This window comes from Streptomyces sp. NPDC014623, from assembly GCF_043088245.1.
Taxonomy (GTDB): domain Bacteria; phylum Actinomycetota; class Actinomycetes; order Streptomycetales; family Streptomycetaceae; genus Streptomyces.
Genome location: NZ_JBIBZU010000028.1, coordinates 1 through 57,671, shown reverse-complemented (window position 1 = coordinate 57,671; position 57,671 = coordinate 1). Strand labels below are relative to the sequence as shown.

Sequence of the window (57,671 nt, the reverse complement as noted above, 5' to 3'; positions counted from 1 at the left end):
GACCTGCCCCGGCCGGAACATCGCGAGGGGAGCACGAAGATGTACGACGTGACCGTGATCGGCGGAGGGCCCGCGGGTCTCAACGCCGCACTGGTGTCGGGCCGCCAGCGCAGGAAGGTGCTGGTGCTCGACGCGGGCAGTCCGCGCAACGCCCCCGCGCAGGAGATGCACATGTTCCTCAGCCGGGACGGATCCTCCCCCGCCGAACTGCGCCGGATCGGCCGGGAGCAGCTTCTTACCTATCCGAACGTGGAGTTCCGCGAGGGGGCCGTGGCGGGCGCCGCCGGCGAGTCCGGTGCCTTCGTCCTCACCATGGCCGACGGTTCGGTCGAACGAACGCGCAAGCTGGTCCTCGCCACCGGGCAGGTCGACGTGCTCGACGAGGTCGAAGGCCTGTCCGCGCTGTTCGGCCGCGGGGTCTACCACTGTCCGTTCTGCCACGGCTGGGAAACCACCGGACTGACACTGGGTGTGGTGGGGCGCGAGCTCCCGCAGATCATGCAGGCGTTGTACCTGGCAGACCGGTTCAGCGACGACGTGATCGTCTTCACCGACGGACACCCCGTGCCGGAACCGGCCGCGGTGAAGCTCGCCGCGGCGAGGATCACGGTGATCGATACGCAGGTGACCCGGATCGAGGGCGAGGCCGGAGCCGTACGGCTGGTGCTCGACGACGGGCGCACCGTCGAGCGCCAGGCCGTGTACCACCGGGCGCCGACCCGACAGCACTCCGATCTGGCCGAGCAGTTGGGCTGCCGGACGCTGCCGGACGGATGCGTGCGCGTGGACGAGTTCCAGCGCACCACTGTCCCCGGTGTCTACGCCGCGGGTGACATGGCCCGGCTGGAGGCGCTGCCCGACGCGCTCACGTTCGTGGTCACCGGGGCGGCGGACGGCGCGCGGGCGGCGGTCTGGCTGGACCAGGAGCTCTTCCGTGAGGACGCCGGGTTGAACGGCTGACGCCTCCCCGCGGCGGGGGCGCCCCCCGCCTCCCGCCGCGGTTCGCTCACCGTGCGTCCGCAGCGCCCAGCGCGTCGGCGAGGCCGGCCACCGTCGGCCGCTCCAGGAAGCGGCGCGGGGTGACCCTGCCGAGGTTCTCGCGCGCCACGGAACCAAGCATCCGCACCGCGAGCAGGGAATCCCCGCCGAGTGCGAAGAAGTCAGCGGTGCGCTCCTGTACGGGGCAGTCGAGCAGGGTCTCCCACACAGCGGCGACCGCTCGCTCCACCTCGTCCCGGAGGGGGCCGGGTTCGTCGCCGGACCCCTGCGGGGCGGTGGGTACGGACAGGCGGTTGCCGGCCGGTGTGCCGTCCTCCGCCGTGCCTGGCGCGTCGGCGGCGTCGGGCAGTTCGACCCGCGCGGACCAGCCCTCCTCCTCGACCAGGGACTCCACGCCGTACATGACGTCCTGGAACATCCGGTCGACGTCCTGCGCGGCGAACAGCTCCTCCACGAGGGAGAACACCACGACGAGTTCGCCGCGGAGCTCGAAGAGCCGCACCTCCAGGGCCACCTGCGGGGTCCGCAGCTGCTGGTGGTGGCTCAGCAGATCGATCGTCCCCAGCGGGCCCGCCTCCCTCGGCACCTCGCTGCCCAGCGCGGCGTCCACGCCGAGGGTGGACTGGAAGACCACCGGGGCCACCGGACGGCGGGTACCCCTGCGGCGCCCCAGTTCCCGGGAGACCTCCACACCGGTGATCAGGTTGTGCGCCAGGGAGTCGCCGAGATCCTGCTGCGCGCGGGAGGCCAACTCCGCGAAGGTCACTGTCCGCGGGAGCTCGACGGGCAGCAGCACGGTGGACGAGAAGGCGCCCACGAGGCGCGGGACGTCGGGGTGCAGCGGCAGCCGGTTGAGCTGCAGGGTGTTGAGGAGGAAACGACGGTGTCCGCACGCGCGCGAGATCGCCGCGGAGAAGACGGCGAACATCGCCGCGGAGGGGGTGACGCCGTGCTGCGTACAGAGGCGGCGCAGGGCCGCCCAGCGCTCGGGGTCGAGTACGGCCTGGCGGGTGCCCATCAGGGCCGGGCGCACCTCGGCGGGGTCGGCCACCAGTGGAAGGGCGGGCGGCAGCGGGAAGCCGTCGAGGCGATCCCACCACCAGTCGCGGTCCTGGCGCCACTGCTCGGTGCGGGGAAGGTCCCGCAGAGTCGTGGCGTAGTCGCCGAAGTCGATGTCCAGTGGGGCGAGTACCGCGTTGTAGTCCGAGACCAGGGCGAACAGGTCGCGGTAGAAAACCCCGGACGACCAGCCGTCGATGATCAGGAGGCTGGTGGAGGAGTGCAGGCGCGCCCGGTCGCCGGGCAGCAGGGTGAGCCGCATGTCGAGGCCGCAGCCCTGGGCGGGGTCCGGGCCCTGGGTGCTCATCTCGTGACGGATGCGGGCGAGTTCGGCCTCGACCGTGTCCTTGTCGGCCGCCCGGAGGTCGTTCACCCGCAGTTGCGGGATCGCCTCGGGGTCGTCCAGGGGCAGAATCTTCTGCCGGCCGTCGGGGAGGATCCGCGCGCGCAGCACGGCCTGGTGCTCGGCGAGGCGTTCCAGTGCGTCCTGGAGGGCTTCAGGCGCCTCGTCGGGATCGATGTCGACCAGACCGATGTCGACGTAGTGGTGGGCCGACTCGTAGGACAGTTCCCAGGCGCCCTGCTGGCCGACGAAGTACCCCTGCTGCAGGGGGAGCAGCGGGAAGGGCGCGTCCAGGTCCTCGCGCCGTTTCAGGTCCAGCGGCAGTGGCCGCAGTGCGCCGGTACCGCTGGACCGCTCGTGGATCAGGGCCGCGAGCTGGGCGGCGCTGTGCTCGACCCGGACGTCCGCCAGGGCGAGTCCCGCCCCGAGTCGCTTGCGCAGCATCGCGGCCATGCGGACCGCCAGGACCGAGTCACCGCCCAGGCTGAGGAAGCTCACCTGCTCGGGTACGGAGGCGGGGTCGGTGTCCAGCACGGCGGCCCAGACGGTCCGTACGGCTTCGACCAGTTCGCCGGGAGCGGCCGGGACGGAGGGGGCGTCGGAGGGGGTGGGGGACATCAGCGGGACTCTCCAGTGGTGGTGCGGATGACGCGGTCCACGGCGTGGACGCGTACGGGGCGGGAGTTCGGGGGCAGTGCGTCGGCGAGTGCCGAGCGGATCGCTGCCGGGTCGGGGCGGCCGGGACCGGGGCGGGCCCGGCCCGCGATGACGCGTTGGCCGAGCGAGACGGCGAGCGGGTGGCCGGGGACCGGAAGGACGGGCAACGTCCGGAAACCGGCCGCGTCGAGCTGCCGCGTCCACTCGTCACCGGTGAGGAACACCCGGTCCTGGCCCTTCCGCAGGTCCGTGAACCAGGCGTCCTCGCCGGCCGGCGGCGACATCAGCAGGTACATCGAGGTGAGGGCCTGGTAGTGCTCCTGGCAGGACTCCACGAGGACGAGCAGTCCGCCGGGCACGAGGAGTTCGCGCAGGGCTGCCAGGGCCTGGCCGGCGTGCCGCGCGTTGTGCAGGACGTTGGCGGCCAGCACCACGTCCTGGGATGCGGGGAGGAGCCCCTGGGCGACCGGGTCCGCGTTGACGTCGAACAGGGCGCGGCGAAGACCGGGGCGTTCGCCGAACGCGTCGCGGCCCGCCCGCAGGAAGAAGCGGGAGACGTCCGTGAACAGGTAGTCGACCGGGGCGTCGCCCAGGGCGTCGAGGACGGCGCCGGTGGTTGCCCCGACCCCGGCGCCCGCTTCGAGGACCCGCAGCGGCCGGCTCCCGGAAAGGCGGCGGGCCTCCCGGGCCACGAGTTCCGCGGCCGCGTGGTTGACCCAGCGGCTGGGGGTGCTGTCGCGGTAGTTTCCTTCGGCGGTGGTGGTCTCACCGTCCGGGAAGAGGACCTCCTGCAGCCCGGCCCGGTCCTGGAGGAGCAGCGGCAGCCGGTCGGCGGCCGCGAGGAAGAACCGGGTCATCGACGGCGGGTAGTCGAGCCCTTCGCGCGCTTTGTCGAGTGTGCGGCGGGCTGCGGCGTACGTCTGGCGGCCGGGGGCGGTCAGTGAGTGGTAGCGGCCGCTCCCGGGGTCCTGCCGGAGCCGGTTCTCCTCCACCAGCGTGCGCAGCCAGCGCCGTACGATCCAGGCGTGCCGGGGCACGGTGCCGAGTGCCGCGACGACTTCGGCTGCGTCGTGGGTTCCTCCGTCCCGGAAGAGACGCGCGCGGTCCAGCACCCGGGCCATGGCGAGCAGTGCGGTTTCGTCGAGCAGGCCCATCAGCGCCGGCAGAGCCGTGAGGTCCGTGCCTTTCACGGCCGCGTCGCCGGCGGACACCGCGTCCGCGGTGTCCTCGGGGCAGCTCCCGTCCCCCGCAGCAGGAGTTCCCGCCACCAACAGGGTGTCCCCTTCGGCGCCGGGCACCAACTGCCAGTCCCGTACCTGCGGCAGGCCGGCCAGGACGTCGGTCACGACAGGGGCGGGGGCGCTCATGCGGTCTCCTCCGCGATCGTGATCCTCGGAGGGGTGGTGGCGGGGAGGGCCCGTCGTACGTGGTCGCGCAGCACTTCCGGCAGCCGTCGGGCGACGAAGGCTGGCAGCGGTTCGTGGGCCACCGGGCCGGTGCGGGGCGCGGGGATGTCCCGGACCTCGACAGGGGCGGCTTCGGCCGGTACCGCCACGGCCAGGATCCGGGGGTCGGCGGCGTCCAGCAGGACGGCGGCGTCCGTGTCGCCCAGCGCCTGCCGCAGCGCGTGCGGGGTCACCGCCCCGGGTGCGTCGACGAGGAGCGCGTTGGGAATGCCGGTCAGGACGACGGGCCGGTCGGCGAGTGCCGTGCGCAGCCCGGCGGAAAGCCCTTCCGTACGGTGGGCGTCCCAGTGCCGGCGGCGTACGGGTGCGGCGGCACCGGCGTCCCTGCCGTCGGCCGGAGGTCCGACGTGCAGGACGATGTCGTACCGGTAACGCGTGAGTTCGGTGTCCTCGGCCATGGTGCGGGCGTGCACGCTCATCCGTACAGGACGCGGTTGGGCGGCGGCCGCCGCGGCCACGGCGGCGGGGGTGAAGGACAGTTCCTCGTCCGCGGCGGCGGCGGCCGTGGCCCGCTCCGCGACGGTCGCGTCGTCCGCGTCGGGGTTGCGCAGCCGCTCCAGCCGGCCGAAGTGCTCCTCGAGGAGGCCGGCGTGCCGGTTGTCGCCGACGACGACCGTGCCTCCGTCTTCGACGGCGGCGATCGCCCCGTGCAGCACCTCCGTGAGGTAGGCCAGGTTCGGGAAGCACTGGGTGACGGAGTTGAGCAGCACGCAGTCGGGCCGGGTGTGCGTCCCGAAGACCCGGTTCGTGGCCTCGCGTACCTGTGCGCAGTCCGCTTCGTGCGCGGCGGCGCGGACGAACGCGGTGCCCGGGATGGCGGCCGCGGCCAGCCGGTCGACGGCCACCTGGGCCACGTCCGTTCCGACGTATCCCTCCAGCCGGCCGTGCAGCCGGTAAGCGAGCAGGCCGGAGCCGCAGCCGAGTTCGAGGATCCGGCGGGGGTGCTGCGCGGCGACCAGCGCCGCGGTGCGGTCCACCCAGTCACGCATGTGCGCCTCGGGCAGCGGTTCTCCGGTGTCGGAGGAACGCCAGCCCGACAGGTCCAGGTCGTCGGAGTGCCGCCCGTCTGCTGTCTCGTAGACCCATTCGTAGACCTCGGTCCACTGCTCCAGGTGTTCTTGCAGCAGCGGCCCGGGGGGTGAGACGGCGGTGGCGCTCGTGGCCGGGGTGACCAGCAGCGCGCCGTCAGGGGAGGTGTGGACCCTGGCCACCCACGGGTGGGCGTTCACCAGGTCCGCGACCTCGGCGGTCGTTCGGGCGGTGGTGTCATCGGGCACCTGGGGTCTCCGTTCGTTGGTCGGTCGTGCCGTCGTGGCAGGTGACGGATGCCGGGACGAGCCGGCGTCCGGTGAGGTGCAGGACCCGGTCTGCGCGGATCGCCGCCCTGGGGTCGTGGGTGGCGGTCAGGACCGCCAGTCCTTCGCTCCTGAGCCGGTCGATCAGGTTCAGGACCGTGCGGGCCGAAGCGGGGTCGAGGGAGGCGGTGGGCTCGTCCAGAAGCAGCACGTCCGGCCGGGCCGCCAGGGCCCGGGCGAGCACGATCCGCTGGCGCTGGCCGCCGGAGAGCGCCTGGGGCCTGCGGTCAAAGAGCCCGGGGGGAAGCCCCACGGCGCCGATCAGCTCGCGGGCCCGCTCGCGGGCGGCGTGCCGGTCGAGTCCGTGGAGGACGGTGAGGGGCCGGGCCACCGCCCCTCCGACCCGGTGGGCCGGGTTCAGTTCCCCCACCGGACTCTGGCCCACGAATTGCAGGGCCCGCAGCTGTGCCCGTTCGCGTCGCCGGGTTTCCGGTGGCAGCGGCGCGCCGTGCAGGAGCAGGTGTCCCGCGGCGGGAGCCCGCCGCCCTGTCAGGGCGTGGAGGAGCGTGGTCTTCCCGCTGCCGGAAGACCCCATGACCGCGACGGAGCCGCCGGCTGCCAGTTCCAGGTCCCAGGCGTCGAGGAGGGGGGTCCCGTCAGGAGTGGTCAGCCGCAGACCGCGGGCGGCGAGTACCGGGGACGAGGGCGAGCCCCCGGCGGGTGGGAAACCGGCTGGTGCGCTGCTGCTGCCCCGGGGCACGACCGGAGGCGGGGAAATCCGGGCGGACGTCCGCAGTCCGGTGAGGGGGGCGGGCGTCGCCGGGGGTTCTTCCGGTCCGATGACGCGCGTCTCGGGTACGGCGGCGTGTCGCGGGGAGTCCACGGCCGCCCGGCGGGTGCGTGCCGAGGTCCGTACCGCGCGGGCAGGCCCCGGCCCTGCGGTCTCGGCGGGCCCGGGGCCTGCCCCGTCCTCGACGGACCCGGTGTGCATCCCGACGGCGGACTCGATGTGGAGCGTGGTGTCACCGAGTTCCGCGGCCAGGCGGGCGTCGTGGGTGACGAGCAGGACGCACCGGCCGGGCCTGCCCCGGTGGGAGCGTACGGCCTCGATGACGAGGTCCCCGGTGGCCCGGTCCATGGCCGAGGTCGGCTCGTCCAGGACGAGCAGTTCCGGGTCGGCAGCCAGCGCCCTGGCCAGCGCTACCCGTTGGGCCTGGCCGCCGGAGAGTTCACCGGCGCGCCGGGAGGCCAGATGCGGGGCGAGGCCGAGCGTCTCCAGCAGTGTGTGCACGCGTTCCGCCCTGGCCCTGCGATCGGCGTGGAGTTCCTCGCCGATCAGGCGCTCGACACTCCAGAGGGGGTGGAGGGAGGCGCCGGGGTCCTGGCCCAGCCGTCCGCAGTGCCGACGGCGCCAGCGGCGGGCGTCCCGGCCCCGCGGCACGGGCTTCCCCTGCCAGGACACCGTGCCGCCCGAGCGGTCGAGGCCGCGCGGCAGGACGTCCAGCAGGGCGTGCAGCAGCGTGCTCTTGCCTGCCCCGGAAGGGCCGGTGACGGCCAGGACCTGACCGTCACCGATCCGCACGTCGACCGGTGCGAGCAGGACGGCGCCGTCCGCCGGCCGGTGGACCGCGAGCCTGCCGGCGGCGAGCAGCGGTGGCGCGTCGTCGGTTGCCGGGGGCCGGTTCCGCGTGCTCATACGGTGTCCTTCGGCTGGTGGGCGAGGGAGCGGGCCGCTGCGGCGAGCGCCCATGCGCAGCCGGCCAGGGGAACGGCCGGGGCGAGGAGTCCCATGGGGTTGAGGGCGGCTCCGGGGAGGTTCTCGTTCAGCATGAGCGCCCAGTCGGGTTCGGGGGGCTGGGGCCCCAGGCCCAGGACGGCGAGGGCCGCCGCGATCTGGAGGGCGGTGACCAGACGCAGTCCGGCGTCGGCGGCGACCAGCCCGCGCAGCGCGGGCAGGACCTCGCGGGTGAGCACGGCTGCGGTGCGCTCGCCGCGCTCCACAGCGGCGCGGACGTGTCCGCGCTCGCGCAGGTGCGCCGACTGAGCCGCGACGACCCGGGCCGTCAGCGGCGCACCGCTGAGGAGCGAGGCCGCCACGACGGCGGTGGCACCGGGCAGGGCGACCGCCAGGACGAGGGCGAGGATCAGGGCGGGCACGGCCAGCAGCAGGTCGCACAGCCGGTGCACCGCGCGGGCCGTACGCCCGCCGGTCCAGCCCGCGATCAGTCCGAGCGCGGTCCCGCACGCGACGGCGGCGGCCGCGGCGGACAGGGACACCGCCATCAGCTGGGTACCGCCCGCGAGTACCCGGGACAGCACGTCCCGGCCCAGGGCGTCGGTGCCCAGCAGGGTCCGGCCGCCGGGCGGCTCCCAGGGTTGTGCGACGTGCTCCTGCGGCGAGAACGGTGTGACGAACCGCCCCAGGGGGACGAGGGCGAGCAGGAGGACGCCGGTGGCGAGCGGCACGGTGCCGCGTGGAAGGACCGGCCGGCGGAGGGTCGGGGTCATCGGGCACCACCGGTGAGGAATGAGGCCGGCCGGCTCCGCTCGCCCGGACGTGGTGCCGGAGCGGCCGTCCGGTGGGTGAGCAGGTCGGCGAGGAACATGCCCAGGAGCAGGACCCCGATCGGGAGCAGCGCGGCGCTCTGGACGACGGGGATGTCCCGTACGGCGATCGAGGACACCAGCAGCTGGCCGGTGCCGGGGTAGCCGAACATCGTCTCCACCAGCGCGGTTCCGGCAGTGAGTCCGCCGGCCAGCAGAGCCGCCAGGTGGAGGGCGGGGACCCGCAGGAAGGGCAGCACGTGGCGGTACAGGAGGAGTACGGGGGGCAGCCCGCGCAGTCGTGCGTCGACGACGTGGGGGCGGCGCAGTACGTCGTCGAGCGTTCCCCGCAACAGGACGACGGAGAAGGCGGCCGACGGGATCGCGAGGGTGAGCGCCGGCAGTACCAGCGCCTGCGGCGCGGCGAGGGGTGATCCGCCCGGTGGCAGCAGCGAGACCGGCGGCAGCCAGCCCAGCAGACCGGCGAGGACCGCACCGAGAACAGCCGCGTGGACGGGCTGCGGGACGGCGGCCAGGCCGGTGGCCAGCGCCCCGCCCCGGCCACCGCGCAGGTGGGCGACGACCAGGGCAGGAGCGGTCATGACCGCGGTGATCAGGAGGGCCGCCGCCACCAGGACGAGGGTGGCGGGCAGCCGTTCGGAGAGGATCTCGGCCACCGGCCGGCCGCTGACGAACGAGTGGCCCACGTCGCCCCGCAGGACGTCGTACAGCCAGTCGGCGTAGCGCACCGGGGCGGGCCGGTCCAGGCCGAGCCTTTCGCGTTCCTCTGCGAGGTCCGCCTCGGTGGCCCGCCCGGCGCCCTTGAGCTCACCGGCGTCCCCTGGAAGGAGTTCGGTGGCCGCGAAGACGACGGCCGTGGCCGCCACGGCTGTCAGCAGGGAACGCCCGGCGAGGCGGGTGATCACTTCGTCATCCACGCCCGGTCGATGAACATCCGCTGGAACCCGGGGCCGTCGGGCAGCCCGCGGACCCCCGGTGCCGCCAGATCCAGGCCGTCACCGGTGCCCCAGACGACATAGCCGCCGTCCTTCCACAGGTCGCGCTGGATTCCGGCCAGCAGCCCGTCCCGGCGGGAGCCGTCGGACGTCGCCATGGCCCGGGTGAAGCCCTTGTCGAAGTCCTCGCTCTTCCAGGCCGTCTCGTTGGTCGGGGATTTCGACAGCAGGCCCACGCGGGCCAGGTCGGCGAATCCGATTCCTCCGTAGTAGCCGGTGTAGAAGGCCTTCTTGGCGTAGACGGCCGTCCAGTAGGTGTCGGCCGGCTCGACCTTCACCTTCGCCGTGACGCCGATGTCGGAGAGCTGCTCGGCGTAGAGGGTGGCGGCGGTGTCCATGCCGGGGTACGAGGTGGTGGTGTGCAGGGTGACGCTCAGTCCGTCCTCGTGTCCTGCCTCGGCCAGCAGTTCCCTGGCCTTGTGGATGTTGCGGGTGCGCTGCGGGAGGTCCTTCGGCGTCGAGGGGTCGTAGGGGGTGGGCAGGTCGTTGGCGATCTTCCCGTAGCCCAGGAACACCGTGTCGACCAGTGCCTTGCGGTCGGCGGCCAGTTTGAACGCCTCCCGGACCTTCGGGTCGTCGAACGGCTCGGTGTCCAGGCGCATCACGAAGGGGTACTCCGTGACGCCGTCGCGCGTGACCACCTGGGTCCCGCCCGACCCGCCGGCGCTCTTCACGGCCGCGGGGCTGACACTGCCCGCCACGTCGGCCTGGCCGGCGGTGACGGCGTTGGCGCGGGTCTGCGGGTCGGCGACGGCCTGGATCTCGATGCGGTCCAGGTGCGGGCGCTCGCCCCACCACTGCTTGTTACGGGTCAGGACGGCGGTCTGGGCTCCCTTGTCCGCGACTTCGAAGGGTCCGGAGCCGGGAACGGCGCGGGTGAAGTCCTCGCTGCCCTCGGGCACCACGAAGCTGATCGACTCCAGGGCCTTGGGCGCGTCGGCCATCGGGGCGCGGGTGGCGAGCACCAGCGTGTGGTCGCCGGTGACCTTCGATGCCTTCATGTCGAAGTCGGCGAGCCGGCCGTAGTTCTCCGCCGCCTTCCGGGCGATCCTGCGCAGGGAGTACAGCACGTCGTCGGCCCGGACGGGGCTGCCGTCGGTGAACTCGGCGTCCTCCCGGAGCGTGAAGGTCCAGCGGTCCATGGTCCTGTTGGGCTTCCAGGAGGCCGCGAGCCGCGGTTTCGCGGAGCCGTCCTGGCCGGGGACGGTCAGGACGTCGTAGGTCAGGGCGAAGCGCAGTACGTCGGACTCGTTGCCGAGTCCGCCGTGCGGGTCGTCGCTCGCGGTGGCCGGTGATCCCGCCGCGGCGTACCGCAGGGTGCCCCCGTCGGCCGGGGCGGAGGTCGAGGGCTTGCCGGCGGAGTCGGCCGGTTCGGAGGAGCCGCAGCCGCTCAGCGTCAGCACGCAGACCGTGGTGACGGCGATGGCGGCTCTGCCCGTGCGGGAGCGGTGGGGGCGGAGGTTTGGGAGCATCGTTCTTTCCGTGTCGGAGCAGGGCGGGCGGGGAGGTGGGAGGCGGGGAGGGCCGGCGGCCTCAGCGCGGGGCCGGGAGGGCCGCCAGAGCCCGGTCGATCAGGGCAGCGATTCGTACGGCGGCCGGACCGGTCAGCAGCGAGTAGTGGTGTCCGTCGACCGTCTCCTCCTGGACGGGCCCGCGGACGTGCGGTCGCCAGCCCAGGGCGGGCAGGTCGCCGGCGTCGTCGACGCCCATGCCGACGGCGGCGTTGCGTGGCGACGGGTCGGACGCGGCCACGAGCAGCAGCCGGGTGGCGCTGTCGGTCAGGTGTCCGGCCCGGTGGATCCCCAGGGCGCGCAGATGGCGCTCGAAGACCGCGAGGCGGGTGTCGGCGTTCTCCCGGCCGCCGAGCAGCCCGGCATCGCGGAGCCGGGTGGTGAGCTCGGCCCGGATCTCCTCGGGAGCCAGCCGCACGAGTCCGGTGCCGCCGTCCTCGCCGAGGCCGAGGTCCAGGTCCAGGAACGCCTCCAGGGAGTGCAGGTAGCGCACCGCGGCGATGGCGGTGTCCTGACCGGGGCGGGTCCCGCCCAGAGACCGGATCCGGTCCGGCGTGTTGGAGTCGATCAGCACGAGGAGGTCGGCGCGCTCGCCGCGTCTCTCCAGTTCGACGGCCATCTCGTGGGCCACCGTGCCGCCCATCGACCATCCGCCGAGCAGATAGGGGCCGCATGGCTGGTAGGAGCGCAGAGCGTTCAGGTAGCGGTCGGCCATCTCGGGGATGGTGGACGGGCCTCTCCCGCCGGTGAGGGCGGGGTCGGTCAGGGCGACCACGGGCCGGCCGTCGGTGAGCAGCCGGGCGAGTTCGCCGTAACACAGCACGTCTCCGCCGGAGGGGTGCATCAGGAACAGCGGACGGTCCCCGTTGCCGTCGTGCAGCAGCAGGGCCGCGTCGCGGTCGGCGTCCTGAGGTGCGGCGTGCGTGGACGAGGAAGGGCTGCCGGGCGCCGAGGGGCCCTCGGGCGGGGCGGGGCGGCTGGCCGGCGCCGCGGGTGCGGGTTCCGGCAGGCGCCGGTCGCCCATGGTGGTGTCTGTGAGGTTCCGGGCGCCGGTGTCCCAGTGCTCGGGTCCTTCCGACAGCCGCCGTACGTGTTCCGCGTACACGCCGAACGCGCGGTCCGCCTCTGCGGCCGGCAGGGCGCTCTCCAGTACGTCCCACTGGAGGAGCAGGGCGCCGTGCTGTTCCAGTACCTGGTGGTCGAGCCAGGTCTGGGGGGTGCTGCTGACTCCGTACACGGGGGTGCCGGCCCAGTCCAGGTCGTGGCCGCCGCCGAGCGGACCGGACAGTCCCAGCGCGCTGGTGAAGACCACGGGCACGGACTCGGTCCGTCCGGTGCGGGAGGACTTCTCGGCGAGGAGTTCCAGCGCCGAGAACTGCCGGTGGTCCAGGTCTTCGAAGAGGGTGCGTTGCGCGTGTGCGGCGGCGTCGGCGAATCCGGTGTCCCGCGAGCGGTCCACCTCGTGCAGCATCAGTGACGTGAAGTCGCCCACCACGGCGTCGGCGCCGGGGAGTTCGGCCGGCCGGTCGAAGAGGGTCAGCGTGACCGCGAAGCGGTCCTGGCCCGACCACCGCGCGAGGACGTCCCCGTATGCCGCGAGGAGCACGGCGGTGGGGGTGAGGCCGCGCCGTGCCGCCTCGGCCTTGAGCGCGCTCCACCGGTCCGCTTCCAGCCGGGCGGTGCGCCGTGCGAAGCGTGGGCGTTCACCGAGGCCGGTGGTGCGGAGCGGGAGGGCCGGTGCGCCGGGGAGGTCGTCGAGCCTGTTGCGCCAGTAGGCTGCCGCACGGGCGTGTTCGGGACCCGCGGAGCGCTCTTCCAGCGCGGTCACGCACTCTGCGAAGTCGGTGGTGAGGGCCGGGAGTCCGACGGTGGGGTCCTGGTAGAGGGCGCGCAGTTCGCGGTCCCAGATCAGGTAGCTCGCGGTGTCGCAGACGAGCACGTCGACGTTGACGAAGAGCCGTGTGACGCCGTCGGGCAGCCGGGCGGCCCTGATGTCGACCAAGGGCCAGCGGCCGGGGCGCGGTTCCCTGCGCACCATGCGTTCACGGATGCGCTCCAGTTTCCGCTCGCGCTCCGCCGGTTCCCGTCCGGCGAGGTCCTGGACGCGGACGCGGTAGCGGGGGACCTTCTCCAGCACCCGGTTGCGGCCTTCCGGGGAGATGACCGCGCGCAGCATCGGGTGGCGGGCGATGACCGTGTTCCAGGCGTCTTCGTAGCGGTCGGTGTCCAGGTCGGGGCAGTCGTACTCCAGGTGGAAGGAACAGGGGACGTCGCCCAGCCGATAGCCGCCGGAACCGCCGATCCAGTACGCGTGCTGCACCCGGGTCAGGGGGAAGTCGGTGTGGTCAGCGGTCGTGCCGCGGACCGCGGCGGTCACCGGCGCCGAGGGCTCGGCCCTGAGGGTGCGGGCGGGCCCCGCCGGCGGGCGGGTCTGCCCGTCCTGGTACTCCAGCCGGTCCTCCTGGTCCGCGCCGGGGAGCAAGGGGGCCATGGCGGCGACGGTGGGCCGCGCCAGCAGGTCCTGGAGCCGCAGTTCCGCGCCGTGGCCGTCACGGAGCCGGGCGAGCATGCGGGTGGCGAGGAGGGAGTGCCCGCCGAGGGCGAAGAAGTCGGCGTCGCGGTCCGTCACGGGGAAGCCGAGCAGTTCCGTCCAGAGCGCGGCGAGGGTGCGTTCCGCAGCGGTGCGGAACGTGGCCGCCAGGCCGGCCTGTGGACCGGCGGCCTCCACTGCGGCCGTCGTGACCGGTGAGCCGGCGGTGCGGAGGGACAGGTCGGCCGGGGAGACGGCCACCACTGCCGGGGCGTCGCCCCGCGCAGCGAGGGCGAGGAGCCGGTCCAGGCTCCTCATCCCGTCCCGCAGGCCGATGGAGTGCCGGGAGGCGACCACGCGTTCCGTCCCGCCGGGACCGACGCGCCAGCCGTCCCACGCCGCGCTGATCCAGCGGGTGCCTTCCGCCTCACCGGTCCGCTCGTGTTCGGCCAGCGCGTCGAGGTAGCGGTTGGCCGCCGCGTAGGGGCCCAGGCCCAGGCCCCCGACGAACGTGGTGGCGGAGGACATCAGCAGGACGGCAGCCGGCCGCCGGTCCGCGGGCAGCCGGCGCAGGGCGGACCGCAGGGTGCCGGCCGCGGTGACCTTGGCATGCAGGTGGGCGCGTACGGTCTCCTCCTCGGTGGACCGCATCGGGGCGACGGCGGCGGCGGCCACCACCCCCGCGGCGTGGATGACCAACTCCAGCGGGCCGTGGCGGTCGGTCAGGTCGTGCAGCAGGGCTGCCGTCGCATCGGGGTCGGCCGCGTCGACGGCGCGTATCTCCAGGTCCGCTCCCTGGGCCCGTAGCCGCCGTACGGAGTCGGCGCGTTCGGCCTCCTGGGTGCCGGGGGCCGGGTCGGCGGTGAGCCCGGTACGGCCGGTCACCACGACCCGGCGTCCCGTCCGTGCCAGGTGGCCGGCCACGGCGAGGCCCACGTCGCCGAGCCCGCCGAGCACCACCGCGGTGCCGCTGCCGGGGCCCGGTGCCGTCCCGGCGGGCTGCCAGGGTGTGATCCCGCGGACCCAGCGGTGGCCGCCGCGGATCGCGGCTTCGACACCGCTGTCCCCGCCGGTGGCCAGGTCCGCGGCCTCGGCGCGGACCGCCCGGACGTCCGCAGCGAGGCCTCGCGCGTTCGCGGGGAGGTCGAGTGCGCGCCAGCGCAGGCCCGGGAACTCCTGGGCGAGCACCCGGGGCAGCGCGAGGCTCGCGGCTCCCTCCGGGACGGTCCGGTCCCCGCTCTCCACCTGCTGGGCTCCTCTGCCCACGTGCAGCAGGCAGGTCTTGTGCGCCCAGGCCGAGATCGCCCGTGCCAAGCGGGCGTAGCGCATGACCGAGGCGGTGACGTGGTCGGCGGGGGTCCTCCCCTCATCCGGTCGGCCACTGCCGTCACCGTCGGCCGGTTCGACCATGACGACGCCTGTACAGGCCGCCTGGAGGTCCTGTTCCGCTTCGGCCAGGGTGACGGTGCGCACCCCGGCCGCGCCGAGGGACTCACGCACCGCGGCGACCTCCGCGCAACCGTCCGGGCCCTCGATCAGCCACCGTCCAGGGAGCGCGGGCCCTTCGTCCAGCCGGGGGGTGCGCTGCCACACAGGCAGCTGGAGGGGTTCCATCTCGTCCGGTGCCGCGGACGAGTGGGCCGTGGCCGGAGGGGCGGCCGGCGGGTCGATCCACAGCCTGCGCCGCCGGAAGGGCAGCCCGGGGACGTCGGCTCTGCGCCGGCCGGGGCGGTGCAGGGCGCCCGCGTCCAGGTGGGCGCCGTGGGTCCAGAGCTCTCCGGCTGCCGTGAGCAGGGCGGCCCGGCCGCCGGTGGGCTCGTGCCGTTCGGGAAACGTCGTCGAAGTCGCCAGGAGCTGCGCCTCTCGCTGCTGACGGGCGAGTTGGAGCAGGCTGCTGCCGGGTCCGACCTGCACGACGACGGCGGGCCCGTCCTCCAGGGCGGTCGCCAGGGCGTCGGAGAAGCGCACCACGGAGCGCAGGTGCGCGACCCAGTGGTCCGCGCCCGGTGCCGTCCGCAGCAGTTTCCCGGTGAGGGTGGTGGCCAGCGGCAGGGCCGGGACCCGCGGATGGATGGTTTCGGCGACGGCCCGCAGTTCGGGCAGGACCGGGTCGACCAGCCGGGAGTGCGCGGCCGCGTCGAGGGAGAGCCGTACGGTGCGTACCCCGTCCTCGGTCAGTCGCCGTTCCAGCTCGGTCACGGCCGGCGCTGGGCCCGAGACCACACAGGCTCGGGGCCCGTTCACCGCGGCCAGGTCCAGCTCGGGGTGCGAATCGAGCAACGTGAGGACGTCGTGTTCGGACAGCGGCAGGCTCAGCATCGCTCCGGTGCCGGCCGCGCGTGACATGCCGTGTGACCGTGCGGCCACCAGGGCGGCGGCGTCGGGCAGGGGCAGGGCACCGGCCAGTACGGCGGCGGTGTACTCGCCGAGGCTGTGGCCCACGACGGCGTCGGGCCGTACACCCCAGGAGACGAGGGTGCGGGCGGCGGCGAGGGACGTGGTGAACAGGGCCGGCAGTCCGTGGGCGGGGTCGCGGAGCAGACGACGGGCCTGGTCGTCCGCTGGGCGGGCGGTGATGAGCGCGGCGATCCCGGGGCCGGCGCCGTGGTCGAAGTGGGCGGCGCACTCCTCGACCGTACGGGCGAACTCGGTTTCTGCAGCGCACAGTTCGCGTCCCATACCCGGGTACTGGGCTCCTCCGCCGGGAAAGGCGAACACGATGCGGGGCGGGGTGGGCGGGGTGCTCCGCCGGACGGCGGTGCGAAGGCTGCGGGCGTCGGCTTCCGGGCTGCCGGTCAGTACTGCGGCGGCCCGGTGGGACAGTGCGCGGCGGCCGGCGTGCAGGGTGTACGCGGCGTCGGCCGGACTGAATCCGCTGCGCCCGGCGGCGGTCGCCGTGGCGTCGGCGAGGTCCTGGAGGGAGTCGTCGCGGTGGGCGGAGAGCAGGGCGAGGTGCGGGCGGGTGTCGGCGGTGGGTTCCGGGCGGGCCGGTGCGCTGCCCAGCACCACATGGCAGTTGGTACCACCGATGCCGAAGGAGCTGACGCCCGCGTACCGCTGTCCCGGCCAGGGGGTGGGCCGGTCGACGACGGTGAAGGGCGAGTCGTCGAGGCCGAGGTCGGGATTGGGGGGCAGCGCGCCGAGGGAGGGGGGGAGCACGCTGTGGTGCAGGGCCAGGACCGTCTTGGCGAATCCGGCGATGCCTGCGGCGGAGTTGGCGTGGCCGATGTTGCTCTTGACCGAGCCGAGACCGCACCACTGCGGCGCGTCGTCGCCGAAGGCACGACGCAGGGCGGCGACCTCGACGACGTCGCCGAGCCGGGTGGCGGTGCCGTGCGCCTCGATGTAGCTGATGCGGGAGGCGGGGACACCGGCGACCGCGAGGGCCTCGGTAACGGCGCGGGCCTGGCCCCGGGGTGAGGGGGCGGTGAAGCCGGTGCGGTCGCCGCCGTCGTTGTTGACCGCGGAGCCGTGCAGGACGGCCAGTACGGGGTCGCCGTCGGCGAGTGCGTCCCGCAGGCGGCGCAGCACGGCCACGCCGACGCCCTGGCTGTGCACGATCCCGGTGCCTTCCGCGGAGAAGGCGCGTACCTGGCCGTCGGACGAGAAGATGCCGTCCGGGACATGCAGGTAGCCGGTGCCCTGCGGGACGATCAGCGAGGACCCGCCCGCGAGCGCGGTGTCGCACTCGCCGGCCAGGAGCGACTGGACGGCCAGGTGGACGGCGACCAGGGAGGTGGAGCAGGCGGTGCCGACCGCGATGGCGGGGCCGGTCAGCGCGAGCCGGTGGGCGACATGCAGAGGCAGGTAGTCGGCGACGCCGGCGAGTGCCGCCTGGAGGCTGCCGACCGGGTCGGCGGCGGAGTCGGCGTACCGGTGGGCCAGGTTGCGGGTCAGGTAGTCGCTGTGGGCGGCTCCGGCGAAGACCCCCACGGCGCCCGCTCCGGTGCCGGTGCCGTGCCCGGCGCGCTCCAGGGCCCGCCAGCAGGATTCCAGGAACAGCCGCTGCTGGGGGTCCATGAGGGCGGCCTCCGCTTCGGTGAGGCCGAAGGGGCCCGGGTCGAAGTGGTCCTGGTCGGGAATCAGGCCGCTGACCGGTACGTGCGCGGGGTTGTTCCGCAGCCGGCCCGGGACTCCCCGGTCGGCGAGTTCCTGTGCGGTGTGCCGGGTGAGCCCGCTGCGGCCGGAGATCAGCAGGTCCCAGTAGGCCTCCGTGTCGGGCGCGCCGGGGAAGCGGCAGTCCAGTGCGGTGACGGCGATCAGTTCGTCGTCGGGCTGCGTGTCGTGGAGTCGCGTTGCGTGTTCCCGGGGGCCACCCGGTGCGGCGGTCGGCTGGGAGGCGGGTCCGGTCATCGTGCGGTCTCCTCGGCAAGGGCGCGTGCGGCGACGCGGCTGGTGCGGCGCGTGGGCTGCGCGGGCAGCGGGCGCGCGGGAGGGGGCGCGGCGGGGCCGGGCCCCGGGGGCGTGCCGGCGTGCCTCGTGGCGGGCGGCGTGTCCTGGGCGCGCTGGGCCGTGATGTGGGCGGCCAGCGATCCGACGGTGGGGTGTTCGAACATGTCGGCGAGCGCCAGGCGGGGAGCTGTCCCTTCGCGCAGCCGGCGGTGGGCCAGGACCAGGGTCAGGGAGTTCGCGCCGAGTGCGGCGAACGTGTTGTCGGGCGTCACGGTCGCGTCGGTGAGGTCCGCCAGCACCGTGGTGACGGCGCGCAGTACGGCCGGATCGGTGACGGGTGCGCGGCCGGGTCCGGGCATCGGCACGCTCGGCCCGGGGTCCTCGCCCGCCGGCGCCCGCGCCGTGAGAGCCGCCTCTCCTCCGGCGGTGTACGGCCCGGCCGCCGGGGGCCGACAGACCACTTCCACCAGACCGTCCGCCGTGAGACGCGGCTCGACGGACATGCCGCCGGGCAGTTCCCGCAGTCGTCGCAGCCAGTCGGCGGACGCTCCCAGCGCCTGCTCGGGCGGCAGTTGTCCCGGCCGTACGACCAGGGCGGTCTCCAGTCCGAGCGCGGCGGCCCCGGCGAGCGCGGCGGTGAACCACGTGTCGTGCCCTGGCGTGGGGGCCGCCGGTGTGTCGCCGGGCAGGAGTCGCGCGGCGGTCTCCGGAGCGCCGGCCGCGGACCCGGCCGGGATGCTCTGCCGGGTGTCGTTCCGGTGCGGTGCCGGGAGGGCCGCGTGGTCGATCTTGCCGTTCGCGGTCACCGGGAAGTGGTCCAGGAACACGAACCGGCCGGGAACCATGTAGCCGGGCAGTCGCTCCCGGAGGGCGGCCGCCAGCTCCTCGGCGGAGGGCGGGGTGCTGGTTCCCTTCGGTGAGACGTGGGCGACCAGCCGCGGTCGTCCGTCGGGCCCGGGCAGCGAGGAGACCACGCACTGCCGTACGGCCGGGTGCCGGGCGAGGACGGCTTCCACCTCGCCGAGTTCGATGCGGTGACCGCGGATCTTCACCTGCCGGTCGACCCGGCCGAGGAACTCGATGGCACCGTCGGCACGCCACCGGCCGAGGTCGCCGGTGCGGTAGAGGCGGCGGCCCAGGAAGGGGTGTGTGCGGAAACGCTCGGCGGTCTGGACACGGTCGCCTATGTATCCGCGGGCGAGGCCGTCACCGCCGATGAACAGTTCCCCCGTCTCCCCGACCGGGCTGGGAGCCCCGTCCTCGTCGAGGACGTGGAAGGACTGGCCGCGCAGGGCACGCCCGTAGGGGATGCTCCGCCAGTCGGGGTCGACGGCGCCGACGGGGTGGGTGATGGACCAGATGGACGCCTCGGTCGCGCCGCCGAGGCTCATCACCTCGGCGTGGGGAGCGAGCCGGCGCAGCCGGTCGGGGAGGTTCAGCGGGATCCAGTCGCCGGAGAGCATGACCAGGCGCAGCGTACGAAGTGCCGTGGCCGCCGTTTCCGGTTCCATCTCGGCGTACTCGACGAGCATTTCCAGCAGGGCGGGCGCGGTGTTCCACACGGTGACGCCGTGGCGGCCGGCCTGTTCGAGCCAGTGCTGTGGGTCGCGCTGGCGGGCCGGGTCGGGCAGGACCAGGCAGCCTCCGGCGCCGAGGACTCCGTAGATGTCGAAGACCGACAGGTCGAAGCTCAGCGCGGAGAGCCCCAGCACGTGATCGTCGGGGCCGATACGGAACCGGTCGGTGATGTCGTCGATCGTGGTGCGCGCGGCGCTGTGCTGGATCTCGACGCCCTTGGGGGTGCCGGTGGAACCGGAGGTGAAGATCACGTAGGCGGTGTCGTCCGGCTCCGGGGCCTTGGGGGAGGCGGCCGGCCCTCCGGCGCCGGCGGTCGCGGCGGCCGTACGGCCGGGCCTGCCGGCCGCGGTCAGCCGGTGCACCGTGACCTGCTCCGGCCAGGCGACGTCGACGCCGCGGCCGACGAGCGCGTGCCGTACGCCGGAACGTTCGCAGACGTCGGCGATCCGGGCGGCGGGCCAGGACGGTTCGACGGGCAGGTAGCCGGCTCCGGACGTGTTGACGGCGAGGACCGCGGTGATCTGGGCACTGCTCTTCTCGCAGGCGATGGCCACCAGGTCGCCGGGGCCGACGCCCTGGGCTGCCAGCAGCGCGGCGGTGGTGGCGGCGTTGGCGGAGAGACGACCGTGGCTGACCGTGCCGGAAGAGGACTTCAGCGCGGGCCGCTTCGGGTAGCGGGTGGCAGCGGTGAGGACGGGTTCGTGCAGGAGGGGGCCGGCGTCCGGGAAGGGGTCGACGTCCAGCGGCTCCTGGGGCAGGAAGGTGGGGTCCCAGCCCAGCGACGGGTCAGTCCACCCTGTGGTCTCCGTCAGTGCGTGCAGCAGACGCACGTAGGCGCCGAGCAGGCCCTGGATCCAGCCGTCGGGGAACGCGCCCTCGACGAAGTCCCAGGCCAGTCTCAGACGGCCGTCCTCGTCCCAGACGATGTGGTCGAGCAGCACCTGCGGGGTCTGCGAGATCCCGTGGACCTCCTCGCCGATCCAGGCGGCCGGGGGCTCACCGTCCCCCGCGAGCCCCACTCCGCTGGTGAAGACGACCGGGTGGCTGGGGGCCGTAACCGGGGCCGGCCCGGTTCCGCGCAGGTCGCGGAGTACTTCGACACCGGATACGGAACGGTGGTCGAGGTCTTCCCAGAAGCGGCGGTTGACCTCGGCGGCGTAGCCTGCGAAGCCCTTCCAGGAGCCCGGGGTGAAAGCCGGGGTCCCGACCAGAGCGGTCGTGGTGAAGTCCCCGACCACGTCGGCGGCTTCTCCGGGGACGTCCGGGCGGTCGAACAGAGTGGTGTTGAGGCATATTCGCTCGCCCGCGCCCCATCGGCCGAGCACAACGGCGAAAGCGGCGAGCAGGGTGGCGGTGGGAGTGACCCCGTGTTCGGCGCTGCGGGTGCGCAGGGCGGACCAGGCGTCCTCGTCGAGACCTGCGGCGCACCGGGAGAAGCGGGGCGGGGTCGTGTCGGCAGGATCGCGCAGCACCGGCAGGTCCGGGGCGGGCGGCAGGGACGGGGCCCGCTCGGCCCAGTAGGCGCGGTCGCGCTTGCGCAGCTCGGACCATTCCTCGTCCCCGGCACGGGCACGCTGGAAGTCGGCGAACTGCCGCCCTGGGCTGGGGAGCCTGTGCCCGGGATCAGCGACCAGGGCGCCCCATTGGCGCATCAGCAGCATCCAGCCGGCCATGTCGGTGATCAGGACGTCCACGCCGACGTGCAGGCGGGTCGTGCCGCCGGGCAGCAGAGCGGCGTGCAGGTCGAACAGCGGCCAGGCGCCGGTGGGCCGGTTCTGGTGGGAGCGCTCGTGGCGCAGTGCGGCGAGCGACCGGGCCACGCTCCGGGGCCGCGCCTCCCGTAGATCGGTGACCCCGATACGGAAAGGACCGGGAGCGGTGAGGATCCGCTGGCGTCCGCGGTCGTCCACGGTCATACGGAGCATGGGGTGGTGCTCGACAAGCCGGTTCCATGCCGCCTCGAGGCGGGCCACGTCTGCGAGGGGGTCGAGGTCCGCCGGCGTGCGGTCGTACTCGTGATAGTAGAAGGTGGCGACTCCGCCCAGCGGCAGGCCCTCCGCGCGTCCCGCGAGGTAGGAGGCCTGGATGGGGGTCAGCGGAAAGACGTCTGCGTCGGGCCCGGGGTCCTGTGCGGTGCGTCGGCCGTCACCGGCACCCGCGCCGTTGCCGCCGTCGGTACCGGGTGCGACGGCCGGCCGCGTGACGGGTCGTCGTTCCGGGGCGCCGGCCGGCCCGTCCGCGCGAGCCGTCCCGTCCGTGCCGTGCGTACGGCTCGACTCGGCGGCGAGCAGCCGGTCCGCGATGCCGTACGCCGTGGCGTGCTCACCGAGGAACGCTGTGAGGGGCAGGTCCTGCCCCGTGCGCTCACGGATCCTGCGCCTCAGCCGCACGGCGGTGAACGACTCCAGCCCCAGGGAAGAGAGTTGACTCACCGGATCGATCTGCTCCGGTCCGGTTCCGAGAACTTCGGCAATGCAGTCGATCGCACGGGCGAGGATGTCTTCGGTCTGGGCAGGCAGGCGCATCCGGTCTCCGTCACAACGGCAGGGGTGTGGGCACTTCCTCTGTCGTCGGCAGGAGGAAGCGTGGCATCGATCAAGCTAGATGAAAATGATAATCAATACAACTGCCTTGTCCGGCTCCCGCCGCCGCGGAGGTGGACAACTCCCGGACGTCGTGGGCCGATCGGGGAATCCGCCCCGCCCCCGGGGGCGCCGGCTCGTGGCGCTGAGTGCCGAAAGCCGTGTCCTGGGAGATCGCGGCGCCGGGCGCCGCCCCGCACGGAGGTCCCCGGCCATGGCGAGGCCCGTGGCGCGCGGCGTCCATGGCTTCCTCGGCCGCCTGTCGCGCCGATGCGGGGCACCGCCCGGCCGGCGCGACCCCGTGGCGGCCCGCGACCGGCGGGCGGGGGGTGTGCGGAGCGGGGCGGGCGCCTTCCCCGCCGGGACCCGTCCGGTACGCGCAACCTCATTCCGTCCCCCGTCGTGGCGGCCGTGCCGGAACCGCGATGCCGGCGTGCGCCGGGCGGGGGAGCGGCAGTATGTTCGACCCTCACCCCTTGATGGATATGATATTCATTAGCAATAACTTTCGTCCGCAGACCGCTCCACGCTTCCCGGGGGCGGAGCCGGTCTCGTACGAGCACCCGGACCGGCAGAACGCGCAGCGCGCCGCCCCGGTAGCGCGTACACGGAGTGACTCCACCCCCGGGGGCCGGAGACCACATGCACGACAGCACGCTCCACCAACCGTTCTACGACCGGACGGCCGAACACGTCGCGGTCTTGATCCCCTCCGCGTGGGAAGGCCTCGGCCCGGCCCTGGGGCGTGCGCTCGAAGGGCTGGACACGTCCTCAGGCCCCGTCGTGGACGTCGGCGCGGGAACCGGGGAGGGGACGGTCGTCCTGGCCCGTACTCTGCGCTCCGCGGACATCCTGGCGGTGGAACCCCATCCCCTCCTGCGCACCGCACTCCTGACCCGTGTCACGGCCGACAAAGAGCTGGCGGCCCGGGTCACCGTCGTGGGACGCGACGTACTGTCGGCAACTCTGCCCGATCGCATCTCCGGGCTCATCGCCATGAACGTCATCGGGCACCTCACGCCGACAGAACGTCAGAGCCTGTGGGACGTCCTCGCGCAGCGCCTGGACGTGAACGGACGCGCCGTGCTGAACCTCTCCCCTCCGACCCGGCCCGAATCCGTCCCTTCGGCCCCGATGGGAGAAGTCACCGTGGGCCGCCACCGCTACTCCGGTTCCGCGTCGGCCGAACCGGCCGGACCCGACTCCGTGACGTGGCACATGACCTACCGCGTGGACGAGGACGGCGACACCCTCACCGAGTTCACCGCCTCCGACCGGTGGTATGTCTTCACCTCCGCCCAGTTGGCGGCCGAGCTCGCCGAGCGGGGACTGCGCCTTCTTGACGCGGACCCGGAGTACGGGCTGTACGTCATCACCCGCCGCCGCGGGGAGGACTGATGCCTTCGGCGTCCGCGGACGACCTCGGTACGGTCTTCGGCGATGCCCGTGCCGGCTCCATCACCTGAGCGCTCGTGCCTCCGGAACCCGAGGGGCGCTGCGGCCGTCATCGCCACGGGCATCCGTCCCGGCGGACGCGTACGGGACGCCTGCTGCGGCAACGGTGCGGCGACCGTCCCAGCAGGAGACGCGGAGGGGCCGCACGGAGAGGTCCGTCGGTGTGAGAAGCCGTTGCCGTACCGAGAGGTTCGGTTCCGGGTCGAACGTGGGTTCTCGGTTGAGTGATCGGCTCGTGGCCGGGGGATGAAAGCAGGGCTCCCGCGCAGCTCATGGGTGGTGGAGTCCATTTCGAGCCTCAGAAGGCCCTGCGCCTAGGTCTTCCGCCGCGCCGGCACCCATGGAGTCCGCCCCGGACACCCCGTCGTGTGACTGCCTCACCCATGTGTACGGGAACGCGGCCGGTCATGGTGAGCGGCGGCGTCCCCACCCCTGGGACCTGACGGACGAGGAGTGGGCCGAGACCCGTGCCGTGATGCCGGTACCCGGCTGGCTGGCGAGTGTGATGCGCCGGGAATCCTGAGGGTCGGTTCTGCTCTGTTTCCTGGCTGACGGTTCCGGCCTCGGCGAGGTGGCCGGCCAGAGAGTTGAGGATCTCGCCGGCGGTCCTGGGCCGGGCGAAGGGGCGTGGGTTCTCGTTCCAGGTGTCGATCCGCGCGGTGCTGTCGTCCCCCGGGGCTTTCACGGACTCGTGGACACCGCTGCGGATGAGTTTGCCGGTCAGCAGGCCGGACCGTCGCTCGGCCTGGTTCATCCAGGAGGAGCCGGTCGGGGTGAGACGCACGTGGAGTGGCGGCGAAGAGGGCGGTGGTCAGTGCGCCGAGCGCGATCAGGATCGTGGTGCGGGCCGTGGCGGTGGTGCGGCGGGCGAGGGGGGCAGGGTGCGGCCGAGGTCCTGTCCGGCGCCACCGGTGCCGAGGGCCCAGGCGGCTTGCCGAGCTGCAACTCCTGCGGATATGGAGCGGCCCGGCACGGCACCGGCCTGCCCGGATGTTTCCGGCGACCCGGTGCCACGCCTTCGCACGCCCTCCAATCCGTGAAACCCGTGCGGCCGTCAGGGCCGCGTCCCAAGGAGACGCAACCCCATGAACAGCAGGCGTTCCCGGCTACGCCGTACCGCCGTCGCTGCCGCCGGGGCGGCCGCGCTCGTCCTGGCCGTCTGCGGCGGCAACGGCATCAGTTCGGCCGGACACGACAGCCACAGCGCCCGCGTCCCCGTCCACCTCGGCGCCGGCTTCCCAAGGCCGGCACGACGCCACCTTCGCCCAGGGCGTGATCCCCACCACCGCCAGGCTGTGGAGATGGCCGGCCTCACACCCGCCCGGGCCGAGCCGGCGGGCGCACCTTCGCGGCCCTTCCCGACGCGCCTGGCGTGGTCGCCATCGACGAGCCCGAGCCTGGGCCGCTCCTCGCCCTGGCCGCCGACAGCGCCGACACCATCTGCCGGACCACCGACGCCGGCCGTACCTGGGAGGTTTTCCGCCGGTCCGCCCGGACGGTGGAACATCCTGGATAAATACCCCTAGGGGGTATAAGGTTATCGTGTGGGACACGGTGAACGGGACCACACTGGACGGGAACGGGGAGGAAGGCCATGGACCACAGCCCTCACCACACCGGCACCGCGCACGACCCGGCCGCGCACGCCCCCCGGGCGTCCTGGCCGACCGCTGCCAAGGCGACGCTGCACTGCCTGACCGGTTGCGCCATCGGCGAGATCCTCGGCATGGTCATCGGCACCGCCCTGCTGTGGGGCAACGTCGAGACCATGGTCCTGGCGATCACGCTCGCGTTCGTCTTCGGCTACTCGTTCACGCTGTTCGCGGTGCGCCGGGCCGGCCTGGACTTCAAGAGCGCCGTCAAGGTGGCGCTGGCCGCCGACACCGTCTCCATCGCCGTGATGGAGTTGGTGGACAACGGCATCATCGCCCTCACCCCCGGCGCGATGGACGCGCACCTGTCCGACGGGCTGTTCTGGTCGGCGCTCCTGGGCGGGTTCGCCGTCGCTTTCCTGATCACCACACCGGTCAACAAGTGGATGATCGGTCGCGGCAAGGGGCACGCCCTCGTTCACGCCCACCACTGACCCACCGCCCGGGTGCGGCGGTCGTCGGACGCTCCCGGCCGGGAGTCAGCTGCTCAGCAGCCGGGCGACGTCCCGGACGGCGTCACGCGCGGGCCGGCCCGCACCGATCAGGGTGGCGGAGGCCGGGCCGGTCCAGTCGCCGTAGCCGAGCAGGTGCAGCCGCGGCTCACCGAGGGCACGGGTGCCGTCGGTGGGGATGCGTCCGCGCGGGCCGCGCAGGTTCAGCGGGGCGGGGTGGGCCAGGGCCGGGCGGAAGCCGGTGCACCGGATCACCGCATCCGCACCGCTCCGACTGCCGTCGTCCCACCGGGCGCCGTTGGCGGTGAGCCGGGCGAACATCGGCTTTGCGGTCAGGAGTCCCGCATCGCGGGCGGCGCGGACGGGTGGCACGGCGACGATGTCGCCGAGCGAGGCCACCCCACCGGTGTCACTGCGGCCGGAGTCGAGCGCCCGGCGGCGGGCGGTGGCGACATCGAACAGAGCGCGGCCGTCGATGTCGTCGGCGAGGAACCGCGGTGGACGCCGGGTCACCCACGTGACGTCGACGTGGCCGTCCAGGGCGAGGTCGGCGGCGATCTGGGCGCCGGAGTTCCCGCCGCCGACCACGAGGACGCGCTGCCCGGCGAAGTCGGCCGGACAGCGGTAGTCCACCGTATGCAGCTGCCGGCCGGTGAAGGTGTCGCGGCCGGGGACGGCGGGGAGGAAGGGCCGCGACCAGCTGCCGGTGGCGCTGATGACCGCGCGGGCCCGCCAGGTGCCGGAGTCGGCCTCGGCCAGGAGGTGGTCGCCGGCGGGGCGTACGGCGTCCACGCGGGTGCCGTGCTGGACGGGCAGGTCGTAGCGCTTCTCGTAGTCGGTGAGGTAGTCGACCACGTGCCGGGCGCCCGGGTAGGTCTCGCCCACCTGGGCGGGCATGAACCGCCCAGGCAGCGAGGAGTGCTCGGCCGGGGAGAACAGGTGCAGGGAGTCCCACATGTGCTGCCAGGACCCGCCCGGCGCCGCATCGGCGTCCAGGACGGTGAAGTCCAGGCCCTGGCGGCGCAGGTGGTAGCCGGCGGCGAGCCCAGCCTGGCCGCCGCCGACTACCACCACATCCGCGTGCTGTGTCACGGGGCGGTCGTCACCGCGCCGGGGGCGAACTTCTTGCGCCAGGCCAGAGCGACGTACACCAGGCCGATCAGGACGGGGACCTCGATGAGAGGGCCGACGACACCTGAGAGGGCCTGGCCGGAGGTGACGCCGAAGGTGGCGATGGCGACCGCGATGGCCAGCTCGAAGTTGTTGCCCGCCGCGGTGAACGCCAGCGTGGTGGTGCGGTCGTACGCGAGGCCGAGGCCCTTGCCGAGAAGGAAGGTCCCGAAGAACATGATCGCGAAGTAGACCAGCAGGGGCAGCGCGATTCGTACGACGTCCAGCGGCTGCGAGGTGATCGTCCTCCCCTGCAGGGCGAACAGGACGACGATCGTGAACAGCAGCCCGTACAGCGCCCAGGGGCCGATCTTCGGCAGGAACTTCGCCTCGTAGTCGCTGCGGCCCATCTTCTGCTCGCCGATGCGGCGGGTGAGGAAGCCGGCGAGCAGCGGGACGCCGAGGAAGATGACGACGTTCAGCGCGATGTGCCAGACGGACACGTCCAGGCCCTGGCCGTCGCCGAGGTTCATCCAGCGCGGCAGCAGGTCGAGGTAGAGCCAGCCCAGCAGGCCGAACGCGAGGACCTGGAAGACGGAGTTCAGTGCGACCAGTACGGCTGCGGCCTCGCGGTCTCCGCAGGCGAGGTCGTTCCAGATGATCACCATGGCGATGCAGCGGGCGAGGCCGACGATGATCAGGCCGGTGCGGTACTCGGGCAGGTCGGGCAGGAAGACCCACGCCAGCGCGAACATCACCGCCGGGCCGACGATCCAGTTGATGACCAGCGAGGAGATGAGCAGCTTGCGGTCGCTGGTCACGCGGTCGAGCCGGTCGTAGCGGACCTTGGCAAGTACCGGGTACATCATGACCAGCAGGCCGAGCGCGATCGGCAGGGAGATCCCGCCGATCTCCACCTTCGCCAGCGCGTCGTTCATCCCCGGGATCAGACGCCCCAGGCCCAGGCCGACGGCCATGGCGAGCAGGATCCACACCGCGAGGTAGCGGTCGAGGGTGGAGAGCTTCTTGACGATCGAGTCGTCTCCACCGCCGACCGGAACGGGGGAGGTGGTGGGCTCGGTGGAGGTCACGGGCAGGCCCTCTTGTTCCCGGAAGCGGTACGGGCGGAGTCGGCCAGTGCCGCGAACTGCTCGGAGAGACCGGCGAGGACCTCGGGGCGCAGCTTGTAGTAGGTGAAGCGGCCGCAGGGCTCGGTCTCCACCAGCCCGGCCTCGCGCAACACCTTCAGGTGGTTGGACAGGTTGGTCTGCCTGGCTCCGGTCTCCTCGACCAGGTGCGTCGTGCAGAGTGTCTCGCGCGCCAGCAGGGTCACGATCTTCAGGCGGAGCGGATCGCCCAGCACCCGGATCACGTCAGGATCGACTGAAGTCAGCATGCGCTGATACTTTCACGTCATCGCCCGCTGATACCAGCGGGGGCTGAAGCCATTGGCGGCCGGGTTCCGCCATGCGACGAGAGAGAACGATCACCATGGCCGACAAGCCGTCCGTCCTGTTCGTCTGCGTCCACAACGCCGGCCGCTCCCAGATGGCCGCAGCCTGGCTGACCCACCTGGCCGGCGACCGCGTCGAGGTCCGCTCCGCCGGCTCCGACCCCGGCGACCAGATCAACCCGGCCGCCGTCGAGGCCATGGCCGAGGTCGGCATCGACATCTCCAAGGAGACGCCGAAGATCCTCACCATCGACGCGGTCCGCGAGTCCGACGTGTGCATCACCATGGGCTGCGGCGACACCTGCCCCGTCTTCCCCGGCAAGCGCTACCTCGACTGGAAGCTCGAGGACCCGGCCGGCCAGGGCGTCGAAGCCGTACGCCCCATCCGCGACGAGATCAAGACCCGCATCGAGGGCCTGATCGCCGAGATCGCCCCGGCGGAGCCGGAGGCGACGGCGTGAGCGGCGCGATGTCGTCATCATCGGTTCCGGCCCCGCCGGATACACCGCCGCACTCTCCCCGCCCGCGCCCAGCTGCGCCCCGTGCATGAACATTCGGCCCACCCGTTCCGGGGCGCACGCCGGACAACCGTGCGGCCCCGGTAAGGCCGGCCAGGGCTTACGGCGGTCAGGGACAGAATCTCCCTGTACCGGGCCGGCAGCGCCGGTAGCCGGAGAGCCTTGTCGTCCCCGCGGCCCCGGAGGTGGTTCTCGTTGTTGCGCCTCCACCTGGCGAGCGCCTTCTCCTGCTCGTCGCCGAGGGGCAGGCCCGGCTGTGTATGCCCTCGTGTCACCCCCAAGCCCTCACGTTGCTGAAGCATCGAGGTCCACCGGTCTCCTCGTTGATCCCGGGGTCATCCCGGCAGCACCTCGAGCTCGGCCTCCTGTGAGACCGACAGGACATCGCGGCGGGTGCGCCAGGAGTTGAGCCACGCTCCCCACGGGTGGCCCAACTCCTCGCGCTGTTCGATCGACGAGAGGGGACGGCCGGTGACGGCACAGAGCCGCTGCATCACCTCGACCTTCGCGTCGTGGGCGTCCTGACAGGAGCCCCAGGACCGACCGGGTGCCTTCTCCACGGCCTCGAGCTGATCGCCTGGCAGATCGTCGCCGCGGGTGACGAGCTCCGCCCGCCGCCTTCGGAGGCTGTCCGCCCGCACGGTCGCGTCGCGGTCCGGCAGCGGCTCCTCCCGCTCGCGCGGATCTGCGGGTTCGGCCCGCCGTGGGTACCGGTCGTGGCCGGCCCGGAAACCGGTCTCGTATGCGGTCCGGGAGGACCAGGTGGCGATCGTGGCCAAGCGCTCGGCCCGGTCGGCTCGCAGGCGACCGGTGCGCTGTAGCCACCGCTGCTTGCGGCACCAGCGCTCCGGACTTCACCCGTCGGCGCAGACCTCGTCCGCGGGGTGGCAGTCACCGACGCCGGCCTCATAGGCCATCAGTTCCTCGCACAGGAAGTCATCCTCGCGGGCCAGGGTGTCTCCTCCGCTCTGGAGTCCACGGCAACCACGCCGGAGCGCCCTCCTGCTTCGTCTCGGGCCGGCCTCTGGCCGTCAGGGCAGCCAGACGCATGGGCCTGGCTGCCCTGGCTCCGGTTACAGGCCGGGCGTACGAAGGTAGTGCCAGGTGGTCGGGCCGACTATGCCGTCGGCGCCGATCCCTCTGGAACTCTGGAAGCGCTTCACCGCGGATTCCGTGGCGGAACCGAACTGGCCGTCCACGCCGGTGGAGCCCACGGAGAAGCCCTTGAAGATCAGCAGTGCCTGGATCTCCTGGACCTTCGCACCCGAGTTGCCGCGGTCCGCACGGGTGTTACTGAGGTGGTAGCCGCAGTAGTACCCGATGAAGTCCAGGAGCCTGCAGGACACGGCGGCCGTCGCCTGGGCCGCCGCGGGTGCGGCCGTCGAGACGCCGACCGCTGGTACGGAGAGCACGCCGACCAGGCCGAGTGTCACTGCCGTCTTTCCCCACCGCATGAGCGGCTCCTTCCGATCGATGGTCGATACGTCACCAACTATCGGGGGGCGGGCGGGGTGTGTGTGCCTGAACGACCAGAAAGGGCGGGGTGATTCGAAGGAAAGTTCGGCGACAGCGTCACGAGCACGTCGAAAAGCGGCTGTTCGACAACAGCGAGGAGTCCAGGTCTGCCATCTCGCTCCGCCCCCTTCTCGGACGGCGCACGGCAGCGGCCCTCGTGATCCGTCTACGGGGTGACACCAGTGATGAGCAGGCCATGCGCGTCCGGCGCACAGTGACCGACACGCTGGTCGGCAAGGAAGTCGAGGATCTCTTCCGTGACGCGCTCGGGTGCGTCCTCCATCACGAAGTGTCCGGCTCCGGGGATGACGGTGAGGCGGGCGCCGGGAATGTCCTCGACGAGCTGCCGCGCGTAGGTCAGGGGCTGCCACTGGTCGCGCTCGCCCCAGAGGATACGGACCGGCATGGTCAGGGACGCGAGCTGGTCGGTGATCTCCTCGGTGTACCGGGAGTCGTAGTGCCGCACCTGGTGCTCGAAGAAGGAGACGCGACCCGGCGCCGACCGGTGGGGCGCCAGGTACGCATCGAGGACGTCACCGGTCATCGTCGCCGCGCCGTCGGCCACCGTCATCTCCAGCTGCCGGGTGAGCAGGGCGTCGAACGCCTCCCGCGGCAACTGCATGTGTTCCTCCACCTGCTCTTCGATGATCTTCCGCCAGGTCTCGGAAGGCCAGGAGTCGTAGCTGACCGTGTCGATGATCATCAGCCGCCGCACCCGCTCGGGGTGGGCGATGGCGAACCGCTGCCCGATGGCGCCGCCGATGAGATCAAGACGGGAGCGGCCGCGGCCGGCAGGCGGCGGCCGGCCCGGGAGCGCCTGCTGGTGACTGCGGCACGCCACTTCTATGCCGACGGTGTGACAGCCACCGGGATCGACACGATCATCGCCGAAGCAGGCGTGGCCAAAACAAGCCTGTACAACAACTTCTCCTCCAGGGCTGAGCTGGTCGGGGCCTATCTCGACACCCGGCATGAGGAGTGGCTCGCGACGTACCGCACACGACTGGAGGGGACGGCGGGCCCCCGCGAGGCGGTCCTGGCCGTCTTCGACACCTACGCCGATTGTGCGGAGGCCGCCCAGGAGACCGGTTTCCGTGGCTGTGGCCTGCTCAACGTGGCGGCCGAGCTGCCCGCCGGGGACGCCGGGCGTGACGTCGTACGCCGCCACAAGGAGACAGTCGAGGAACTGATTCTCGGTCACCTCGGGCAGCTGCTGCCCGAACGCCCCGGAGAGGCCGGCGCGCTGGCGGAGCATTTGTCCTTCCTGTTGGAGGGCGCGATGGCACGGGCCGGCCTGGAGGGCGATGGCAGCCGGCTGGCGCATGCCCACACGCTGGCAGCGGCGCTGCTGGACGGGGCCACGGACAGATCCTGAGCCTCCCAGCTGTCTGCCGGACGCCCCGTCCACAAAGACGACGTCATCGTCCTGGTCGCCAACGGCCGATTCACCGAACCCGCCACTGACCTCGTCGGATCCCAACGCCTGCACCTCGTCGGCCGGGACACCCCGGCCGCTTGGGCGGGCGGCTCACGCCCACTGTGGGAGCTTCTGCGCGTGGTACCACCTCCCCGCAGGCCGACGCCGCTGTCGTGAACAGCGCATGTGATCCCGCTGCTGCCCGCGAGGACAGCAGCGGCGGCGCACTTGCGCACCGGTCCGTCGAGGAGCTTTACCGTCGGATGTATGAGGCGACCGCGCTCGTGCTCCCCCTGGGTGAGGCGATCGTGGCGGCTCTTGCCTGGTGGTGACGGCCACCTGGACGAGGCGGCGGGCGCCGGCGTTCTTGGAGGAACGCGGCGGACGCGCCCGTGCGCCGGGCGATCACGCGGACGGCGAGCCGGCCGCGTTCCCGGCGGAGCCGGCCGATGGCCTGCCCAACGCGGACGAGCTTGTCCTGCGGTCTGGCGTAGGAGCTGCCTCTCCGCAGATCTCCGACAGCCTCAGCTGCTCAGTGCGCCCCGGCCATACGGCGGAACTCGCTCGGGTTGGTGCCCCGGATCCTCTTGAACGCCACACTGAACGCGAACGGATCGGTGTAGCCGACGGCACGGGCGACGTGGGCGACGGTCGAGGACCCCTTCTCGGCCAGGAGATCTGCCGCCAGCGTCATGCGCCAGTGAGTGAGATAGGTCAGCGGCGGCTCGCCGAGCAGACCGGCGAACCGCTTCGCCAGTGTCGAGCGGGACACCCCCGTGCGCCGGGCCAGATCGCCCACCGTCCACGGCGCTGCCGGCTCGGCGTGCAAGAGGCGCAGCGCTTGACCGACCACCGGGTCCTTCTGGGCGGTCCACCAGGCCGGGGGATGGCCGCCGGGCCTGTCCAGCCAGGTCCGCAGCGTGCAGACCAGCATCCAGTCGAGGAGCCGGTCGAGCACGACTTGCTGGCCCGGTTCGTCGCGGGCGACCTCGGCGGCGAGGTGATCCAGCACCGGATCACCGGTGCCTCCGGCGTCGACACGCAGCACGACGGGCAGCATGTCCATCAGCCGCTGGCTGATTTCGCCGCGGACCGGATAGGCGCCGACCACCAGAGTCGTCGCGTTGCTGTCGTCGCTGCTCCCTTCGCCGGGATCGTGCCAGCCCAGCCGGTGCCGGGTGCCGCCCTGCTCGGGCGTCGCGCAATGCGCTCCGTAGGCGATCGGCTCGACCGCGCTGCCGGGCTCGTCGACGAAGGTGAATGTCGTGGAACCGCGTACCACGATCGTGTCGTGGGCGCCGAGGCGCTCGGGGGGACGGCCCTCCGGCACGATCCAGCCCGCTCCGGTGAGGACGGTGCACAGGGTCAGCGGCGCACCGTCCACGAATCGCAGTGACCAGGGCGGGGACAGCGTCGAGCTGCCGAACAGGGAACCGTGAGCCCGCACCCCGCGAAAGAGGTCACTGATGACGTCCACCCCGACAGGTTAGACGATCGCAAAGGTATTACGGCTTGTCACCCATGTCATCGTGTGACCCGTAGGTGTTCTGTAGTAGTCATGACGCGAGACACTCACCTCGTCCTCGGTGCGACCGGCAGGACGGGGCGCAGAATTGCCGCTCGACTGCGGCTGCACGGCACACCGGTACGCGCCGCCTCCCGGTCGAGCCGCCTCCGGTTCGACTGGTCCGAGCCCGACGGCTGGAACACCGTCCTGCGGGACGTCGACGTGGCCTACGTGGTGCCCCCGCCCGTGCCGGGCCCGGTGCACGAGTTCGTGGTGAGGGCCGGAGCCGCCGGGGTGCAGCGGCTGGTCCTGCTCTCCGGGCGCGGCGCGGACAGCTGGGGCGGCTCTGCCTTCGGCCGGCACATGCGGTCGGCCGAGGAAGCCGTATGCGGCTCGTCACTGGGGTGGACAGTCCTGCGGGCCTCGAACTTCGCCCAGAACTTCGACGAGGACGTCTTCCACGCGCCACTGGTCGCGGGCACACTGGCGCTTCCGGCCGGCGATGTTCCCGAGCCCTTCGTCGATGTCGAGGATCTTGCCGATGCCGCGGTCGCGGTGATGACCGAAGGGGACCGGCACACCGGGCGGGTATACGAGCTGAGCGGTCCCCGCTCCCTCACCTTCACCGAAGCCGTCGAGCTGATCTCCCGGGCGTCCGGACGGCCCCTCACCTACCGCCGGATCACCCGCGACGAGTACGTCTCGTCCCTCACCGGGCAGGGCCTGAGCCGACACGACGCCGACGACATCGCCGCGATGTTCGCGCTGATGGAGAGCGGGCTGCTCTCCGGGACGACTGACGAACTGGCCTCCGTGCTGGGGCGGGCACCGCGGACCTTCGAGGAGTACGTCGTCCGGGCGGCCGCGGCGGGTGCCTGGGACGAGCGGTGAACCGCGAGGCCGTTCACCCCCCGGCCGCAGCCGCCCGGCGCGACCCCACGCACCGGTTGCCCATGACGGAGGACGCGACGCCTTCTACCACGATCCCGGATCCGCACCCCGCAGACGGAAGCACTGACATGAGCACTGATGACAACTCGCTGACCCTGGTGGTCACCGCACACCCGGACTCCGATTCCCTGACTCACCACGTGGCGAAACGACTCGTTTCGGAGCTCCGCCCCCGGGCTGTCGAGGTGGCGGACCTGCACCGGGAGCAGTTCGACCCCAGGTTCACCACGGCGGACCGCCGCGCCTACCACGAAGGCTGCAACTACCCCTCCGATGTCGTCCGCGAGCACGGTCGTCTCGAGCGTGCCACCGATCTCGTCCTGGTCTTTCCGGTGTACTGGTGGTCCATGCCGGCGCTGCTGAAGGGGTGGATCGACCGTGTGTTCGTCAACGGCTGGGCCTTCGAATACTCGGCTGCCTCGGGTCTGCGCCCGAAGCTCCAGCGGCTCACGACGCATCTGCTGCTCATCGCAGGCGCCGACTCCGGCGCTTACGAGCGTCACGGACATGAAGGGGCACTGCGGACTCAGATCGAGCACGGCATCGTCGACTACGTCGGAAGCCGCCGTGGTGCCACCGCGTTCGTCCACGAATCCGAGCAGTCCCCCTACACGGCCACGGCGGCGAGTGTGGCACGCGCCGTGCGCACCGTCAGCGAAGCCGTACGGGCCGACTCACCGCCCGCGTGACCTCTCCTCTCCTGCGGCAAGGAGGGCGGCACCGACCACAGAGACCGACCGGTCGTGGACGACATCGGCGTACGGCTACGGGCCGCCCCGCAGCCCGAGGATGACCGGCCTCACCGAAATCCAGGTACTGGCGCGTCGTCCGCGGCGGCACGGCACGAACGTCGTCCAGCGATCCGTCTGACCACCTGGCCCTCGGGAATCTCCAGGTCGAGCACGGCATCCAGCCTCGGTTCCGAGTCGGCCAGGATGCCGTCCAGCGCCTGCGCCTGCGCAAGATTGCGAGGGAAGCCGTCCAGCAGGAATCCGCGCTCGGTATCCGGGCGGGCAAGGCGCTCTTTGATCACCCCGATCGTGACCTCGTCCGGAACCAGAAGGCCGGCGTGTATGTGCGTGTGAGCGTTCCGGCCAAGCTCGGTGCCCTGGTCGATGTGCTCGCGAAACAGGTCACCGGTGGAAATGTGCGGGATCGACAGACGCGCGGCAAGGCGCACTGCCTGCGTGCCCTTGCCGGCCCCGGGCGACCCGATCAGGAGGATGCGCATCAATGAGGGGCCCTTCATCATGCGGGGCCCAGGGCCGGTCCCGGGATTCGCAGCCGTGACTGAACGCTAGTGCCGTTCCACACCGGCGTACCCCAGGATCGGAGCTGGGGATACCCCCCGGCGGGAGCCTTCGCCTTTCCCCTGACGGCCCACCCAGCACACCAGCAACTTCTAACGAGTTGGTGCGTGATAGCGGGTGAGGCGTTGTGTCCCCTACCCGTCGGTCAGCTCATGGCGCGCTCGCTCGCCAGGGGCAGGTCCGGCCGCGCTTGAGGACGGCATCAGTGCCTGGCGGACAGAGGTGTACACCGGCGAGTGAGGCTTCGGGTCCCGCGTGCCGAGCAAGTGTGTAAGGCAGCCATGATGCTGCTCAACTACTGCAAAACACCGGGCGGTTGAGATGCGATAGAGGATCATGGGGGCTTGAAAACGGCCACCGGCCCCGGGGGCCGGTCCGACCTGAGCGCATCGCCATGGCGATGCCGGATGATGAGGGATGTCCGAGTGAAGCTTCGAAGAACCATCGCCGTCCTGCTCGGTGCGGCGTTATCGGTTGTCGCGCTCGTGTCGCCGGTCGGCGCGCAGCCGGCGTCTGCCGGAGTCTCGACCACCTACCAGATCAACGCGCGGCACGACGGCAGCCTCGTCGACCCCACTGTGGGCGCGCCGCCGCTCAGCCAGAAGTGGTCCCGCGACCTGGGCGGGAAAGTCTCCTACCCCGTCGTGGCCGGCGGGCGCGTTTTCGCCACCGCTGCCTCGCCGAACGGGTACGGCACCACCCTCTACGCCATTGACGCGGCCACGGGCGAGAACGCCTGGGAGCCCGTCGACCTCGGTGGCACCTATTGGTGGTCCGCGCTCGCCTACGGGGGCGGCCGGCTCTATGCCCAGAACTACGACGGAGTGCTGACGGCGTTCAACCCGGCCACTGGGACGGAGATCTGGACCGTCAAGCTGCCTGACCAGTACTCCTTTACCTCCCCGCCCACTTTCGCCGACGGCGTGGTGTACACGGGCGGTGCCGGTTCGGGTGGCACGTTGTACGCGGTGGACGCGGCCACTGGTGCGGTGATCTGGACCCAGCCTGTCGCGAACGGGGACAACAGCTCGCCTGCCGTCACAGCCAACGGCGTGTACGTCTCATACGCCTGTGAGCAGACATACGCCTTCGACCCCAAGTCGGGGGCCCCGGTCTGGCACCACCGGACGGACTGCTCCGGCGGCGGGGGGCGCACCCCTGTTCTCGCCGACGGCGGTGTCTGGGTTCGCGACGACGCCGGGATGGCTCCCTCGGTCCTCAACACCGCCGACGGGAAGGTCCGCGGCACCTACGAGGCCACCGGCTGGTCACCCGCTCCGGCCTTCGACGGCCGCCAGGGCTACTTCGTCGATGACGGTGTCCTCCAGGAGCGGCACAGCCGCACCCTGGCCACTCGCTGGAAGTTCGAGGGCGACGGTCAGATCAGCACGGCGCCGATCGTCGTCAACGGCTACGTCTACGTCGGCTCCCGGAGCGGTCAGCTGTGGGCGCTCAACGGCGCCACCGGCCAGTCCGTCTGGTCCACCGACGTCGGCGCGCCGATCGACGAGCCCGACGAGCACAACGTGTCCCAGCCGCTGACCGGTCTCGGTGCGGGCGGTGGGCTCGTGGTGGTGCCGGCCACCGATCTGCTGGTCGCGTACGGGCAGTGAGCAGTGGGGGGGGGTGGTGGTGGCCGGGCCACCACCCCCCTGGCCCGGCCACCGCCGGTCGGACGGCGACCTGGGCGCGAACGGGTCGGCACGGCGTGTCATGCGTCCCTCCCGGCCAGGGGATGCACCCGGCCCCCCGCAGCGTCGACCGCAGCCCCCGTAGGCCCGAGCGGATCGAGGTCCCGCCGCGTGGGCGGGGACAGGCGCATCGCCCTCGGCGTGCGTCAGGGGTACGGTCTGGCCGGAGCTGCGGAAGAAGCTGCTGCGGCGGATCGCGCTGGATGCGTACAAGCGGGTGATCGACGAGATGCTACGGACGGACCTCGACGCGCCGCGCAAGCAGAGACAAACGATCACGCGGATCTTCCACCAGCTCGTCGAAGAACCGTCCAAGGCTGGCTGAATCCTAGCCAGGTTTGATGGTGGCGAGCTGCGCGAGCAGTAGGACCAGCCGGTAGGCGTCGGTGGACGCCGAAGTCGGCGGCGACCTGTTCCAGCGTGACGCCGGGCTCGCGATTGCGCGCGACCCGCACGACGTCCTCGCGGAACCCTTTCGGATACGGCTTGGGCACTGCGACATCCTTCCAGGCCGCCTCTCAGCAAGCCAGGTCAGGTGTCACCTATCCGTGCAGCAGTCCCGTCTGGTGGTCGGGCAGTTTCACTGCTGCCATGAAGTCGTGCCGGTCCGGTGGCAGCCGACTGCTCCGTACGGCGGAATCCGTCCCCCGATGGCGGTAGCCGGCAAGGCCTCGCACTTGTTGCAGGGGCACCGTGTCGACCCAAAGGACGACGCCGCGGAGGGAAGTTCGAATGTCGTACTCGAGTAAGCCCTTGAGCAGACGTGGTCTGCTCATAGCCGGTGGGGCTGTGGCCTCCACAGCCGGCGCCACTCAGAAGCCCCGCTCCCTCACCGGGGGAGGAGACAGTTCGAGTGGAACCGAGGGAAGCGACGACGCATGGCGGACGAAGATCGACGTGCACCATCATTTCACCGCACCGCAGTGGGTGGACTGGGCGGAGCGCGCAGGGGTGGTGCGACGGGAAGAGCTGCTGTGGTGGGCGCGCTGGGATGCGGACTCCACGCTCGCGCTCATGAACCGGGCAGGGATCGCGACCGCCGTCCTCAACCCCACCATGCAGGACCGGTACCGCTCCGCGGCACAGGCCAAGGAAGGGCTGTCCGTCGTCTTCGAGGCGATGACCGACTTGATGCACGACCACCCGGGGCGTTTCGCTTTCCTCTGCCCCGCCCTCCTGGATCACCCCGAAGTCACCACGTGGGCACTCCGGCGGGCCTTCGACGAACTCGGTGCCGTCGGAGTCAGTGTGAAGGCGAGCTACAACGGTGTGTATCTGGGTGATCCCTCATACGACCGCTTCCTCGCCGAAGTCGACGAACGCTCCGCGGTCCTCGTCACCCACCCGCTCGACCTTCCGGGGAAACCGCCGGGGGTGCCCACAGTTCCCGGGGTCCCGAACTTCATGTGCGACTTCCTGCTGGACACCACGCGTGCCGCTGTGAACATGATCCGCACAAGAACCCTCGACCGCTACCCTCGTCTGTCCGTCGTCCTGCCGCACGCGGGCGGATTCCTTCCTCAGATCGCCACCCGCCTCGAGGCCTTCGGCGACTTCTGCACCCCGCCTCTCGACGCAGCCCGCGTGCGGGAGTCCCTCCGCCGTTTCCATTACGACACGGCGGGCCCGCTCGCTCCGGCGTGCACTCTGGTGGAGACGGTCGGTGCCGATCAGATCCTCTTCGGCACGGACTGGCCGGCCGCCTCCGCCGAGATCATCACCGACTTCACGGTGCCTACCGTCGAGGCCGACCATGCGTTCACCGAGCACCAGCGTCGCGGCGTCTACCGCAACAACGCACAACGACTCATGCCCGCGTTGAAGCGGACTTCCCGCACCAGTCACTACAAACGTCGCGGCCACACACCACCCGAAACTGCCCAACCATCAGACCAAAGACCGTTGCAGTACTAGACCGTGGTGAGTTTCCCGGCCGGCCACCCACCACCGCAGGTCACAGGCGGGTACAGCCACTCACCACGACATTTCCGAGGACGCCGTAACGCACGCCGGCAACAGACCAGCCGCTCCGCCCGTCTTGTTGAAACTGTGTCAGGAACTGGAAAACGCGCGGTAACGTTCCAGGCCACGCAGGCTGCTCCCCGCGCACGTGGGGATTGGGTCGGGCTAGGGCTTCTCTTTCGGATCATGCTTAGGCGGCATCCCACTCTGCTTGCAGCCAGCTGAGTTGCGCCTCGCTGAGCGGCGGCTCAAAACCTGCAGGGAACATGAGCGTGAGTGGCTGTGGCCACATGTTTTCAGGCCCGTGCTCCTCACAGTGCGGAGCGATGAGATGCGGTCCCTCCCCGCAAGCCTCGCGCCGGTAGAAGCGGTCATGCGCCTGGCAGAAGTAGGAGAACACCGTGCAGTCGTCCTCGTCAGTCGGCTCGTGGAAGCCAGGGTCCCGGACGATCAGTGTCACCGGTTCCTGACGGTTGAACCGGGGAATGGGCCGAGGATCGCACCACAGCAGTCGAGGAGGAAGCACGCGATCATTCTGTGCCAAGGGCGGCTTCGAGTCAGCGCGCGGACCAGATGAAGATGCCCGCGAGGTGGAGTGCCGCCTGGTAGATGGTGGCGGTTGTCGTACCGGGTGGCCAGACCGCGCCACTGTTTGAGCTTGTTGATGCACCGCTCGACGGTGTTGCGATGTTTGTAGGCGTCGCGGTCGAAGGCCGGTGGTCTGCCGCCATGGCTGCCGCGGCGTTTGCGGTTCGCGACCTGGTCGGCGGGCTGTGGGATCACCGCCCGGATCCCGCGCCGGCGAAGATGGGCGCGGATCGCGCGGGACGAATACGCCTTGTCGGCCAGGACCACCACCGGCGTGGTCCTGGGACGGCCGGTCCACCGGGACACCCGTAACCGGGCCATTACCTGGGTGAACGCGGGTGCGTCACCTGCCTGGCCGGGCGTGAGAACGAAAGCGAGCGGCCGACAGCGGCTGTCCGCGGCAAGGTGGATTTTCGTGGTCAGCCCGCCGCGGGACCGTCCGAGGGCATGGTGGTCCGGCTCGCCGGCCGGGGCCCCTTTTGACGGGCCCCGGCAGCGTGCTGATGAGCTCGGACGACGGTGGAGTCGACCGCGACCACCCAGTCGAGGTCGCCTTCGGCGTCGGCCTGGGCAAGCAGCGCGGTGAAGACCTTCTCCCAGGTGCCGTCGGTGTCCCACTTCCGCAACCGGTTATGAGCACCCTTCCACGATCCGAAGTGCTCGGGCAGGTCCATCCACGGCGTCCCGGTGGGGTACTTGAACGCGATCGCGTCGATCACCTGCCGGTGATCCCGCCACCGCCCGCCCCGCTTCGGAGTCCGGTCCGGCAGCAGCGGCTCGATCCTCGCCCACTGGGCGCCAGTCAACGACACACATCAACCAACGATCAGATGATCCGAAAGAAACGGCCCAGGTGTCCGGGGCGGGGGCTTTGTCGCCGGTGCCAGACACCAGCCTTCCGCTTCGGGCCCCGGCACCCTGGCACACGGAGACCGGCGGCACTGGGGAGGAGCCGATTCGCGGGGGCACCTGGTCCTCGAGGCCGCCCCACGCAGCCCGGCGCGTTCGGCTGCGCAGCGACCAGGCACCGGGCGGGGCGCCCACTGTCCCCTCCACCATCTGCTCCGCCATGCCCTCCACTATCAGGCGCGCATGATCTCGCCTGACCGTTGTACAACCGCAGGTCAGGCCCCGATTTTCGCGTGGTGAGTGCTCGGACTTCCCCTCTTCTACCTGGCTGCCTGGCTGTGGGGGTGGGGTGGTGGTGGCTGGTGTTGGGCGTTGTCGGCGTGCGCTTGAAGGTGCTCAACCCCGTACAGGTGAACGTGCTCAGTTGATGATGCGCTGACCACGGGCTCTCGTCAGTCCGCAGACGGTCGACGGCACTGGGCGGCCGGGCACTTCTCATGCCACCTTGATGACAACCTTGCCCGCAGTGTGACCGTTCTCGACGGTGGCGAGAGCGGCCAGGGCGTCGGAGAACGGATGGACCGCAGTGATCACGGGTGCGAGAACTCCGTCGAGGGCCAGCCGGGCCGACCGCTCCAGGCTCTCCCTGTCGAGGCGCCGCTCGACGAAACGCCCACCGAGACCGGGCACAGACATATCACCCACAGCGATGACGTTGCGGGGATCCCGGGCCAGCGGAGCGATCGTCCGCAGCGAGGTGCCTCCGACCAGGTCGACGATCCCGTCGAAGCCGTCCGGAACCAGCTCGCGTGCCGCGGCGACGACGTCCCCGGCGGTGTAGTCGATGAACCGCACCCCGATGGCCTCGGCCTGCTCGCGCTTGGCGGTACTCCCGGTGCCGGTCACACGCAGCTCGCGCCCGACGGCCAGCCGGGCGACAACGAGGCCGACCCCGCCCCCGACTCCGTTGACCAGGACCGTGGCACCGGCCGGGAGGCCTAGCTGGTCGAGCACGTCCACCGCGGTCGTCCCGGTCACGGGCAGTGTTGCCGCCACGGTCGCGGACAGGCCCGCCGGGATGCGCGCGGTGTTCGGCGCGGACAGCACCGTCGTCTCGGCGTAGGTGCCGCCACCAGTGAGTGCGAAGCCGAAGACCGCGTCGCCCACTTCGAGCCCGTCGACGTCCTGGCCCCGGGCGAGAACGGTTCCCGCTGCCTCCATACCCAGCACGCGGGGGAACGGACGCCCACCGTCGAGCCCGGGGACCAGACCCGAGCGCAGCATGTGGTCGAGGGGATTCACGCCGGCCACCTCGACCCGGATCAGCACTTCGCCGCGACCAGGGACGGGATCGGGACGATCGAAGAACTCCTGCACCTCGGGCCCGCCGTACCTGCCGAAACCCCACGCCTGCCCCATCTTCTGCCGCCTCCCGTGTGACCGGCCCGGTGATTCCGGGCTCTGCAGCCATCCTCACCTCTCACATCGATGTCAGGGGCAACTGACTGAGATGCAGGTCACAGCATCAGGCCAACCGTGCCGTCGGCTCCGGCGACGTGGACAGCTCCGCCCGGTGTCGGCTGTTGGCGCTGATCAGCACATCGAGCGCATCCCGGGTCTCGATCAGGTGCGCGATGTCGTCGTCGATCCGGTCGCGCTCGCGCATCATCGCCGTGAACGTCTCCTCGGCGACGCCCAGGTCACCCGGGACGTCCACACACGGCAGCACAGTCGCGATCACTCGGCTGGACATACCTGCGTCGAACAGTTGTCGGATGAGCGACACGCGCTGGACTGCCTCAGCGGAATAGTGACGCTGCCCGGTATCGGAGCGTGAGCTGGTCAGCAGGCCCTGCTCTTCGTAGTACCGCAATGAGCGCGGACTCACGCCCGTGCGTGTGGACAGCTCGCCGATCCGCATTCCTGAGAGCTTACGCTCGCGTACTCCAGGTGCAGGCCGCCGGCGAGTCATAGACACCCGCGGACGCCGTCACAGCTGCAGGGTTGTCGTCCCGGTCCCACAACTGAGGACGTTCGTCTGTACGCGCCTGAGCACTTTTCTCAGTACGCCGGCACGTGGCCGCACGCTCATTGACCGCCGCCTGTATCTGCCCACGTCATGGACCGATGACCGGGAACGCTGCCGGGCCGCGGGCATCGAGGACGCGGCCGCCTTCGAGACGAAGGTGGCCATCGCCAAGGCGATGGTCCGCCGGGTGATCACGGAGAAGATCCCGTTCCGGTGAGTGACCGCGGACGCCGCCTACGGCTTCTCCAAAGGCTGGCGGACCGAGCTCGAGCGGGCTGATGTCTTCCACGTCATGGCCACCACCCGGCACGAGCTCCACGCGATCGAGGTCACCAGAAACGGAAACGTCGCCTTCGAGGTTGAGGTGGAGGCCACGCTCCCGCAGTCCGTGGGCTACCCCGGCGCCGCCGGCGCTACCCCGAACCAGCCGGGCGCTGACGGCCGGGCTGCTCACGTACGGCCGCTGGAGACCTCGCCTGTTCGGGGGAACCAGCGGCTCGTGACTTCAGCCCGTGCGGCTGCGCCGGTTGGCATCCTGCCCGGCTAGTTCCGTACTTCGCAGGTGGAAACGATACGTGGATTCGGCAGCACTGCGCAGTTGTCTGGCCCCGCGGCTATCGGCGGGGGTTTCGTTTGCGCTCGCTGTGGCGCAGTGCGCGACGCTGCTTTCCCGGCAGGCTGGCGGCCAGCTCGCCCACCAGGGAGACGTCGTGGCAATTGCTGTCCCGGTTACCCGGGCACCACCACACCGGTGGGCCAGCCGCGTCCGTTTCGCCCTGGTACCAGTTGTCAGTGGTCCCTGCGGGACGGGGGTGCATTCCAATCTTGTGTTCCCAGCAGATCGGCCAGACCTGCCAGAGCAACTCCATGATGGTCGACTGCGCCGCATCCGCGACCACAGTCAGGACCGTTGTCGCATCGTCCGGCTCTGGCGGGTCGCCCTCTTCCAGGTCACACGCATTCACCGAGTTGCCGTGCCAACGGCCGTCGGCCATCGCCACGTAGACCTGCCCCCTGTCGATTCCGTTCGGGGGCAAGGGCTGCCCGGGCGGGTCAACCATCAGTATCAGCGGGTCCTGACCCGGCAGGGTCGCCGTGAGATCGTGATTGACCACCGCGAGTGCGGCCTCCAGCTTTGGCCACTGACTGGGCTCGGCCCGCCTGGGCTCCGAGAGCTGCTGCCGGTCATGACCAGGACCGATGCTGGAGTACGAGAAGTAGTTCACCGGTGCATCGTCCCAGCATGCCGTCCCCACCGGTGGCGGAGGGCAAATCAGCTCAGGTTTCTGGCCAGCCGGGGTGTGTGGGTTCCAGGCCGAGGAGGTCGAGCGCGGAGTTGGACGCCGCGGGTAATGGCGATGACGGGTAGATCGGTGATGCTGCCGACCCGTAGTCGCAGGTCGGACAGGTGGTAGAGGATCATGCGGCCGGTGGGTCGCACCTTCTGGCTGCCGGGGCAGAGGCCCAGCATCTCCTGGTCGCCTCCGAGGGCTTGGCGGACCTGACGTTCGACCAGGCAGAACAGCAGCAGGGCCAGGCAGATCACCGCGATCAGTGCAGCGACGCGCCTGTTGTCCTGCACGAAGACGGGGGTGAGGCCAAGGGCCCTTGAAGTCGCCGTATCTGCGCTCGGCCCCACCCGATCGGCCTGCTCATGGCTGAGCCGGGCCTGGACCCCTGCTGTTGGCCGTTGTGGCTTATTGTATTCGAACGAATACCTAGTGTGCTTACTGGTGTGGATCAAGGGCAGTTCTCGAAGCGTTCCGAAGTCGCATGGAAGGACGCTTGGTTTCATGGCTCACCGCAAGGTGTATCTCGCCGTCGGCAGGACCCACACCCGGATCTACCGCTTCGACCCCATCGACGGTGACACCCGCGTCGTCGAGAACGTGCGGCCCTACGAGGCCGGCTACACCGCTATGGGGGCGCAGTACCTCGGCGACGACAAAGAGCCCTTGTTGCTGGCGGTGAGCCGCAACAAGCTCATCACCATCGACGTGACGGCCGGCACTCTGAAGGACCAGGTCATCGACGGACTGCCCGACGGGCCCTGGTTCGACGGCGACATGGACCCCGACGGGAAGACCCTCTTCGTCGTCAGCAACCCCGACGTACACAGCTATGCCATCGATGTGGCAGCCGGGAAGGCCACACCCCGCGACGTACCGGGAGGCGGCCGGTGGGACGACTTCGCCTACCACTCCAAGGACGGGCGGCTGTACTCGGTGGAGGGCGACAACGGCGACCTGCTGCTCGTCGACCCGGACCGGCAGCCCATGAAGACCGTCCTCAAGCAGGGTGTCTTTCCGCCCGCGCAAGCCAGCACCGCGACAGGCTCCCGCAAGGCGTACTCGGCCACCTTCTTCGATCAGGACGGCAACTTCTACGCCGTCGACTCCGCCGGCAACGTCAACCACCTCGACCTGACCACGGCCACGATCCCCGACCACTCCCAGCGCATCGGACGGGGCAGGGTGCCCGTAGGCAACCTGGAGATCATGAACGGCGCCGGGCGCATCACCCCCCTGCCCGTCCCGCCCAGCTACGACGAGATCACCGTGACGAAGAAGTTCAACCGGACATGGGAGAACAGCGAGCCCCGGGGCCGGGTCTACAGCTTCGACCTCACGCTCACCGCTATCGGCAAGGACAGCGGCACGGCGGAGGACGTCAGGAAGTTCCGTATTTCCTTCGACCTGCCGACGGTCAAGGGCGCGAGAGCCGAAGCATCCGGCGTGGAGGTCCTCGCCCAGGACGGCAAGGCATACCTGGACTCGGTGGGCGACCAGTTTCTCGCCGCGGGCACGTCCCGGCCGATCACCGTGCTGATCACCGTGCCGGGCGACCCGGCTCGCCTGCCCCAGGAGTACCCCCTCGACGGCCTCAGGGCCACCCGCCTGCCCAGTCACTGACACGCCACCAGAAACACCGCCCTGCAAGGCGCGCACCGACTGCGCAGGGCGGCGCCTCACTCGCGTGCAGCTGTCCCCTCGCAGTGGCGGGCGGTCGCCGAAGCGGCGTCAACACCACCGGATCCGTAAGCGCGGGCGGGTCACCGGATCACCCACGGGCTGCTGAGCGCATCGCCTCGCAGCCGGCGCGAGCTGCCCCGCCATGTGCCGAGCCGCCATCTGTGCCCGCACCTGCGTCGCCCCGCCCGGACGGAGTGCGCCGCCCCAGTGCACCCACGTCGGTACGTCAACCCCGAAGACCCGCCTCTCCAGTCCAGCCCCAGCTCAGCGCGACGTGTATGTGTGCCGCGCCGAGCTGCGGCACACATACACACGAAGGAGCCCTCACTGATGAGCCTGACCGCCGCGCAGACGCCCGCCGGGCAACCGGAATACGGCGATGCGCAGTACCCCTTTCACATCACCAAAGAAGAAGAACGGCAGCTGCGCCTCAGGGGTGCCGAGGCCGCCCCGTCCCTCGTGATCGGGCAGGCCACGTCCTTCGACGAGTACGCCCGCCAGCTCATGATCCCTCCGGCCGTCATGGACCTCGCACGCAAGGCCGAGGACCTGCGCCTGTCGGCGTGGGAGATCGAGGCGATGCGCAAACACCTCGCCCCCGCCACCGCACCCGGCGAGAAGGTGGGACTGCTGCGCCAGATCCTGGTGGAGAAGTACAACCACGACAAGACCCACCCGCCGTACATCCGCGTCGCCTGCACCGGCCGGGGCGACTACGACCACCTGGCCGCCGAACACGGCCACCTCCACCCCCACGACCACCCCAAGGGCGACATCGGCTCGCCCGTCGTCCTGGAGATCTGGCCCGCCCAGCACTACTCGCCCATCCACTCCCACGGCCACACCACCGGCATCGTCTTCTGCCTCGCCGGCCAGCTCGACGTCATGGTCTACGAGCACCTCGACTGGGACGCCCGCAAACTCGGCCTGCTGACCCTCACCCCCGGCCAGTGCGCCTGGCTGTCCAGGGACAACTACGCCGTGCACCGGGTGTACTGCCCGATGGACGGCGGCGGCGGTACCACCGGCCCCGGCTACATGAACGCCTCCGCCGACTTCGGCGCCAGCTTCCACGTCTACCTCAACCCCGAGCAGACCGGCGTCGAGGACGAGGACGGTGACAGCTACAGCCGTGACTCCTTCAACTACATCGACGAGGAGTCCAAGGAGCAGCGCCCCTTCGCCACCGAGTCCGACCTCTCCTGGAGCATCCTGCGCCGGGTCCTGGCCAACACTCCACTGACCTGAGTCCAGCGAGGACACCACCCCCTCTGCCGCGGCTTCGCGTACAGAGAGGATTCAGCGCCAACTAATGTCTGAGCGGCAGCGGCCGGGCAGCGAGGGCTTGCCCGGCCGCTGTGGCTGCTCCAGGGCCGAGGTAGTGCGTGCCACAGAGTTCTGAGCCAGCCACAGCCTCACCCGAGCATGCCGCCGCTCTGGCCGAGTACCGCGACGCGCTGACGGTACTCCGCGACCGGCCGGACGGCTTCTGGTCGCCGGACCTGACCCGCGAGCGGCTGAGCAGGCCTCACCGGAGCCCTCGTGCTGGACTGGCTGACCTCAGCGTCGCTGCTGAACGACGGCGCGACCCGGCTCGTCGACCGCTTCCAACTCCCCATCTGACACAAGACGTGGGCCGTCATCAGCTCGCCTGGGTCCGCCGAGTTGATCCGCCGTATCCGGGAAGTGGAGGCCGGCGACCCCGAGGGTCGGCGTTGGCCACGGGGGCAAGACGCACGATGACGCGACCACCGTGCACTGGTTTCTGCCGTAGCTCGTCTACGTGCTCGGGCGGGTCGGTAAGAAACCGTCATAACGAGGTGGCCTCCGGAGACCGCACACGGCATCCCGAGTTCGAGCTTGCCCGATGGCCGGCCGCCCACCTGACACCCGAGCAGCGGACGGCCGCGACCGTCTACACCTCCGGCGAGCACTGCCCGATGTGCGCGGCCGCACATGCCTGGGTTGGTCTCGGCCGCATCGTGTACGTGGCCTCGTCCGAGCAACTCGTGGCGTGGATTGACGAGTTGGGGGCCCCAGCCCCTCCGGTATGCGGCCTGCGAGTCAACGAGGTTGCTCCCGGGGCAGTCGTGGAGGGGCCGGTCCCGGAACTGGTGACGGAGGTCCGCGACCTGCACCGCAGATTCCACGGCGCGAGGCAGCGCGACTAAGACCTGTCCCGTAAATGATCTCTGAGTTGTGTGGACGCGGTCGGTGACCAGCCCGAATGCTCGTCTATCCGGCGAGGTTGAGGTTGTGGAGTCGGGCGATTCCGAGCATGGCGTGGTGGACGCCGTCGCCTTTCAGGCGGCAGTCGCGGAGGATCTTCCAGGTCTTCATGCGTGCGAAGACGTGCTCGACGCGGGCGCGGACCTGTTTGTGGGACTTGTTGAGGGCCTGTTTCCAGTCGGGCAGCTCTTCGCCTTTGCGGCGTCGGTGGGGCATGACGAGCCCGGTGCCTGGATAGCCGCCGTCGGCGATCGTCATGGTCTTGCCGACGGCGGCCTTCGCGCCGTTCTCTCGGGTTTGTGACCGCGTCGTGCACTGTCGCGTCACCCCCAAGAGGGGTGCAGTGCGCGACGGTTCGCGTCGCCGTGTCGTGCACGTCGTAGTTGTCGTTGAAGGTTCGTGACTCATCAGGTGATCTCCAGAGTGCTGCGGCCCTTCCCGGTACACATGCCGCCGGGGCAGCGGTACTGGACCGTGTTGGACGACGAACGGTTGACGCCCGTACCGGAAGCAGACGAGTTCTTGCGGCATGTGCGCTTCGGCCGCGATCAGGCGGAGTCGACTACGCGTACATACGCCGGGCAGTCGTGCTCTACCTGACGTGGTGCCGCTGCACCGGCCGAGACTGGACGACGGCGGCCGGCCGACTGGGCAGCTTCATGTTCTGGCTGCGGCACTCGACCGGTGACGGCAGTCCGGTGGCGGCCGGGCCGGGCAGTGAACCCGTTCGCGGGCCGCGCCGGATCAACACCGTGCTGGCCGGCGTCCGCGAGTTCCTCACCCACGGCACGACGCTCGGCACGGTGCCGACGTTCGTGCTGTCCCAGCTCTACGAGGTATCCGAGGACCGGGACTTGCCGATGCAGGCCCGCGGCGAGGGAAGCCACCTTCGCTACTACGCCAAGGCCCGGCACCGGGCCGCCGAACCGCAAGAGCCAGTCGGCCGCGCAAGCGACGAGGAAGTCCTTGCCCTGCTGCGGGCCTGCCGCTCGGCCCGGGACCGGTTCATCGTCCTCCTGCTCGCCAGGGCCGGGCTGCGCCGCAGCGAGGCCGTGGGCATGCGACGCGAGGACATCCATTTCATCCTGGACGCCACCGTGCTGGGCTGCCGGATTCCCGGCTCTCACCTGCACGTGGTGCGACGGAACAACGACAACGGCGCCTGGGCGAAGTCGAAGCGTTCGCGCGCCGTCCCGGTCGACTTTCTGCTGGTCCAGGCTTACGACCAGTACGTCGTCGAACGAGACACCTGCTGCGAAGCCCGCGACAGCGACTTCGTGCTGGTGAACCTGTTTCGGCCCCCACTGGGGGCGCCCATGCCGCCGGGCGCCCTGAACGACCTCTTCGATCGGCTCTCCCGTCGGGCCGGCCTGGCCGACGGCGTTCATCCCCACGCTCTGCGGCACGGATTCGCCAGCAACACGGCCGACACCGGCGCCGTCCTGGACGAGATCGCCGACCTGCTCGGGCACGCCAGCGCGGCCAGCTCGCAGGTCTACCTGCACCCCGATCCGCAGCGGCTGCGGTCCGCCGTCGAACGGGTCGCCGCTCTCGCTCCCAGGAGGAACGAATGAGCACGGCCCTGCGACTGATGCCTGCGCCCGCATCGGATCTGCTGCCTGCCCGCGCGAAACGGCTACGCGCCCTGATCCGGCCGGAGACGCTGGACGTTCTGCACTGGGACGAGAAATCCCGAATCCTTCGGCCCTCGCCGGACCACCCTTTCCTCGGCATGCACATCTGCGCCCGTTCCGGCTGCTGGGCAGCAGCCCGGAAGACAGAACTGGCGCTGTGCTCGGCCTGCCGCAGCGTCTGGAAGCGGAGCGGCAAAACGTCGGAGGACTTCTTGGCCAGCGAGCCAAAGCAGATCAGCAACATCTCGGGCGGATGCGCGGTCCCCAAGCGCCGACGGCCCTGGACGTCGTCCCGCACGCAGATGTGCATGCGGCACCGCGAGTTGTTCACGAGGCTGGGGCGCCCGACGCTGGAGGAGTTCTTCGCCGACCCTCGCGTTCGCCCGCTGCCGGGCTTCGGCCTGTGCTCGGTCGACGCCTGCCACCGGCACCAGGCGAACAGCTCGAACCCGTTCTGCCCCCCGCACTGGGTAAGGTGGCAGGAGGCACAAGTACCCGACGCTGAATTCGAGACCTGGTGCCGCGCCGAGCCCGGCACGGCAGAGTCCACCGCGCTGAGCCTGCGGGGCCTGCCGACCCTGGTGACTGCCGAGATCCTCTACGTCCTTCAGGCCCGCACGGACGCCGAGGTCAAAAGCCCTCCCGTCCTGCTGCGAGGCCTCGTCCGGCACCTGCGTGAGCAACGCGTCGAGCAGTTCGACGACGTCCAGGTGCCCCGCAACACCCACCTGGCCGGCATGGCCAACCGCATGCGCCACATGCTCGCGGCCGCCGTCTCCACTCCGGAACTGGAGCAGATCAAGGACGTCTGGAACATGGGCGCCTTCGGACTGGGCCAGTGGCGTCGGATGGACTTCACGCCGTTGCACCAGGAGTGGATGCGGCGAGCCTGCAAGACGTGGGTGCTGGACGAGATCCCCGCCGCTACGGCAAGAACATCCCCAACGGCCTCTCCGACATGATCCTCTGTCTGCGCTACCTCTCCCAAAGCCTCGTCCGCTCCCGTCAGGACGACGGAGCGGACATGGCCGCGCTCGGCCGAAGCGACATCGAGACGTTCACGCAGTACGTGGCTCACCTCGCGCACACCGGCGAGATCAGCGCCTTCCGCCGCACGACGGTCTGCCGCTTCACCAGCCGGTTCCTGCGCGAAATCCGCGACCTGGGCCTGACCCGACCCGGCGAAATCCTCGCCGACCTGCCCGGCGACTTCGCGCTGCGCAGGCACGACATGCCCCCGGTCGTCATCGAGGAAGGACCCGGCAGAGCTCTGCCCAAGGAGATCCTCAGCCAGCTCTGCGAGCGGCTGCCCACGCTCGACCAGATCCGGGACGGCAGCGACGACGCGCGCGCCGCCATCGAGATCCTCGTCGATACCGGCCGACGCCCCGACGAGATCGGATGCCTGCCCTGGGACTGCATGGAGACCGACGAGCACGGCAAGTCCGTGCTCGTCTACACCGACTTCAAGAACAACCGCATCGGCCTGCGCCTGCCGATCCCGGACTCCACCGCAGAGATCATCGTCCGGCAGAAGAAAGCCATCCGCGCCCGGTTCCCAGACACCAAGCTGTCCGAGCTGGTCCTCTTCCCCCAGCCCCGGCAGAACTCCGAAGGCACCAAGCCGTTCCGAATGCAGCACATCGGCAACGTCCACCGCCGCTGGATCAACGCCATACCCCCACTGCTGTTGGCCGACGGCACCGAGTTCCCCAAGCTGGAAGTCGTGCCCTATTCCTACCGCCACTCCTACGCCCAACGGCACGCCGACGCCGGAACCCTGCCCGACGTGCTGCGCGAGCTCATGGGCCACCGGTCGTTGCAGACCACTCAGGGCTCCTACCGGGTCACGGAGAAACGCACCCGGGCCGCAGTCGACAAACTTGTCTCGCACCAGTTCGACCGGCACGGCAACAAGATCTGGACCCAGGCCCGCCAGCTCCTGGAACACGAGCACGCCCGCCTGCGGATCGGTCAGGTATCCGTCCCCTACGGCATCTGCGTCGAACCGAGCAACGTCAAGGCCGGCGGCCACGGCTGCCCGTTCCGGTTCCGCTGCGTCGGCTGCGACCACTTCCGCACTGACCCGTCGTACTTACCGGAGCTGCGGACCTACCTGGACACCCTGCTGAGGGACCGCGAACGTCTCGCCGCGGCCTCGGACCTCGACGCCTGGGCCCGCACCGAAGCGACTCCGTCCGACGAGGAGATCAAGCGCATCCGCACACTGATCCGCCGCGTCGAGACCGACCTCGACGGGCTCACCGAGGACGAACGCGAGCAGATCAAGGACGCCACCCGGACCCTGCGCAAGTCCCGCACCGTCTCCCTGGGCATGCCCGGCATCCGTCCGCCCGAGCCGGACCTGCGGCTGGAGCGTGACGCGTGAGCGCATCACCGGACCACCTGACCCGAGCGCGGGTCGCTGACTCCGACCGTCGAAGAAACCGAGTGTTCAAAGCCCTCGACCAACTGGCCTCCGCCGGCGAGGAGATCAGCGTTTCCTCGGTCGCCCGTGCCGCCTGCGTTCACCGCAGCCTGATTCACCGCCACGGTGATCTGCACGCAGCCGTCATCGCCCGCGCGGGCCAGCCCCCGCCCGGCACGACTGCCGGAACGCAGGTCAGCCGCAAGTCGCTGCTGGCCGACGTCGCGAACCTCACGGCCCGCAACGGACGACTGGCCGCGCACATCACCCGGCTCGAACGGCGCCTGTCCGAGGCTCTGGGCCAGACGGCTTGGGAAGCATCCGGCCTTGGGGCCCCGGCCGACATCGAGACGCTCACACGCCGCGCCACCGAGCTGGAACAGCAGATTCTCGACCTCCGCCGCGAACTCGCCGAACGGGACGAGGACCTTGAAGCCGCCCGCGCTGCGAACCGCGAGCTGATGGCCCAGGTTAACCGCTGACCTGCTCCGGCTCACGGGCGCCGTTCAGCGGCGTGCCGAACCACTGGTGCAGTGCGGCTCGCAGACCGCTGGCGTCTTTCGGCTCGTGTCCGGTCCACGCTATGTGGGAGTCGGGGCGCAGTAGCAGGCCGGTCACGCTCGTGCTCTCTGCCTTGCCGCTTATGACATCGACCCGGTCGTGCCAGGGCTTCGTGGCCTCGGCGAAGTCGCCGCACAGGTCCAGCAGCAAGGGCCGGGCGGTGGTTGTCAAGTCGGCCAGCCGACGGGTGCCTGCGCCGGTGTGGACCACGAGGTCGGGCGCGAAGTCCTCGGTGGTTCCAGCGAGCAGGTGGGCGATGCGTCCAGTGCCGCCAGGTGAGGCGAGCAGGTCACCGAAGACGGTCCGCAGGGCACTGACTTCCGGTCCGGGGCGCATCAGTGCCGACTGGGACAGGGTCGAGGCCATGACGTGTTCTGCGATAGGTCGGCGTTCCTCGTCGTAGGTGTCGAGCAGACCTTCGGGGGCCCACCCTCGCACTGTGGCGGCCAGCTTCCAACCGAGGTTGACGGCGTCCTGCAGGCCGAGGTTGAGTCCCGGGCCGCCGATCGCCGAGTGCACGTGGGCCGCGTCGCCCAGCAGCAGTACCCGCCTGTCCCGGTAGCGGTCTGCCAGTCGGGTGTTTCCGCCGGCAAGTCGTCGAAGCAGGTGCGGTCCCTCTCCTTGCGGTGGACCCAGCGGGACGGGCACACCCAGCACGCGTTCGGCGCTCGCCATCATCTCTTCGAAGGTCATCGGGGTGATGTGCTCCTCCGGCCTGCCGGTTTCGGTGGTGTTGAGGACTGGCACTCGGCCAGGTAGCAAACCCCACGCGATCGTGCCGCGCTCCGTGCGCACGTACAGCAGGGGTGGCAAGCTCCCGTAGCCGGGAACGTGCAGGCTGCCGTCCGGGCCCAGGTATTCGTCCGCCACGGACACGTTCGCGGAGCGGGTGACGAAGTCGTCGGTGGTCACGCCGGGGAAGCCGATGCCGGACAGGCGTCGCACCAGGCTGTGCCCCCCGTCAGCCCCTACCAGGTAACGGGCGGTGAGAGCCTCACCGTCGGCAAGGGTGATCCGGACGAAGCCGTTGTCCTGGTGCAGATCGGCCACCTCCTGCCCCCTGCGGAGGTCGACGCCGAGTTCCACGGCGCGTTCGGCGAGGACCTTTTCGATCTGCTCCTGCGGCGCCGGGAGCAAGCTCACGGGGTTGTCGTCGAGTCCTGTGAGGTCCAGCGTGAATGCGCCGAACATGTAGCGGGGCGCGGGTCGGGGCGGCTCGCTGGATCCGCTGATGCGTGCGTAGAGACCACGTCGGTCGAGCATGCGCACCACCTGACCGACCAGACCGTTCGCCCGGGGCTCGGTCTTCGGGCCGACGAGACGCTCCAGCACAACCGGACGCACCCCAGCCAGTGCCAACTCGCAGGCGAGCATCAACCCGTTCGGGCCGCCACCGACAATTACTACATCAAGCATGACAATTCTCCTATTTGGGGAATGGCGGTGTAGAGGCTGCAAGCAGCAGCCCCTGTTCAGGGTGGAAAGGAGGGGCCCTACGGAGTGGGAAGTCCGGTGGCCACCATGCGCAGAGCCCGCGGCAGCAGAACCTCCATCGGCTCGCCCGTGCCGCCTTGCACGAACAGCTCGAGGGCGACATTGTTCGCGGCCATCACGCTCGCGGCCACCAGGCGAGGGTAGAGATCGGACCCGGGATCCGTGCCCGTGCGGTCAGCGATCGCTGCGGCAAGCTCCCTCTCCGCAATCTTGCTCGCCCGCAGCATCTCGGCCTCCAGCGCGGGTTCGGCCAACATCACCCGCAGACCGGCCGCCCACTCATCGGGCTCCTGGGGTGGCATGTGCTCCACCTCAGGGCCAGGCTCCAGCTGCCGTAGTGCCGCCCGAGTGATTGCCTCCCACAAGGGCTCGCCGGGCGGTCCGTGACGCAGCTCGGCCGCGAGCCGCAAAGAACGCTCAAGGTAGCGAAACGCAATCGCTTCGGCCTTGCTGGAGAAGTAGTTGTTGTAGGTGCGCGGAGACACCCCGACCGCTGCGGCGATGTCTTCCACCTTGACCGCACTCAACCCGCGCTCGGCGGTGAGCCAGACTGCGGCCCAGCTCAGCGCTGCACGCGTGGCTTCCTTCTTCCGTTCCCGAAGACCACTCATGCCATTCACGTTAGCAGAAACTGCGTGGCGCGCAATAATTCGCATCACGCAATTTTCTGGGCGGGGATCTGCCAACTCTGACTGGATGAGGCAGTGGCCGCTCCAACGCGCCGACAGGCCCTCGATCGGCATCCAGCCGCCTCTGTGCACGAGACCTGTCGCACATCAGACACATGAGGGTTCATGCTTCTGACCGGGAAAAGCCTGGCGTCTTCCGCATCCATCGCCCCTCAAGCCCGATAGAAAGGCAGGACTCCTCCCACGCCTTGCAGTCGTTGCGACTGCCGGGCAGAGGCCGGCCGACCACCACGACGAGCCGGGTATCAGCGTCGATGACGACCTGGTGATTCGTGGAGTATCGATAGTTCTTGGACTGCTCGGCGATCGTGTGGTCGCGGGTGGGCACGAGGGTGCCGTCCATGATGAGGACGGTGTCCTTACGGAATCGCTTGCGAGGCTGCAGCGCGGGCGACGGGCCGAGATCATCGATGATGCGGTCGGCCGCGGACTTCGAGATACCGAAGAGCGGGGCAAGCTGGCGCAACGTGAGGTTCGTGCGCCAGTACGCCGCCACCAGCAGCACCCGGTCTTCCAGCGGAAGGGATCATGGGCGGCCCTTGCGGACCGGATCCGCACCCTCACGGCGCAGCGCAGTCACCAACTTGCCGAAGACACGCGGGCTCAGCCCCGTGAACGGGGCTATCCGGGACGACTCCGACGCCGTGATCACACCAGACACCACAAGATCGTTTCATGGTGCCGACACAACGTCGAGAATGCTCCTATGACTGAAGAGCTGGTGAAGTTTCTCAAGGCGCGGCTGGATGAGGAGGCCGACTTGGCACGACGCTGCGACGGCGACGGATGCGGGGAGTGGTCTGCCCACGGACACACGGTCGACTTCTGTCAGGTTGACCTCTCCGGATTCCACCCCACGATTGCTCTGCATGTGGCTCTGCACGACCCGGCCCGCGTCCTGCGCGAGGTCGAAGCCAAACGGCGCATACTGGCCCGTCACGCCCGCGACCCATGGCCGTGCCACGACCTGCGAGACCTTGCCTCGCCCTACACCGGCCACCCTGACTTTCCCTCACGGACCTGAAGCGGCGCAGCCCACGGACAGGGTGCCCAGCGAGGCCGCGTGTTGGACCGAACCACACCCACTGAAGATCATTTACGGGACAGGTCTTAGGGAGTTTCGTTTGGATCAGCTGTCGTGGAAGCAGGTCTGCCACTGGCTGACGTGTTCTTCAGAGGCGCGACGTTCTCCGACAGCGCCATGGGCTTCGCCGGCCCGGCCTTGTCTGTTATCTGTCAAGTAGTTCCGCTGGTCACAGGCTCGATATTCGAACAGGCACGTTAAGGCCCGCAACGGGATCGGCAACGGCTCTCTTGATCCCAATCATGCCGGGGCTCACCTGGCCGGTGAGCTCATTCGACCTCATGGCAGCAGTAGTCCGGGCCCCGCTAGTGCCGGATCAGGCAACGTTTGCCCTGTCGACGACGGCGCGTAGGCGCCGGTCGTCGGCATGGCGGTTTCGCCAGATGATGTAGCGGCGGATCATGCTGCCCTGTTCCTTGTGGGTGGCGTGATCGGTGCCGTCGAGGGTGAAGTAGCGCAGGGCGGTGAACTGGGCCTCGATGCGGTTCAGCCAGGAGGAGTTCGTCGGGGTGTAGGCGATCTCAACGTTGTTCGCGGCGGCCCAGTCACCGACTCGCTGGCACTTCTTCGTGGTCAGGTGCGGGGAGAAGTTGTCACAGACGATCGCGATGCGGACGTGGGCCGAGTAGAGCGTGCGCAGGTAGCGGCAGAATTCCAGGAACTGCGTTCGCCTCTTGAGCGGCTTGATATGGCCGTAGAGCTTGTCCCTGGCCAGGTCGTAGGCGGCGAACAGGTGACGCACTCCGCCGTAGCGGTTGTAGGTCGCCCGTCGACGACGGCGTGGCTCACGGTCCGGGTCCTTGTGCTTGCCGCCGCGTTCGGCCCACTGCTTCCCGGGGTGGGGCATCAGGTTGAGTGGTCCGAACTCGTCCAGGCAGAAGACGACTTCGGGCTCGCCGTCCTCCGGTATGACCTCCCGGTCGGCGATAGCGTAGAGGTGCTCGACCCTCGCCTTCTTGGCCGCGTAGTCCGGATCTCGGGAGGTCTTCCAGGTCTTCAGGCGTTGAAAGGAGACGCCTTCCTCGCGGAGCAGGATGCGTAGGCCCTCGTGGCTGATGTCGTCGACCACCCCCTCGGCGACCAGGAAGTCCGCCAGCTTGGTCAGACTCCAGGTTGAAAAGGGCAGGTCGTGCTCGGTCGGCTTGGACTTCGCGATCTTCTTGATCTCGCGTCGCTCGGGCAGGGTGAAGGTCCTGGGCCGGCCGCCCTTGTACTTCGGATACAGGGAGTCGAAGCCGTCGGTGTTGAAGTTGTGGATCACGTCCCGGACCCGGTCCGCGCTGGTGAAGGTGACTTCGGCGATCTTCGCTACCGGCATGCCTTGGGCGGACAGCAGGACCATCTGGGCCCGCCGCCAGGTCACCACCGAACCGGTGCCGCGGCGGATGATCCGCAGCAGTTTGCGGCCCTCGTCGTCATCGATCTGCCGCACCCGCACCTGTCCCGCCACGACCTCGAACATAGCGGGCGTGGGCCCGTAGGCTGCGGACGGTGACCTACGACATCATGTTCCTGCGGGTTTTCCCGGGCCGTACCTTCGACGAGACCCTGGAAGAGATCAACTCCGTCTACGACCCGGATGCCGACCTCAAGCCCATGAGCCTGACCCGTGACCAGCGGGCCGCCTGGGACAGGCTGATACAGCGGATGTCGTGGGAGGTGGGTCCGGTCACCACCGAGGAGTACCCCTACAGCCTGACCCTGTGGCGTGACGGGCCGGCCGGTCATCTGCAGCTGGACTACGCGGGGGACTCGGCCAACATCGAGATCCCCTATCGCTACCCGGGGCAGCAAGCACGACCGATCATGGCGGAGGCGTATCAAATCGCGCGGATGATCGAGGAGGAGAGCGGCCTCGAAGGCTACGACTACGAGGCCGATCAGCCCGTCCGGACCGGCGACAGCGACGTAGCGGCAGTCAAGCTCGGCGGCATTGCCCGCTGGGCGCAGGAGCACCTCACCTGATCGGCGAGAGGCCCTACCCATGACGTCGTGGAGGGGCGAACGTTGCCTGATACGGCACTAGGCACTGTTTCTCGGATCTCCTGACGCGGGTGGGGTGTTGGGGCCAGGCTGGCTGTATGGGCCGTGGTGATCTGACGAATGCGGAGTGGGATCGGCTGGAGTCGTTCTTGCCTCCTGGTGGCGC

The 57,671-nt window shown here is 70.7% G+C and carries 43 protein-coding genes and 5 pseudogenes; 20 read left to right on the top strand and 28 right to left on the bottom strand.

Annotation, left to right across the window (positions count from 1 at the left end):
• The first annotated feature begins 39 nt into the window (after positions 1-39).
• Complete coding sequence (locus tag ACF1FZ_RS31750) at positions 40-960, top strand: NAD(P)/FAD-dependent oxidoreductase (RefSeq protein WP_391776837.1); 921 nt, start codon at positions 40-42, stop codon at positions 958-960.
• 46 nt (positions 961-1,006) lie between these two features.
• On the opposite strand, the gene ACF1FZ_RS31745 is transcribed toward ACF1FZ_RS31750, so the two are convergent.
• From ACF1FZ_RS31745 to ACF1FZ_RS31705, 9 genes are all read right to left on the bottom strand, one after another.
• Complete coding sequence (locus tag ACF1FZ_RS31745) at positions 1,007-3,019, bottom strand: condensation domain-containing protein (protein WP_391776836.1); 2,013 nt, start codon at positions 3,017-3,019, stop codon at positions 1,007-1,009.
• Positions 3,019-4,425, bottom strand: a complete 1,407-nt coding sequence (locus tag ACF1FZ_RS31740; protein ID WP_391776835.1) for a class I SAM-dependent methyltransferase — start codon at positions 4,423-4,425, stop codon at positions 3,019-3,021. The genes ACF1FZ_RS31745 and ACF1FZ_RS31740 overlap by 1 nt, the downstream gene beginning before the upstream one ends.
• Positions 4,422-5,801, bottom strand: a complete 1,380-nt coding sequence (locus ACF1FZ_RS31735; RefSeq protein ID WP_391776834.1) for a class I SAM-dependent methyltransferase — start codon at positions 5,799-5,801, stop codon at positions 4,422-4,424. Before ACF1FZ_RS31735 ends, ACF1FZ_RS31740 begins: the two co-directional genes overlap by 4 nt.
• On the bottom strand, positions 5,791-7,515 hold the full coding sequence (locus ACF1FZ_RS31730; protein WP_391776833.1) for an ABC transporter ATP-binding protein: 1,725 nt from the start codon (positions 7,513-7,515) through the stop codon (positions 5,791-5,793). Before ACF1FZ_RS31730 ends, ACF1FZ_RS31735 begins: the two co-directional genes overlap by 11 nt.
• Positions 7,512-8,327 (bottom strand): ABC transporter permease, encoded by an 816-nt coding sequence (locus ACF1FZ_RS31725; RefSeq protein ID WP_391776832.1) that lies wholly within the window; start codon positions 8,325-8,327, stop codon positions 7,512-7,514. Before ACF1FZ_RS31725 ends, ACF1FZ_RS31730 begins: the two co-directional genes overlap by 4 nt.
• Positions 8,324-9,301 carry an ABC transporter permease gene (locus ACF1FZ_RS31720; protein ID WP_391776831.1) on the bottom strand — a complete coding sequence of 326 codons (978 nt, stop codon included), beginning with the start codon at positions 9,299-9,301 and terminating at the stop codon, positions 8,324-8,326. The genes ACF1FZ_RS31725 and ACF1FZ_RS31720 overlap by 4 nt, the downstream gene beginning before the upstream one ends.
• The gene (locus ACF1FZ_RS31715; RefSeq protein WP_391776830.1) at positions 9,286-10,851 is read right to left on the bottom strand and encodes an ABC transporter substrate-binding protein; all 1,566 of its coding nucleotides are present in this window, start codon (positions 10,849-10,851) and stop codon (positions 9,286-9,288) included. The genes ACF1FZ_RS31720 and ACF1FZ_RS31715 overlap by 16 nt, the downstream gene beginning before the upstream one ends.
• A 61-nt stretch (positions 10,852-10,912) precedes the next feature.
• Positions 10,913-17,773, bottom strand: a complete 6,861-nt coding sequence (locus ACF1FZ_RS31710; RefSeq protein ID WP_391776829.1) for an SDR family NAD(P)-dependent oxidoreductase — start codon at positions 17,771-17,773, stop codon at positions 10,913-10,915.
• Positions 17,770-21,915 (bottom strand): amino acid adenylation domain-containing protein, encoded by a 4,146-nt coding sequence (locus tag ACF1FZ_RS31705; protein ID WP_391776828.1) that lies wholly within the window; start codon positions 21,913-21,915, stop codon positions 17,770-17,772. The genes ACF1FZ_RS31710 and ACF1FZ_RS31705 overlap by 4 nt, the downstream gene beginning before the upstream one ends.
• A gap of 699 nt (positions 21,916-22,614) precedes the next feature.
• Here ACF1FZ_RS31705 and ACF1FZ_RS31700 point away from each other — a divergent pair.
• The 3 genes from ACF1FZ_RS31700 (at position 22,615) to ACF1FZ_RS31690 (ending at position 25,513) form a co-directional block, all read left to right on the top strand.
• A complete protein-coding gene (locus tag ACF1FZ_RS31700) occupies positions 22,615-23,370 on the top strand; it encodes a hypothetical protein (RefSeq protein WP_391776827.1) in 756 nt (251 codons plus the stop codon).
• Positions 23,371-23,767: 397 nt separating this feature from the next.
• Entirely contained in the window at positions 23,768-23,950 is a 183-nt protein-coding gene (locus ACF1FZ_RS31695; protein WP_391776826.1) for a hypothetical protein, read from the top strand.
• Positions 23,951-25,021: 1,071 nt separating this feature from the next.
• Entirely contained in the window at positions 25,022-25,513 is a 492-nt protein-coding gene (locus tag ACF1FZ_RS31690; RefSeq protein ID WP_391776825.1) for a DUF4396 domain-containing protein, read from the top strand.
• Positions 25,514-25,558: 45 nt separating this feature from the next.
• On the opposite strand, the gene ACF1FZ_RS31685 is transcribed toward ACF1FZ_RS31690, so the two are convergent.
• The 3 genes from ACF1FZ_RS31685 to ACF1FZ_RS31675 are packed head-to-tail and all read right to left on the bottom strand — an operon-like array spanning position 25,559 to position 28,037.
• Positions 25,559-26,623 carry an ArsO family NAD(P)H-dependent flavin-containing monooxygenase gene (locus ACF1FZ_RS31685; protein WP_391776824.1) on the bottom strand — a complete coding sequence of 355 codons (1,065 nt, stop codon included), beginning with the start codon at positions 26,621-26,623 and terminating at the stop codon, positions 25,559-25,561.
• Positions 26,620-27,732, bottom strand: a complete 1,113-nt coding sequence (gene arsB, locus ACF1FZ_RS31680) for an ACR3 family arsenite efflux transporter (RefSeq protein WP_391776823.1) — start codon at positions 27,730-27,732, stop codon at positions 26,620-26,622. Before arsB ends, ACF1FZ_RS31685 begins: the two co-directional genes overlap by 4 nt.
• Complete coding sequence (locus ACF1FZ_RS31675; protein WP_391776822.1) at positions 27,729-28,037, bottom strand: ArsR/SmtB family transcription factor; 309 nt, start codon at positions 28,035-28,037, stop codon at positions 27,729-27,731. Before ACF1FZ_RS31675 ends, arsB begins: the two co-directional genes overlap by 4 nt.
• A gap of 95 nt (positions 28,038-28,132) precedes the next feature.
• On the opposite strand from ACF1FZ_RS31675, the gene ACF1FZ_RS31670 reads away from it, so the two are divergent.
• The gene (locus ACF1FZ_RS31670) at positions 28,133-28,555 is read left to right on the top strand and encodes an arsenate reductase ArsC (RefSeq protein WP_391776849.1); all 423 of its coding nucleotides are present in this window, start codon (positions 28,133-28,135) and stop codon (positions 28,553-28,555) included.
• A gap of 392 nt (positions 28,556-28,947) precedes the next feature.
• Here ACF1FZ_RS31670 and ACF1FZ_RS31665 read toward each other — a convergent pair whose 3' ends face one another.
• From ACF1FZ_RS31665 to ACF1FZ_RS31655, 3 genes are all read right to left on the bottom strand, one after another.
• Positions 28,948-29,391: a hypothetical protein gene (locus tag ACF1FZ_RS31665; RefSeq protein ID WP_391776821.1), complete on the bottom strand. Its 444-nt coding sequence runs from the start codon at positions 29,389-29,391 to the stop codon at positions 28,948-28,950.
• 294 nt (positions 29,392-29,685) lie between these two features.
• The gene (locus ACF1FZ_RS31660) at positions 29,686-30,066 is read right to left on the bottom strand and encodes a peptidoglycan-binding protein (RefSeq protein WP_391776820.1); all 381 of its coding nucleotides are present in this window, start codon (positions 30,064-30,066) and stop codon (positions 29,686-29,688) included.
• 227 nt (positions 30,067-30,293) lie between these two features.
• Entirely contained in the window at positions 30,294-30,968 is a 675-nt protein-coding gene (locus ACF1FZ_RS31655) for an alpha/beta fold hydrolase (protein ID WP_391776819.1), read from the bottom strand.
• On the opposite strand from ACF1FZ_RS31655, the gene ACF1FZ_RS31650 reads away from it, so the two are divergent.
• Positions 30,894-31,502 (top strand): TetR/AcrR family transcriptional regulator, encoded by a 609-nt coding sequence (locus ACF1FZ_RS31650; protein ID WP_391776848.1) that lies wholly within the window; start codon positions 30,894-30,896, stop codon positions 31,500-31,502. The genes ACF1FZ_RS31655 and ACF1FZ_RS31650 overlap by 75 nt on opposite strands.
• A 574-nt stretch (positions 31,503-32,076) precedes the next feature.
• On the opposite strand, the gene ACF1FZ_RS31645 is transcribed toward ACF1FZ_RS31650, so the two are convergent.
• The gene (locus ACF1FZ_RS31645) at positions 32,077-33,021 is read right to left on the bottom strand and encodes a cupin domain-containing protein (protein ID WP_391776818.1); all 945 of its coding nucleotides are present in this window, start codon (positions 33,019-33,021) and stop codon (positions 32,077-32,079) included.
• A gap of 81 nt (positions 33,022-33,102) precedes the next feature.
• Here ACF1FZ_RS31645 and ACF1FZ_RS31640 point away from each other — a divergent pair, with 81 nt between their 5' ends.
• Both ACF1FZ_RS31640 and ACF1FZ_RS31635 read left to right on the top strand, forming a co-directional pair.
• Positions 33,103-33,942, top strand: coding sequence for an SDR family NAD(P)-dependent oxidoreductase (locus ACF1FZ_RS31640; protein WP_391776817.1), 840 nt, complete (start codon positions 33,103-33,105; stop codon positions 33,940-33,942).
• A 128-nt stretch (positions 33,943-34,070) separates the two neighbouring features.
• Positions 34,071-34,691 carry an NAD(P)H-dependent oxidoreductase gene (locus ACF1FZ_RS31635; RefSeq protein WP_391776816.1) on the top strand — a complete coding sequence of 207 codons (621 nt, stop codon included), beginning with the start codon at positions 34,071-34,073 and terminating at the stop codon, positions 34,689-34,691.
• Positions 34,692-34,837: 146 nt separating this feature from the next.
• Here ACF1FZ_RS31635 and ACF1FZ_RS31630 read toward each other — a convergent pair.
• Positions 34,838-35,233 (bottom strand): annotated as a pseudogene (locus ACF1FZ_RS31630) (adenylate kinase family protein); the annotation flags it as partial.
• Positions 35,234-35,737: 504 nt separating this feature from the next.
• On the opposite strand from ACF1FZ_RS31630, the gene ACF1FZ_RS31625 reads away from it, so the two are divergent.
• Complete coding sequence (locus ACF1FZ_RS31625; RefSeq protein WP_391776815.1) at positions 35,738-36,925, top strand: PQQ-binding-like beta-propeller repeat protein; 1,188 nt, start codon at positions 35,738-35,740, stop codon at positions 36,923-36,925.
• Positions 36,926-37,900: 975 nt separating this feature from the next.
• Positions 37,901-38,917 (top strand): amidohydrolase family protein, encoded by a 1,017-nt coding sequence (locus tag ACF1FZ_RS31620; RefSeq protein WP_391776814.1) that lies wholly within the window; start codon positions 37,901-37,903, stop codon positions 38,915-38,917.
• 238 nt (positions 38,918-39,155) lie between these two features.
• On the opposite strand, the gene ACF1FZ_RS31615 is transcribed toward ACF1FZ_RS31620, so the two are convergent.
• From ACF1FZ_RS31615 to ACF1FZ_RS31600, 4 genes and pseudogenes are all read right to left on the bottom strand, one after another.
• On the bottom strand, positions 39,156-39,425 hold the full coding sequence (locus ACF1FZ_RS31615; protein WP_391776813.1) for a hypothetical protein: 270 nt from the start codon (positions 39,423-39,425) through the stop codon (positions 39,156-39,158).
• A 97-nt stretch (positions 39,426-39,522) separates the two neighbouring features.
• A pseudogene (locus ACF1FZ_RS31610) lies at positions 39,523-40,365 on the bottom strand (IS5 family transposase).
• 532 nt (positions 40,366-40,897) lie between these two features.
• Positions 40,898-41,821 (bottom strand): NADP-dependent oxidoreductase, encoded by a 924-nt coding sequence (locus ACF1FZ_RS31605; protein WP_391776812.1) that lies wholly within the window; start codon positions 41,819-41,821, stop codon positions 40,898-40,900.
• Positions 41,822-41,927: 106 nt separating this feature from the next.
• On the bottom strand, positions 41,928-42,323 hold the full coding sequence (locus ACF1FZ_RS31600) for a MerR family transcriptional regulator (protein WP_391776811.1): 396 nt from the start codon (positions 42,321-42,323) through the stop codon (positions 41,928-41,930).
• Between the two features lie 151 nt (positions 42,324-42,474).
• Between ACF1FZ_RS31600 and ACF1FZ_RS31595 the strand changes: the two are divergent.
• A pseudogene (locus ACF1FZ_RS31595) lies at positions 42,475-42,744 on the top strand (transposase); the annotation flags it as partial.
• Between the two features lie 301 nt (positions 42,745-43,045).
• Here the strand turns inward: ACF1FZ_RS31595 and ACF1FZ_RS31590 are convergent.
• Together ACF1FZ_RS31590 and ACF1FZ_RS31585 are read right to left on the bottom strand one after the other, a co-directional pair.
• Positions 43,046-43,657 (bottom strand): hypothetical protein, encoded by a 612-nt coding sequence (locus ACF1FZ_RS31590; protein WP_391776810.1) that lies wholly within the window; start codon positions 43,655-43,657, stop codon positions 43,046-43,048.
• A gap of 47 nt (positions 43,658-43,704) precedes the next feature.
• Positions 43,705-44,013, bottom strand: coding sequence for a hypothetical protein (locus ACF1FZ_RS31585; RefSeq protein WP_391776809.1), 309 nt, complete (start codon positions 44,011-44,013; stop codon positions 43,705-43,707).
• A 211-nt stretch (positions 44,014-44,224) separates the two neighbouring features.
• Between ACF1FZ_RS31585 and ACF1FZ_RS31580 the strand changes: the two genes are divergently transcribed.
• The 3 genes from ACF1FZ_RS31580 (at position 44,225) to ACF1FZ_RS31570 (ending at position 47,574) form a co-directional block, all read left to right on the top strand.
• Positions 44,225-45,343, top strand: coding sequence for a YncE family protein (locus ACF1FZ_RS31580; RefSeq protein WP_391776808.1), 1,119 nt, complete (start codon positions 44,225-44,227; stop codon positions 45,341-45,343).
• A 390-nt stretch (positions 45,344-45,733) separates the two neighbouring features.
• Positions 45,734-46,651, top strand: a complete 918-nt coding sequence (locus tag ACF1FZ_RS31575; RefSeq protein ID WP_391776807.1) for a hypothetical protein — start codon at positions 45,734-45,736, stop codon at positions 46,649-46,651.
• 491 nt (positions 46,652-47,142) lie between these two features.
• Positions 47,143-47,574: a nucleoside deaminase gene (locus ACF1FZ_RS31570; RefSeq protein WP_391776806.1), complete on the top strand. Its 432-nt coding sequence runs from the start codon at positions 47,143-47,145 to the stop codon at positions 47,572-47,574.
• A 64-nt stretch (positions 47,575-47,638) separates the two neighbouring features.
• Here ACF1FZ_RS31570 and ACF1FZ_RS31565 read toward each other — a convergent pair.
• A pseudogene (locus tag ACF1FZ_RS31565) lies at positions 47,639-47,971 on the bottom strand (transposase family protein); the annotation flags it as partial.
• 248 nt (positions 47,972-48,219) lie between these two features.
• On the opposite strand from ACF1FZ_RS31565, the gene ACF1FZ_RS31560 reads away from it, so the two are divergent.
• The 4 genes from ACF1FZ_RS31560 to ACF1FZ_RS31545 all read left to right on the top strand — a co-directional run bounded on the left by ACF1FZ_RS31560 (position 48,220) and on the right by ACF1FZ_RS31545 (position 52,176).
• Positions 48,220-49,206: a tyrosine-type recombinase/integrase gene (locus ACF1FZ_RS31560; protein ID WP_391776805.1), complete on the top strand. Its 987-nt coding sequence runs from the start codon at positions 48,220-48,222 to the stop codon at positions 49,204-49,206.
• 272 nt (positions 49,207-49,478) lie between these two features.
• On the top strand, positions 49,479-50,228 hold the full coding sequence (locus tag ACF1FZ_RS31555; RefSeq protein WP_391776804.1) for a hypothetical protein: 750 nt from the start codon (positions 49,479-49,481) through the stop codon (positions 50,226-50,228).
• Positions 50,165-51,655: a tyrosine-type recombinase/integrase gene (locus ACF1FZ_RS31550; protein ID WP_391776803.1), complete on the top strand. Its 1,491-nt coding sequence runs from the start codon at positions 50,165-50,167 to the stop codon at positions 51,653-51,655. Before ACF1FZ_RS31555 ends, ACF1FZ_RS31550 begins: the two co-directional genes overlap by 64 nt.
• 62 nt (positions 51,656-51,717) lie before the next feature.
• Positions 51,718-52,176, top strand: coding sequence for a hypothetical protein (locus ACF1FZ_RS31545; protein WP_391776802.1), 459 nt, complete (start codon positions 51,718-51,720; stop codon positions 52,174-52,176).
• On the opposite strand, the gene ACF1FZ_RS31540 is transcribed toward ACF1FZ_RS31545, so the two are convergent.
• The 3 genes and pseudogenes from ACF1FZ_RS31540 to ACF1FZ_RS31530 form a co-directional block, all read right to left on the bottom strand.
• Complete coding sequence (locus ACF1FZ_RS31540; protein WP_391776801.1) at positions 52,166-53,671, bottom strand: FAD-dependent monooxygenase; 1,506 nt, start codon at positions 53,669-53,671, stop codon at positions 52,166-52,168. The two genes, ACF1FZ_RS31545 and ACF1FZ_RS31540, sit on opposite strands and share 11 nt — an antisense overlap.
• Positions 53,672-53,748: 77 nt before the next feature.
• Positions 53,749-54,492: a TetR family transcriptional regulator gene (locus tag ACF1FZ_RS31535; protein WP_391776800.1), complete on the bottom strand. Its 744-nt coding sequence runs from the start codon at positions 54,490-54,492 to the stop codon at positions 53,749-53,751.
• A gap of 118 nt (positions 54,493-54,610) precedes the next feature.
• Positions 54,611-55,099 (bottom strand): annotated as a pseudogene (locus tag ACF1FZ_RS31530) (transposase family protein); the annotation flags it as partial.
• A 45-nt stretch (positions 55,100-55,144) separates the two neighbouring features.
• Between ACF1FZ_RS31530 and ACF1FZ_RS31525 the strand changes: the two are divergent.
• Positions 55,145-55,462 carry a DUF6221 family protein gene (locus ACF1FZ_RS31525; RefSeq protein WP_391776799.1) on the top strand — a complete coding sequence of 106 codons (318 nt, stop codon included), beginning with the start codon at positions 55,145-55,147 and terminating at the stop codon, positions 55,460-55,462.
• Positions 55,463-55,838: 376 nt separating this feature from the next.
• Here the strand turns inward: ACF1FZ_RS31525 and ACF1FZ_RS31520 are convergent, their stop codons facing one another.
• Entirely contained in the window at positions 55,839-56,972 is a 1,134-nt protein-coding gene (locus tag ACF1FZ_RS31520; RefSeq protein WP_391776798.1) for an IS630 family transposase, read from the bottom strand.
• A 41-nt stretch (positions 56,973-57,013) separates the two neighbouring features.
• Between ACF1FZ_RS31520 and ACF1FZ_RS31515 the strand changes: the two genes are divergently transcribed.
• A complete protein-coding gene (locus ACF1FZ_RS31515) occupies positions 57,014-57,487 on the top strand; it encodes a hypothetical protein (protein ID WP_391776797.1) in 474 nt (157 codons plus the stop codon).
• Positions 57,488-57,671 lie beyond the last annotated feature (184 nt).

Coding starts and splice junctions, on each gene's coding strand:
- ACF1FZ_RS31750 (WP_391776837.1), top strand. CDS start 40: ATGTACGACGTGACCGTGATCGGCGGAGGGCCCGCGGGTCTCAACGCC.
- ACF1FZ_RS31745 (WP_391776836.1), bottom strand. CDS start 3,019: ATGTCCCCCACCCCCTCCGACGCCCCCTCCGTCCCGGCCGCTCCCGGC.
- ACF1FZ_RS31740 (WP_391776835.1), bottom strand. CDS start 4,425: ATGAGCGCCCCCGCCCCTGTCGTGACCGACGTCCTGGCCGGCCTGCCG.
- ACF1FZ_RS31730 (WP_391776833.1), bottom strand. CDS start 7,515: ATGAGCACGCGGAACCGGCCCCCGGCAACCGACGACGCGCCACCGCTG.
- ACF1FZ_RS31725 (WP_391776832.1), bottom strand. CDS start 8,327: ATGACCCCGACCCTCCGCCGGCCGGTCCTTCCACGCGGCACCGTGCCG.
- ACF1FZ_RS31715 (WP_391776830.1), bottom strand. CDS start 10,851: ATGCTCCCAAACCTCCGCCCCCACCGCTCCCGCACGGGCAGAGCCGCC.
- ACF1FZ_RS31710 (WP_391776829.1), bottom strand. CDS start 17,773: ATGACCGGACCCGCCTCCCAGCCGACCGCCGCACCGGGTGGCCCCCGG.
- ACF1FZ_RS31705 (WP_391776828.1), bottom strand. CDS start 21,915: ATGCGCCTGCCTGCCCAGACCGAAGACATCCTCGCCCGTGCGATCGAC.
- ACF1FZ_RS31700 (WP_391776827.1), top strand. CDS start 22,615: ATGCACGACAGCACGCTCCACCAACCGTTCTACGACCGGACGGCCGAA.
- ACF1FZ_RS31695 (WP_391776826.1), top strand. CDS start 23,768: ATGGAGTCCGCCCCGGACACCCCGTCGTGTGACTGCCTCACCCATGTG.
- ACF1FZ_RS31690 (WP_391776825.1), top strand. CDS start 25,022: ATGGACCACAGCCCTCACCACACCGGCACCGCGCACGACCCGGCCGCG.
- ACF1FZ_RS31675 (WP_391776822.1), bottom strand. CDS start 28,037: ATGCTGACTTCAGTCGATCCTGACGTGATCCGGGTGCTGGGCGATCCG.
- ACF1FZ_RS31670 (WP_391776849.1), top strand. CDS start 28,133: ATGGCCGACAAGCCGTCCGTCCTGTTCGTCTGCGTCCACAACGCCGGC.
- ACF1FZ_RS31660 (WP_391776820.1), bottom strand. CDS start 30,066: ATGCGGTGGGGAAAGACGGCAGTGACACTCGGCCTGGTCGGCGTGCTC.
- ACF1FZ_RS31640 (WP_391776817.1), top strand. CDS start 33,103: ATGACGCGAGACACTCACCTCGTCCTCGGTGCGACCGGCAGGACGGGG.
- ACF1FZ_RS31635 (WP_391776816.1), top strand. CDS start 34,071: ATGAGCACTGATGACAACTCGCTGACCCTGGTGGTCACCGCACACCCG.
- ACF1FZ_RS31605 (WP_391776812.1), bottom strand. CDS start 41,821: ATGGGGCAGGCGTGGGGTTTCGGCAGGTACGGCGGGCCCGAGGTGCAG.
- ACF1FZ_RS31600 (WP_391776811.1), bottom strand. CDS start 42,323: ATGCGGATCGGCGAGCTGTCCACACGCACGGGCGTGAGTCCGCGCTCA.
- ACF1FZ_RS31580 (WP_391776808.1), top strand. CDS start 44,225: ATGGCTCACCGCAAGGTGTATCTCGCCGTCGGCAGGACCCACACCCGG.
- ACF1FZ_RS31575 (WP_391776807.1), top strand. CDS start 45,734: ATGAGCCTGACCGCCGCGCAGACGCCCGCCGGGCAACCGGAATACGGC.
- ACF1FZ_RS31570 (WP_391776806.1), top strand. CDS start 47,143: ATGACGCGACCACCGTGCACTGGTTTCTGCCGTAGCTCGTCTACGTGC.
- ACF1FZ_RS31540 (WP_391776801.1), bottom strand. CDS start 53,671: ATGCTTGATGTAGTAATTGTCGGTGGCGGCCCGAACGGGTTGATGCTC.
- ACF1FZ_RS31535 (WP_391776800.1), bottom strand. CDS start 54,492: ATGCCGATCGAGGGCCTGTCGGCGCGTTGGAGCGGCCACTGCCTCATC.
- ACF1FZ_RS31525 (WP_391776799.1), top strand. CDS start 55,145: ATGACTGAAGAGCTGGTGAAGTTTCTCAAGGCGCGGCTGGATGAGGAG.